Source organism: Kitasatospora sp. NPDC048722, from assembly GCF_040650235.1.
In the GTDB taxonomy this organism is placed as follows: Bacteria; Actinomycetota; Actinomycetes; order Streptomycetales; family Streptomycetaceae; genus Kitasatospora.
In genome coordinates this window covers 53,714-109,847 of sequence record NZ_JBEZGX010000002.1, presented here as the reverse complement: position 1 = coordinate 109,847, position 56,134 = coordinate 53,714, and the positions used below count along the sequence as shown (strand labels likewise).

The window sequence follows — 56,134 nt, the reverse complement described above, 5'->3', positions numbered from 1 at the left end:
GGCGGCACGACGAAGAGGAACCTGCTCATGCTCCGGCCTCCCCGGAGATCAGCCGCTGCACGTCGCCCACGGTGAGCGCCTCCAGCGCGGCGAGGTCCAACCGGGCGCGAAGCGCGGCGAGATCGGCCCTCGCTCCGAAGCGTCCGCGCAAGCCCTCGGCCAGCGCCGCGAGTTCGGTCTCGTCGAGCAGGAGGTCGCCGTCGAGCCGGGCGTCCGGCGTCACACGGGCGGTCCACCCCGGCGGTGCGTCGGCGGCCTCGGCCAGCAGCGCGAGGAGATCGGGGCGGACGGATGCGGCCCCCTCGTATGCGGGAAGTTCGGGATCGTTCACGGGATGGCTCCACCTGCTCGACGGCACGGGGCGGACGCGACCGGGACGATGGCCGGCGCGGGGGAAAAGCGAAGGAAATGCGAAGAGAAGGAGCCCGCGATCACTTGTGCGACCGGTCCGGGCGTGGGAATACTAGCCCGCGTGACCGCACTGGAGGCAGTGGCCGTTCACCTCCCCCCACACGCCGTGCCCATCGAGGCGGTGGGCGAGCGCATCGGCCTGACCCCACGTCAACTCAAACTCTTCCGCCGCTTCCACGGCCTGGACCAGCTGCGACTGGACCCGGACGGGACGCTGCCCGACCTGCTCGACGCCGCCGTCGACAACCTCACGGAGCTGCACGGACGCGAACGGCACGTCCGCTTCGTGATCCACGCCCGCAGCATGCCGGTGGCGGTGCCCTACCCGCTCAACCCCCTGCACGACCTGATCGCCCGGCGTGGCCTGGCGCACGCCAACGCCTTCACGGTGACCCACCACGCTTGCGCGGTGGGCCTGTTGGCGATCGACCTGGCCGGCCGCCTGCTGGCCGGCGATCCGGACCCCCAGGCGCTGGCCCTCGTCGTCGCGGGCGAGAAGACCTTCACGAGGGACGCCCAGGTGGTGCCCGAGACGGGCGTCTTCGCCGAGGGCGCCGCCGCGTGCCTGGTCCGCGCGACCGGCGAGCGGCACCGCGTGCTGTCCTTCTCGGTGCGCCAGCGCCCCGAGTTCGACGGCCGGCTGGCCGAGGACCCGGACCTCCTCGCCCGCTACCAGCGCGAGTACCCGGCCGTGCTGACCGAGGCGATCGAGGCCGCCCTGGAGCAGGCCGGTCTGGACCTCTCGGACCTGGCCGCGGTGCTTCCGCACAACGTCAACCAGGCCTCCTGGCGGATGCTGGCGCGGCGGATCGGGCTCCCGGTGGAGAAAGTGCTGCTGGACAACGTGCCGTCCGTGGGGCACAGTTTCGCTGCGGACAGCCTGATCAACCTCCACACCGCCACGACGCGGGGGCTGCTCCGCCGCGGCGACCGCTACCTGATCGCCGCCGCCGGGATCGGAGCCACCTTCTCCGCGATGACGGTCCAGTGCTGATGGTCCGTCAGATCGAATCCCTCCGGGCATCACCAGTCACTTCAGCCACTTCGCACGTACGACGGGACGGTTCACCCATGTCGGAACCCGTGGTCCAGACCACTGACCCCGAGCTGCGCGAGCGGATCCTGCACGGCATCGGCGAGCTCCTGCCGCGCGTCCTCAAGCGCGACCTGCCGCAGATCCCCGAGGACGCCTGCCTCTTCGACGACCTCGGCCTCACCTCGGCCGGCACCATCGAGCTGATCCTCGAACTGGAGGAGTCGCTCGACATCCAGGTCGACGTCGAGCAGATCACCGAGGAGGACCTGCGCTCGGTCACCAGCCTCGCCGACTACGTCGCCGGGCACGTCATCCCCGAGGACTGACCGGGTGGCCACGCGCGGCCTGCGGATCACCCGGGCCCGGGCCCGGAGCTTCGACGGCCGGTCGGAATTGTCGCTCGACCCGGACCTGCGCGTCTTCGTCACCGACCTCGCCCGCCCGTACGGCCTTCCGGTGCGCGAGGACCTCCTGCGCGCGGGCGCCGGCCACTCCTACGAGGAGATGGCGGCGGGCCTGCTGCGCGAGGAACTGGCCGACGACGAGCCCGTCGACCTGCTGATCCTGGCCTTCGACTCCCCGGACGTCCGTCCGGGCGCGCCGTCCTCGCTGGCGCTGAGCCGCTCCTGTCCGGGTTCGCCGCTCGCCTTCGCGGTCTGCGACCAGGGGCTCGGCGCGGCCTTCACCGCTCTGCGACTTGCCGCCGAGTACCACCGCACCGGGTTCTGCCGCCGGGCGGTGGTGGTCGTCGCCGAGCAGACGGCGCTGCACTACGCGCCCGGCGCACCGGTCCGACTGCCGCAGCGGCACGGTGCCGTGGTGCTGGTGTGCGAGGAGGCTCCGGGTGGGGCGATGGACATCCGCCAGACGCCCTGCACGGACGACCCGGAGAAGGAGGTCCGCGCGCTCGCCGGGTCACTGGACCCGGGAACGGTGCTGGTGCGCGGCCCCGGCGTGGACGGTCCGACCGCCCAGCCCTTCACCGGTGTGTGGGCGGAGCTCGCCGAGGGGCTGCCGCAGCGAAGGCCGGTCCTGGTCGCGAGCTTCGACCGCCGGCTGGGCGTGCTGAACACGCTCGCGCTCCCGTGACCGTTGACGTCTGGCTCATCCCGACCGACCAACCCGTGGAAGTGGCGGAGGAGTTGTGGCACCTTCTCGACGAGTGCGAGCGTGCCCGGTGTGCCGGGGCGGACCCCGTGGTGCGCCGACGCTTCACCGTCGTGCACGGCGCCGTCCGCCAACTGGTCGGCGCCCGGCTCGGCGTGCGTCCGGCCGACGTCGAGTGGCGGCGCGGCCGGTACGGTAAGCCGGTGCCCGAGCGGTCCGGCGGGCTGGAGGTGAACTACTCCGCCTCCGACTCCCTCGCCGCGCTGGCGCTTTCGGACGGGCGGCCGGTCGGCGTCGACGTCGAGCGGATCCACGGCCGGCGGGTGGCGGGGCGGGTGGCGGCGCGCTTCTTCCCGGCCGCCGAGGCGCGGGCCGTCCTGGAGTCGCCCGAGCGCTTCACGGAGTTGTGGTGCCGACGGGAGGCCTGCGCGAAGGCGTACGGCGGCCGGCTCGTGCAGTCCTTCGGCCTGTCCGTCGACGGTCCGTCGCCGTTGCTGCTCGCGGATGCGGGCACGCTCGGGGCTGGACCGGTGTGGCTGTCCGACGTCCCGGTCCCGGGTCCGTTCCGTGCCGCCCTCGCCGTTCTCGGCGATTCGCCTTGTCATGTCAACTGCGAAGCATGGCAGGGAAGTTGAGAGCGGAGTCCGATGTGTGATGTGGTCTGGACCAGTCGTGGAGGCCGCTGGTAGCGTCCGGGACACATTCCCGCCCCCGGTCCGAACCGGGCCGGCCGAAAGGCGCGTGCGACGTGACACGGACCAGCCGACGGATCACCGTTCGGTACGACGGCGCGAGCAGCGGCACGGGCCCGCTCACGCTCGGCCAGGACAACATGCTCCGTTGCATCCGCAACGACGCCCCGGCGGCGATCAACCGGGAGTCCGTCTGGCCGGTGCCGGACGGCATGACCGTGTCCAACGCCCTTCGAGCCCTGCGTGAACTCGTCGAGCGGCATGAGTCCTTGCGCACGTCCTTCCCCAGGGGGTCGGGGGACGGCGGCTTCCCCGACCGCCAAGTGGTGCACGCGGAAGGCGAGTTCGACGTCACGGTCGTCGACGCCGACGACGTTCCGACCGCCGGGCTCGACCCGCTCGCCGAGGCGCTGGGGCGCGCCGACGTGGCCCTGCCGTTCGATGTCGCCGCCGCGCCCCGGCTCCGCTTCATCCTGCTCGCCGACGGTGACCGTGTGCTGCGGCTGATCGCCGTCGTGTGCCACGCGGGCGCCGACGGCGCGGCCACCGCCGTGCTCATCGAGGACTGGCTCGACCTCGCGGCCGGCAAGGAGCTCCCGCCCGTCACCGCCCCCACCCCGCTCCGGGTGGCCGCCGCCGAGCGGAGCCCGCGGGGCCTGCGAAGAACCGACGCCGCCCTGCGGCACTGGGCACGCCTGCTCGGCACCGGCCCGCTCACGCCCTTCGCGGACGCGCGGATCGCCGGGCCGCCGGACGGCGTCGGCGCCGTGCTGGTCCGCTCCGCCGCCGGGGCGCGGGATCTCGCCGCCGTCTGCCGCCGCACCGGTGCGGGCCCGTCCGTCGTCGTGCTCGCGGCCTTCGCGGCCCTGGCCGCCCAGCGGGCGGGGGGCCACGAGCTGATGATCTCGGCGCTCTCGTCGAACCGGCAGCGCGCCGCGATGGCCGACCACGTCGGCACCCTCGCGCAGGACGCGCTGCTGCTCCTCGACACCGGCGCCGCCGACTTCGACCGGCTGGTCGGCCGTGCGAAGTCGGCCGCGCTGCGGGCGTACTGGCACAGCACGCTCGACGCCGAACAGGTCTGGCGGCTGGTCGAGGACACCGCGCACCAGCGCGGCGCCCGGTACCCCCGGCGGCTGGTCGTGAACGACGTCAGCCAGGCCGTCCCCGACGCCGTACTCGACACCCGCCCGGCCCCGGTCGCCGACCCGGAGCTGATCAGGCTGCCCGACCAGCCGATCGGCGTCCGGCTGATGTTCACGGTGCTGCGGCACGGGGGCGTACTGGAGTTCGTGCTGTCCGCCTGCCCGCAGGTGCTCGACGCCGCCGAGACCGAGGACTTCGCCCGCCGCCTGCTCGCCCTCCTGGCCGCCGCCGCTCACGGCCCGGTCCCGCTGCCCGCCCTGCCGACGACCGCACGGACGGGGGAGTGGCAGCAGGTCGACGGTTCGTGGATCGACCTGGCCGCCCTCCGTGCACTCCTCGCCGACGTCCTCGGGGCCGCCGCGACCGTCGAACTCGCCGACGGCCGTCTCGTCGCCCGCCTCACCACCGGGGACCCCGCGCTGACCCCGGCCGACGCCCACCGGGCCGTGGTCGCGGCGCTCCCCGGCCGGGACACGGTGATGGCACCGCACCACTACGTCGTCCACGGGCCCTGCGGAACGACCGAGGGCGACGGCCGCGACCCCGTGATCACCGCGCGCCTCGCCGGACTCGCCTGAACGTCCCGCGCGCCCTGACTCACCTGGACGGAGGAGGAGCGAGCGGCCGCCGCCTCACCCTTGCGTCTCCTCCCATTTCCACGAGCACTCCGCCGTCGCCCCCGAGGTGAGCTCCCACGGGCTCGGCACCTCGTGCGGGTCCCCGCCGCCGTCCTGCACGGGCAGCCGGTCGATCACCGCGACCAGCGCGGGCGGCAACTGCGGCGCCAGCCCGCGGTGGCAGCGGGACAGGATGTCGCGCCGCACGTCGTCCGGGAGCAGTGGCCGGCTCACCCGCAACGGCCGTGGCCCGTACGTGCGTTCGGCCGTGGCGAGCTGGTCCGACCAGGCGCGCCAGTAGTCCGCGTCGTCGGTCTCGCCGAGCATCAGGTGGTGCAGATGCAGGCAGTACGCGGCCGTCCCGCTGCCGGACCCGGCGGCGAAGCGCCACCAGAACTCGGCGCCCTCCTCCCGCCCGGTCGCGTACAGGAGCGCGCCGAACACCTCGGCCCCCTCGGGCTGGATGCGGCGCGCGTTCACCAGCAGGTCGAGTCCGCGCGAGGCGTCCGGCGCGCCCAGCACCAGGGCCACCACGAGGCCCAGTTCGAAGGCGGCCTGCTCGTGCTCGGTCGGCAGGTGGGGCGGTCCGGCGGTGAGGCGGGCCTGACGCAGGGCGGCGATCCGTTCGGCGTGGGCGCGTTCGGGTCGGGGCACGTGGAACGGCGCGCGCCCCTGCTCGGCACTCCGCGCCCCGTCGGGCGGGGGAGCGCCGGGCCCGTCGACCGGCGGGTGCGGCTCGGCCGGGTACTGCTGGGGCTCCGGCCCGGGCCGCGGCCGGGGCGTCACTGCTCGCCCCCGCCGTCCGGGAGTTCGCCCACCCCGAGCCGCCGCGCCAGCCGCTCCCGGGCGTGCCGCAGGTTGGAGTGCACGGTGGCCACCGGCCGGTCCAGGTAGGCCCCGATCACCTTGACGTGCAGGCCGAGCAGGTAGCGCAGGATGATCACGTCCCGCTGGCGGTCCGGCAGTTCGAGGATCGCCGCGTACAGCCGCACCTCGTCCGCCTCGTTGTGCAGCAGCCCGTTCGCGACCTGCTTGAACGCTCCGATCACGGCCGCGAACGTGACCGCCTCGACCGCCACCGGCTCCTCGCCCGCCACCCAGTCGGCGATGTGCCGGTTCGCCAGCCGCCAGGCGTACGCGGCGGGCTCCTCGAACCGCAGCACCTGGGGCCAGCACCGGGCGAGGTCCTCCTTGACCGCTTCCACCACGAGCGTGACGTCGGCGCGGTTGCCTATGCGGGTGAGCGCCAGGGCGTGCCAGGCGGGTTCGTGGGTCTCGCAGAACGCCGAATAGGCCAGCCCCATCCGGAGGTTGACGGACTCGCCCGGCACCGCGAGGGCCTCGCGGCCGCCCCTGTCGATCGTCATCGAGCCTGCTTTCCGTGGCACCGACCGGTCGCCGGGCCACCCGAGGGTCGGGCTGTGTGCGCCCATCCTCATTCCATCAGCCCTGTCACTCCAGGCTGCAAAGCGAATACAGATTGTCATCTCATGGGAATGAGTGCCTGGTTGCGTGCGCGGTTGAGCGGGACGGGACCGTGGTTGACCCCCGCCCGGCCTGGGCAGCAATCGGTCACATTGCGCAGCAGACGCCGCACAGGGAGAGCGATGAACCGGTACGACGGGGTGGATCTCCGGCTGAACGTCCCGCACTCGGCCCGGATGTACGACTACTACCTCGGCGGCTTCACCAACTTCGCCGCCGACCGTGAGGCCGCGGGCCAGGCGCTCGCGATCGCTCCCTGGCTGCGCGCCGCCGCCCGCGCCAACCGCGCCTTCGTCCACCGCTCGACCCGCGCCCTCGCGCTGGCCGGCATCGACCAGTTCCTCGACATCGGCACCGGCATCCCCACCTCGCCCAACCTGCACGAGACCGCCCAGGGGGTGAACCCCCGTGCCCGGGTCGTCTACGCGGACAACGACCCGATCGTCCTCTCCCACGCCCAGGCCCTGCTCGCCAGCACCCCGGAGGGCCGCACCGCCTACGTCGAGGCCGACGTCACCGACCCGGCCGGCCTGCTCGCCGCGCCCGGCCTGCGCGAGACCCTCGACCTCGCCCGCCCGGTCGCGCTCTCCCTCAACGCGTTGTTCCACTTCGTCCCGGACGCGCACGGCGCGCGCGAGGTGGTCGAACACCTCAAGTCGGCGCTCGCCCCCGGCAGCGCGCTGGTGATGACGCACGTCAGCCCGGAGTTCGCCCCGGAGGAGGTCGCCCGGCTGATCCACATCTACGCGGCGGCCGGCACCGCCACCCAGCCCCGCACCCGGGCCGAGTTCACCCGCTTCTTCGACGGCTGGACCCTGATCGCCCCGACGATCGTCCCCACCCCGCGCTGGCGCCCTGCTCCCGACGACCCGGCCGTCACCGACAGCGAGGCCGCGTGCTACTCGGGCGTGGCCCTCAAACCGTGAGGCCGACGGCCGTGCGCTCGATCGCCGGTGTGCCCGCCACGCCTCCCCCGGAACGGCGCTGCACCGTGTCCACCCCACGCCAGGGGTCGCACGCGCAGGCCGACGAGGCTCCTCGGTCACGCTCCTCGATCACACTCCCCGGTCACGCGGCCGCCCCGCGAACCGTGCGGCCCCGCCCCTCCTGTCACAGACTGGTGGTGGATCGGTGCTGCCCCCGAGGCTGGGAGAAGCATGCTGCTCGGACTCTCGACTGCGCTGGTCGCGACCGTCTGCTTCGGCTTCGGGGCCGTGTTCCAGGCGCGCGGGGCCAGGTCGGCGCCGCGCGCGGACCGGGTGCGGGCGGGCCTGCTGGCGGCGCTCGTCCGGTCGTGGCAGTTCGTCCTCGGCACGCTGCTGGACATCGCCGGCTTCGTGCTGAGCATCGTGGCGCTGCGCAGTCTCCCGCTCTTCCTCGTGCAGGCCGTCACCAACGCGAGCCTCGCCGTCACCGCCCTCGCCGCCGTCTGGCTGCTGGGTGCGCGGCTGCGCCGCGGCGACCTGGCGGGGATCGTGGCGGTGGTCCTCGGCCTGACGCTGCTCGCCCTGGGTTCGGGCAAGGAGGGCCGCGAGTACGCGCCGTCCGCGTTCCACTGGGCGCTGCTCGGCACGACCGTCGTCATGGTGCTGTTCACCGTCGTCCTCGTGCGGCGCAACGGGACGGTCGCCGCGGCCGGCCTCGGCCTGCTCGCCGGCGTCGGGTTCGGCGTGACCAGCCTCGCCGTCCGCGTGCTCGACGCGCAGCGGCTGACGTCCGTACTCGCCGACCCCGCCGCGTACGCCCTCGTGCTGGGCGGTCTCGGCGGCTACCTCGCGTACGCCCTCGCGCTGCAGCGCGGCACGGTGACCGCCGCGACGGCCGCCGGGACGGTCGCCGAGACCTTCGGCCCGGCCCTGGTCGGGGTGGTGGCACTCGGCGACGTCGCCCGGCCGGGCTTCGAGTGGTGCGCGCTGGCGGGCTTCGCGGTGGCGGTGGGCGGCACGTTCGCGCTGTCCCGGTTCGGCGAACTGGAGGGGGAGTCGGCCGAGGCGGTCGCCCCCGGAGCCGGCTCGCGGGCGGAGCCGGCGGTCCCGCCCCGCTAGCGCAGTGGGCCGCGCGACGACCTCCCGGTAGCCCGCGCGGCGCCGCCGTGCGAAGGTGATTTGCCGGACAAAACGGACGGCGTCCACGCAGGGCGGAAGAGCGGCAGGTGCGCGATGGCGGACGAAGCCCACCGAGGGTCCCGGCACCGGGGGGCGCCCGAACGCCCCGTGGTGCTGATCACCGGCGCGTCCTCCGGCATCGGCCTGGCCACCGCGACCCGCCTCGCCGCGGCCGGCTGGCGGCCGCTGCTCTCCGGCACCGACCGCGCCCGGCTCGACGAGGTCGCCGCCCGCACCGGTGGCGTCGCCCTGCCCGAGGACCTGAGCAAGCCGGACGGCCCGGCCCGCCTCGCCGAGGCCGCGCTGGAGACGGCCGGCCGGGTGGACGTGCTGGTCGCGAGCGCGGGCCTGGGCTGGCGCGGCGCTTTCCAGGACACCCCGTCCGACACCCTCGACCGGATGATCGAGGTGAACTTCGCCGCCCCCCTGCGGCTCGTCCGCCTCCTCCTGCCGGGCATGCTGGAACGCCGGCACGGGCGGATCGTCCTGCTCGGCTCGATTGCCGGCCAGGTCGGCGTGCGCGACGAGTCCGGCTACTCGGCGACCAAGGGCGGCCTCGCGATGTTCGCCGAGAGCCTCTGGTACGAACTGCGCGGCACCGGGGTGGGCGTGCGGCTGGTGCTGCCGGGCGCGGTGGAGACCCAGTTCTTCGACCGCCGCGGCACCCCGTACCAGCGCGACCGCCCGCGCCCGGTGCCGGCGGAGCGGGTCGCGGACACCGTCGTGGCGACGATCCGCACCGAGCGCGACCGCCTGTTCGTGCCGCACTGGCTGGGCGTCCCGGCCCGCATCCACGGCGCCGCGCCGGGCGTGTTCCGCCGCATGGCGTCCCGCTTCGGGTGAGGGCCCGCCACCTCCTCGCGGCCGCGGCCGCGGTCGAGTTCCTCCACCTGGCCCCGGCGGCCGTCCGCCTCCCGGTGCTGCGCCGGACGGTGGCTCGCCGAACCGCGGGGTTCGGGGCGGCCTTTGGCCACGTCGCCCTGACCTTCGACGACGGACCGGACCCGCGCAGCACCCCGTACGTCCTCGACGCGCTCGACGAACTCGGCGCCCGCGCCACGTTCTTCCTCCTCGGTGCGATGCTCGACCGCGCACCCGCCCTCGGCCGCGAACTCGTCGCCCGCGGCCACGAGGTGGCCGTGCACGGCTGGCACCACCGTCAGCAGTGGTACCCGGCCCCGGCCCGCGACCTGCGCGAACTCCGGCGCGCCACCGAGGCGGTGACCGGCCTGTGCGGCGCCCGCCCGCTCTGGTACCGGCCGCCGTACGGCGTGCTGACCGCCGGCCCCGCGCTGGCCGCCCGCCGCCTCGGGTTGCGCAGCGTCCTGTGGACGGCGTGGGGCCGCGACTGGACGGCCGAGGCCACCGGCGAGTCCGTCCACGCCACCGCCCGCCCCGGCCTCACCGGCGGCGCGACGCTCCTCCTCCACGACTCCGACTGCACCTCCGCCCCCGGTTCCTGGCGTGCCACCCTCGCCGCCCTCCCGCTCATCGCCGCCCACTGCCGCGCGCACGCCCTCACCCTCGGCCCTCTCCGCGACCACGCGGTGCCCCCGGACCGGCCGCCGTCCTGAGCGGCCCGACAATCGTTCGACCCGTCGGCGCGCCCGCTACGCTCGGCCCATGGCCCACGCGAAGACCTCGTACGTCTGCCTGCCCTGCCGGGCCACGTACAAGAAGCCCTACGGCGCGCTGGAACGGCTCTGCCCGCGCTGCGCCGGGCCCATGTTCCACGCGGGCTCCGCCTTCGCCGCGCCCCGTCGCCGCGACACCGCGGCCTGGCGGACGCTGTCCGTGCTGCTGAACGCGGGGATCGGCTTCCACAAGAGCTGCTGCGGCGGCCCGGGTTACCGCCCGCGCACCCTCCCCGAGGTCCGGGCCCGCCTCGCCCACGCGCGCAGGACGGGCGAGCCGGCTCACAAGGCGCTGGTGCGTCGCGAACTCCCTTGACACCGCGGCGCCTTGTCCCAGGCCCTCCCTCATCCCGGGCCCGCCTTCAGCCCAGCCCCGCTCCTACCCCAGCCCCGCCTTCTCCAGCGCTGCGCCGAACCCGTCGCGCCACGCGTCCGGCGTCGCGCCGAGGGACGGCGCGGGCTCCGGGCGGGTCAGCGCGGCCAGGGCGTTGCGGACCACGTCGGCCGGGTGGGCGTTCGTCACGTCGGCGTGGCCGAGCTCCAGTTCGTGCTGCAGGTTGTCCCGTCCGTGCCCCTGGACGACGTCGAGCAGCAGCATCCGCCGCCCCAGCGCCCGGGCCTCGCTGCACGTGTCGCCGGAACTGGTGACGACGAGGTCGGCCGCGGCCATGAGTGCCGGGATCCGCTCGGTGTACCCGAAGGGGTGCAGGCGCGGTTCGCGGGCGGCGGCCCGCCGCAGCCGCCGTTCGAGCTCCGCGTTGCGCCCGGCCACCGCGAGCACGTGCGGCCCGGCGGCCGCGAGGGAGGCGGCGGTCCGGGCGAGCGGACCGAGGCCCCAGGCGCCGGACATGAGGAGCACGCACCGGGTGTCCGGCGGCACGCCCAGCTCCGCCCGTGCCCCGGCGCGGCCCGGCGGGCGGTAGAACGGCGCGCGCAGCGGGGCGGGCAGCACGGCGATCTCCGCGTCCGGGCGGTGGCGCCGCACCGCGCAGGCGGCGACCTCGGAGGTGACGAGGAAGAGGTCGGTTCCCTCCTGCACCCACAGCCGGTGCGGGGTGACGTCGGTGCAGAACACGAAGTGCTTGAAGCCCCGCTCCGGCAGCCGGTTGACGGCCGAGGTCGCGGTGGCGAACACCGACACGACCAGATCCGGCCGCTGCCGGGCGGTCAGTTCCCGCAGTGCGGGCACCAGCCGGGAGCGGGCCGCCGCGTCGGCGAGCAGCGCGATGCGGGCGCCGGGCCGCAGGGCGGAGAAGTGGAAGGCGTCGTAGACCCCCGGCAGGTCGAGCAGCCGCCGGAACACCGCCTCCCCGGCCGCGCCGGAGCGCTCGCCGAGCAGCGCCATCGCGTCGACGGTGTCGGTGGTCCAGCCGCGCTCCCGGAGCGTGTCGGCGCAGGCCCGGGCCATGACGTCGTGGCCGTGGCCGAGCGAGCCGGAGACCAGCAGTGCGTGCGGCACGAGCGGCGCCTCAGGAGCCGAGGGAGGCCCGGTACCAGTCCGCGTACCGCCGCACGCCGTCGGCGAAGTTGGTCCGCGGCGACCAGCCGAGGAGCCGCTTCGCCTGCGCCGAGGAGATCCGCCGGCCCGCGTAGTCGGCGGTGCGGGCCTCGATGTGCTCGATCGACACCGGCCCGAGCAGCCCGTCGACGGTGTCGGCGATGTCGCGCACCGAGACGGCGGTCGAGCCCTCCAGCGCGAAGGTCTGGTCCTCGGCCGCGGGGGACAGGGCCCGGACGTGGCCGTCGGCCAGGTCCTCCACGTAGACGAAGTTGCGGCTCTGCCGGCCGTCGCCGGCGATGGTGATCGGCCGCCCGGCGAGGGCCGCCTGCACGAAGCGGGCGACGACCAGTTCGTCGCGCATCCGCGGCCCGTACGGGATGCCGTAGCGCAGGATGGTGAAGTGCAGGCCGTACAGCTCGCGGTAGCTGTGCACGAGCATCTCTGCGGCGAGCTTGGTGGCCACGTACAGGTGCCCGCTGTGTTCGAGTTCGATCGGCACGTGCTCGTCCAGCTCCTGCTCCTCGCCGCCCAGCTGGTCCTCGGCGCCGAGCGCGGCGCCGTACACCCAGACGGTGCTGGCGAGCACGGTGCGGCTGAGGCCGCTGCGCCGGGCGGCCTCCAGGACGGTCGCCGTGCCGTCGATGTTGACGCGGACGGCGCGCAGGGGGTCGGTGCGGATCTGGTCGACGTCGGCCATCGCGGCCAGGTGGTAGACGACCTCGCTGCCGGCCAGTGCGGCGGTGAGGCCGGGCAGGTCGAGGACGTCGATCCTGGCGTGTTCGGCCTCGGGGTTGAGGTACTTGTCGGCGGTGTCGATCGCGAGGACGTCGTGCCCGGCCGCGACCAGCCGGTCCACGACGTGCGAGCCGATGAATCCGCATCCCCCGGTGACGGCTATCCGCACGGGCTCTCTCCTTGTCGGGCGGTCTGTCGGGCGGTCTGTCGGGCGGTCTGTGTGGCGGTCGGTCGGGCGACGGATCGGTACGGGTGGCCGGCCGTGGTCAGGCCAGCCGCCGGAGGACCGCCGAGACGGCCTCGACGACCTGTTCGACCTCGTCCTCGGTCATGTCGGAGTGCACCGGCAGGCAGACCTGGCGCGCGCAGACGTCCTCGGCGGCGGGCAGCGGGCCGCGCCGGTAGCGGGCGAGCACCGGCTGGAGGTGGAGCGGCAGGTCGTACACCTCGCCGGAGAGCCGCACGCCGTGCTCCTCGGCGGCGATCCGCTTGAAGTCGGCCCGGTCGACGCCGCGCGGAAGCAGCGCCACGTACTTGTAGTAGTTGCTGCGGCAGCCGACCGGTTCGGCGACCGGCTCCAGCCCGTCCGGTCCGGCCAGCGCCTCGTCGTAGCGGCGGGCGACGGCCCTGCGGGTCTCGATGAACTCCTTGAGCCGGCGCAGGTGGACGGCGCCGACGGCGGCGTTGAGCTCGCTCATCCGCCAGGAGTAGCCGGGCAGGACGTGGTGGTTGGTGCTGAACGAGCCCTTGCCCTGGTCGCGGTAGATCCGGGCCTCGTCGCGCAGTTCCGCCGACTCGGTGAGGATCATGCCGCCCTCGCCGCTCGTGGTGACCTTGGTCGGGTAGAACGAGAACGCCCCGGCGAGTCCGAACGACCCGGCGGCGCGTCCGTTGAGGCTGCTGCCGTGGGCGTGCGCGGCGTCCTCGATCAGCGGGACGCCGTGCCGGTCGCACAGTGCGCGCAGGTCGTCGACGGCCGGGGTGATCAGCCCGCCGATGTGGACGAGTACGACGGCTGCCGTATCCGGGGTGAGGGCCGCGGCGAGGGTCTCGGGGGACAGCGCGAGGGTGGCCGGGTCGACGTCGGCGATCACCGGGCGGCCGCCCGCGTGCAGCACGGCTCCGGCCGTGGCGTAGAAGGTGACGGCGGGCACGACCACGTCGCGGTCCCGCACGCCGACGGTGCGCAGGACGATCTCCAGCGCCGACGTGCCGCTGGACACCGCGACGGCGTGCGAGGCGCCGTGCTCGGCCGCGAAGGCCTGCTCGAAGCGCCCGGTCCAGGGGCCGAGCGTCATCGCACCGGTGGCGAGGATCTCCGCCACCGCCTCCGCGACGGCCGTGCGGTCGCTCTCGTCGAACACGATGCGGGCGGCGGGTACGCCCATGGGGCACCTCCGGCGGCGGGCTGGGGTCAGCACCGATCGGGTGGGGTCGGTCCGGGCGTCCGAAAACGGCAGGGCCAGGCACATCACGCTACTTCGCCCGCCCGCACCCGGCCCGTTGTCGCCCCCGCACGGGTGACGCCCGGGCCCGGACGGCCAACGGCGCAGCCGCCGGGTACGCCGTCGGAAGCACCCGGGACTGCTTCGACGGAGGGCGTGCGCTCCGCCGTCCGGGGAGGCGCCCTACTGCGTACGCAGTACGGGAAGTGTCTGCGCAGGGATGACGACGGAGCAGGGGCCGGCGACGAAGGATTGGTCACGCTGCGGGAGGACCGCGCCGGCCGGCGCCAGGCCTCCCGCGGCGTGTTCCGCACCAGGTCGAAGACCGCGATCCGAAGGAGGCCGCTCTCCCGTGGCCACGTTCCTCTACCGCTTGGGCCGATGGGCCTTCGTCCGGCGTCGGCTGGTGACCCTCCTGTGGGTCGCCCTGCTGGCCGTCGGCGGGGTCCTCGCGGCCAAGGCGCCCGCCGCACCGGACGACGGCTTCGCGATGCCCGGCACGGAGGCCCAGAAGGCCTTCGACCTGATGAACGAGCGCTTCCCCGGCGGCCACGCCGACGGCGCCTCCGCCCGCGTGGTGTTCGTCGCCCCCTCCGGGCAGAAGATCACCGCCGGGCCGAACCAGCAGGTCGTCGAGAAGACGGTCGACGAGCTCGCGCACGCCGAGGAGGTCACCGGCGCGGTCAGCCCGTTCAAGGCCGGCACGATCTCCAAGGACGGCACCACCGCGTACGCGACGGTGAACTACTCCGTCAAGGCGGGCAAACTGTCCACCGGCGCCACCGACGCCCTGGAGCAGGCCGCCCAGCACGGCCGGGACGCCGGGCTCAAGGTCGAGATCGGCGGCACCGCGCTGACGGCCAAGCCCGAGGCGGGCGGCAGCAGCGAGGCCATCGGCATGGCACTGTCCGCGGTCGTCCTGACGATCACCTTCGGTTCGCTCGTCGCCGCCGGGCTGCCGCTGCTCACGGCCGTGGTCGGGGTCGGCCTCGGCATGGCGCTGATCACCGGGCTCGGCAGCACGCTCGGCCTGTCCAGCACCACCGGCACGCTCGCGATGATGCTCGGCCTCGCGGTCGGCATCGACTACGCCGTGTTCATCGTCTCCCGGTACCGGGCCGAGCTCGCCGAGGGCCGCACCCCGCAGGAGGCGGCCGGCCGGGCGGCCGGCACGGCCGGGTCCGCGGTGGTGTTCGCGGGCCTCACCGTGGTCATCGCCCTCGCCGGGCTCTCGGTGGTCGGCATCCCGATCCTCGCCAAGATGGGCATGGCCGCCGCCGGCACGGTCGTCATCGCCGTCCTGGTCGCGCTCACGCTGGTGCCCGCGCTGCTGGGCTTCATCGGCAAGCGGGTGCTGCCGCGCAAGGTCCGCAAGAGGGCCGGGCACACCGACGGGGCCTCCCCGGCCCCCGCGTCCGCGAAGGAGAACGGCGGCGCCCGCTGGGCCCGGTTCGTCCTGCGCCGGCCGGTCGCCGTGCTGCTCGGCGGCGTGATCGGCCTCGGTGTGCTGGCCGCGCCCGCGCTCGACCTGCGGCTCGGCCTGCCGGGCGACGAGGCCAAGCCGACCTCCACCACCCAGCGCCGCGCCTACGACCTGCTCTCCGAGGGCTTCGGTCCCGGGTTCAACGGCCCGCTGACCGTCCTGGTGGACGCCAAGGGCGCGCCCGACCCGAAGGCCGCCGCGAGCGAGGTCGCCAGGACGGTCTCCGCGCTGCCGGGCGTCATCACCGTCACCCCGCCGATGTTCAACAAGGCCGGCGACACGGCCCTGCTCAACGCGGTCCCGGCCACGGGCCCGGCCGCCGCCGAGACCAAGGACATCGTCCACGCCATCCGCGGCCAGGCGGCCGGCCTCACGACCGCAACCGGGGCGAGGGTCCTGGTCAGCGGCACCACGGCGATGAACATCGACGTGTCGCAGAAGCTCACCGACGCACTCGTGCCCTACCTCGCGATCGTCGTCGGCCTGGCCGTGCTCCTGCTCCTGGTCGTCTTCCGCTCCGTCCTCGTCCCGCTCAAGGCCGCGCTCGGCTTCCTGCTCTCGGTGGCCGCCGCGCTCGGCGCCGTCGTCGCCGTCTTCCAGTGGGGCTGGCTCGCCGACCTGATCGGCGTCCAGCAGACCGGGCCGGTGATGAGCATGATGCCGATCTTCATGATCGGCGTGGTCTTCGGCCTCGCCATGGACTACGAGGTGTTCCTGGTCACCCGCATCCGCGAGGGCTACGTGCACGGCGAGCAGCCCGGCCAGGCCGTCGTCACCGGCTTCCGGCACAACGCCCGGGTGGTCACCGCCGCCGCCTTCATCATGATCGCCGTCTTCGCGGGCTTCATCGGCATGAGCGAACCGATGATCAAGATGATGGGCCTCGGCCTCGCCGCCGCCGTCGCGTTCGACGCCTTCGTGGTCCGCATGACGATCGTCCCGGCCGTCCTCGCCCTGCTCGGCCGCCGCGCCTGGTGGCTGCCGAAGTGGCTGGACCGCCTCATACCGGACGTCGACGTCGAGGGCAGCAAGCTGCACGCCGCCGCCCCCGAGCCGGCCCCGGTCCGGGAGTCCGTCGGCGTCTAGCGCAGTCACCGATTCGAACGGCGACCGGGTCCAGGGTCGCGGATTCCACGGTCACCGATTCGAACGCCCACCGATTACCGTTGCAGTCGGGGGCCGCCGCCGAGCGCACCACCGCTCGGCCCGACGGCCCCCGACCCGCGACCCGGAGAGCACCCATGACCACCACCTGGCAGCGCCTGCGCCAGAACCACCCCCGACTGCTGGACGTCGTCGGGGGCGCCGCTCTCGTCACCTCCACCGCCTTCGGCGCGACGCTCGACCAGAGCGGTCACTTCCACGGCCTCAACCCGCTCACCGGTGTCCTGTCGCTGGTTTCCGTCCTCGCCGTCTTCGCCCACCGCCGCCAGCCGCTCGCGGTCGTCGCGGTCACGCTCGTCTGCTCCGTCCTGCTGACCCCGACCACCCCCAAGCTCACCCCCGCCCTCGCCACCCCGCTGCTCTGCGCGCTGTACTTCCTCGCCGTCCGCACCGACCGCACCACCGCGCTGCGCGCCTCCATCGTCACGGCCGTCGTGCTCACCGCGACCTCGCTGGCCGTCGACGCCGGCGGCCATCTCGGCGAGCGGCTCGGCGTCCTCGCCTGGGCCCTGCTGCCCGGGGCCCTCGGCGACTCCATCCGCAACCGCCGCGCCCACCTCGCCGCCATCGAGGAGCGCGCCGAACGCGCCGAACGCACCCGCGAGGAGGAGGCCCGCCGCCGCGTCGCCGACGAGCGCATCCGGATCGCCCGCGACCTCCACGACGTCGTCGCCCACCACATCGCCCTCGCCAACGCCCAGGCCGGCATCGCCGTCCACCTCATGGACCGCCACCCCGCCCAGGCCCGCGAGGTCCTCAGCCACATCACCGATGCCACCGGCTCCGCCCTCCAGGAGCTGCGCGCCACCGTGGGCCTGCTGCGCCGCGCCGAGGAGCCGGCCCCGCTCGAACCCACCCCCGGCCTCGACCGCCTCCCCGACCTGATCAACGCCTTCGAGCGGGCCGGTCTGCCGGTGCGGCTCAGTGTCCGGGGCGAGGCCAGGCCGCTGTCGCCCGGCGTCGACCTCACCGCCTACCGGATCCTCCAGGAGTCCCTGACCAACGTGGCCAAGCACGCGAGCGGTGCCGGCGCCGAGGTCACCATCGGGTACACCGAGAGCCGGGTCGCCCTCACCGTCGCCAACGGCGGCCCGCCGCCGGTCGCCGCCCGCCGGGCCGTGCTGCTGCCCAGCCAGGTCCCCGGCGAGGGCGGCTTCGGTCTCATCGGCATGCGCGAACGCGCCGGCGCCGTCGGCGGACGCCTCGCCGCCGACCCCCGCCCCGGCGGCGGGTTCCTCGTCACCGCCGAACTCCCGCTGCGCACCGGCGCCCGCGACCCGGGCCCGGAGGCCGCCCGCCCCGATGCCGCCCGCCCTGAGGTCGCCCGTTCCGACGCGGCCCGTCCCGTCGCCGGCTGGTGCGACGGCGTCCGACGGGACTCCGCCCGACCCGACAAGGACCGCCCATGACCATCCGCGTACTGCTCGCCGACGACCAGGCCCTGCTGCGCGGCGCCTTCCGCGTCCTCATCGACGCCGAGGACGACATGGAGGTCGTGGGCGAGGCCGCCGACGGCCGCGAGGCGGTGGAGCTCACCCGCGCCACCAAGCCGGACATCGTCCTGATGGACATCCGCATGCCCGGCGCCGACGGTCTCGGCGCGACGGCGGCGATCTGCGGCGACGAGGAACTGGCCGGCACCCGGGTGCTCATCCTCACGACCTTCGAGATCGACGAGTACGTGGCCCAGGCGCTGCGCGCGGGCGCGGGCGGCTTCCTCGGCAAGGGCGCCGACCCGAAGGAGCTCCTCGCCGCCGTCCGCACCGTGGCCGCCGGCGACGCCCTGCTCTCGCCCGCCGCCACCCGGGCCGTCATCGACCAGTTCCTCGCCCAGCCCGACCCGGCCGCCTCCGCCGCCGTCACCGCCGAACGCCTCGCCGTCCTCACCGCCCGCGAACGCGAGGTGATGTCGATGGCCGCCACCGGCCTGACCAACGAGGAGATCGCCGAGCGCATGTACGTGAGCCCGTTCACGGTCCGTACCCACGTGCACCGCGCGATGTCCAAGCTCGACGCCCGTGACCGCGCCCAACTCGTCGCGATCGCCTACCAGTCCGGCCTCGTCCCGCCCGGACGCCCGGCCTGAGCACCGCGGCCGTCCGCGTGCCACTGCCGTCGGGCCGTCAGGCCGTTGGCGTGGCAGAGCGGCAGAGCGGCAGAGCGGCAGAGCGGCAGGGCGGCAGGGCGCCGGGGCGGCAGGGCGGGCTACTTCCGGGCCAGCCGGAAGACGGCCACCAGTGCGGCGGCGGTGAGGGCCAGCAGGATTCCGGCCTCCACGAGCTGGACGGGGACGAGGTCGGCGGCGGGGTGGTACTTGATCCAGGAGGCGGTGGCGCCGTCGCAGGCGTGGTTCGCGGAGATGCACACCTCGTCGTCGACCCGGGTGCCGTCGGCCAGGACGGCGCCCCGGTCGATCAGCCACGCGTTGGTCGGCTGCGCCTCGTTCAGCGGCACCACCTTGTCCGTGATCGGGGAGAGGTACCGGCGGGCCCAGCTCATCACGCCGAAGGTGGTCCCGACCACGGTCGCCGTCACGAACATCGCGGGCAGCGTCCGGCGCAGCAGCTGGCCGAGCAGCGCGCCCACCGCGAGCGCGAACAGCGACCAGACCACCGGCGCCGGCCCGAGGGCGGGGTAGGTGAAGAACTGGAACGGCGGGTCGAAGGCGATCGGGCCGTGGACGATGTCCGTCCACCAGACCCAGCTCATCAGCGCGGCGATGGCGCCGGTCGTGGCCAGCACGGCGAGTCCGGGCACGGCGAGCCGGACCGCGAGCCACCGCAGCGGGTGGACGGACTGCGAGCGGATGAGGCGGATCGTCCCGCGCTCGTGCTCCTGGGCGATCATCGGTGCGCCGACGAAGACGCCGACCAGCAGCGGGATCGCCGTGACGACGGGCTGGAGCACCTGCACGTACCAGAACGTCGGCCGGTTGATGGGCGCGAGCAGGGTCCAGCACTGGGTGCTGCTCCAGCTCGCGGGGCTGTAGCAGCCGGTCCGCCGGAGGATCCCGATGGTGTGCTGACCGGCGATGTGGATCCAGAGCAGATCGGCGGCCGCGAGGAGCAGCAGGGCGGCCATCGTCCGCAGGAGCGCGCGGTTCTGGCGGAGCACCACCCATGTCAGGCCACGCACCCGTCCGGCGGCCGGTCGCTGGGCCGCGGTCGTGGGGCTCCGGTCGGGCAGGACGTTCGTGCTCATGCGGCGACCTCGTCATTCGGGCTGGCGGACGGCTGCGGGGCGGCGGGGGAGCGGAGGTAGCCGAGCAGCAGGTCTTCCAGGCTCGGCCGCTCGCCCTCCCACGGTCCGTCCGGCGGCGCGTCGGTCCGCACGAGCGCGGTGGCCTGGCGTCCGCCGACGCGCCGCTCGACCAGGACGTCGGCGGGCGGGGCGGGCGCCTCGGCGGGGCCGGTGAGCAGCCGGTGCCCGTCGAGGATGTCGTCGAGGTCGCCGGCCAGCCGGATGCGGCCGTGCTGCACGAGCAGCAAGTGGTCGATGACGCCGTCGAGTTCGGGGAGGATGTGCGAGGAGAGCACGATGGTGGTGCCGCGGTCGGCGGCCTCGGCCATGAGCGTGCCCATGAGCTGGTGGCGGGCGAGCGGGTCGAGGTCGGCCATCGGCTCGTCGAGCAGCAGCAGGTCGGGCGCCTTGCCGAGGGCGAGCGCCAGCGAGACCCGGGTGCGCTGGCCGCCGGAGAGCGAGCCGATCCGCGCCCGCATCCTCAACTCGCCCTGGTCGACGATCCGGTGGGCCACCTCGTCGTCCCAGGCGGGGTTGAGTTCGCGGCCCATCCGCAGCGTCTCGGCCACCGTGAAGCCCGGGTAGAGGGGCTTGTCCTGCGCCACGTACGAGACGCGGGCGCGCAGTTCGGCTGTCGCGCCGGGTTCGCCGAAGACCCGGAGCCCGCCTTCCGTCGGGGCGACCAGGCGGGCGGCGAGGCCGAGCAGGGTGCTCTTGCCCGCGCCGTTGGGGCCCACCACGCCGCAGATCCGGCCGGCCGGGACGGTGAAGTCGCAGCCGCGCAGCGCCCATTCCCCCTTGTACTGCTTTCCGAGGCCCGTGGCCTCCAAGGCCGCCGCTTCGAGGGGCGTTTCGGCCGGCGGTATGTTCGTCGGGTCGTTCACCCGGTCCCCCACAGGTAGTTCTCAGTTCGGTGGCGCCGGGGAGACCCCGGAGCCGAAGCGCTGCTCCAGAACGGATGCCATCAGCGCGGCGATGTCCTCGCGCTCCAGCCCGGCCTCCCGGGCCCGGTCCACCCAGCCGACCAGGTCGGCGCGCAGTGGCCCGTCGGCGGCCGCCTCCGGCCGGGCGAGCGAGCGCCGGACGAAGGTGCCGAGCCCCGGCCGGGGCTCGACCAGGCCCTCGCGTTCGAGTTCGCGGTAGGCCTTCAGCACGGTGTTGGGGTTGATCGCGGTCAGCTCGACCACCTCGCGGGCGGTCGGCAGCTTGTCCCCGGGCTGTAGGAGGCCCAGCCGCAGGGCCTGTTTGGTCTGCTGCACGATCTGCTGGTAGGTGGAGACGCCGCTGCGCCGCTCGATGCGGTACTCGATCACACCCGTTGCGGCCTTTCACTAGTTCAATAGTGGAATGGTGGCCCACCGCGGCGCGCGGGTCAAGCCGGACCCTGGGGGCCGGGAGGGCCTCCGGCGGGTCGGGGCTCGGGTCGATCGGCGGGCTCCGGCCGCTCAGGGCCGCTTCAGCAGGAGCAGGCCGTCCTGGTCGAGCAGCGGCCGATACCCGCGCTCCCGGTACTCCGTCACCATCTGGAGTGTGGCGGCGATGGCGCACGGCGACCGCACGGTCGGGTCGTGCAGGTCGACGGCGACCCACTCCGGGCCCGGCCCGTCCGGCGGCCGGCAGACCAGGGTGACGACCGCCCGGTCGGTGAGCTGTGCCGCCAGCCGGTTGGACGAGGCGACGGTGGCGTCGTCGGGTATCAGGCCGAGCATCGCCCGGGTCTCGGTGAGGCGCGGCGAGGTCCGCCAGGCCTCGGGCATCACGACCTCGTGCAGCGGGTAGAGCGGCAGCGTCACGGCCGTCACCAGGGCGCTGACGGCGAGCGCGCGCCGGATCCGGCGGCGGTCGGCCCGCCGGATGACGTCGATGAGGGCGCCGACCGCGATCGGCATCAGCACCGCGCTGTAGTGGTAACTGACGCCCCAGTAGTTGGGGTTGGCCGACAGGAGGCGCCAGGCCAGGGTGGGCACGCAGAGCAGGGCGAGCGGCGAGCGCAGGCCGAGGAAGCCGGCGGTGGCGGCGAGCAGGAACAGCAGCAACCACTTGACCGGGGGCCAGACCAGCCGTACGGCCACCGCTCCGGTGGAGGGGTGGCCGCCGGCGTCCACCTGCTGCCAGTAGTCGAAGCTGCCGGTGGGGTTGAACGACGGCAGGACCACGAGCACGGTGAGGGCGGTCGCGGCGAGGCCGGCCGCCGCGAGGGCCAGGCCGGGCGCCGGGCTGCGGCGGTCCTGCCGGGCCTGCCAGGCGATGAGCGCGCCGACCGCGGCGACGGTCAGGCCGAGGTCCTCCTTGACCAGCAGCAGCGGCAGTGACCACAGCGCTGCCGCCAGCGGCCGGCGCCGGCCGAGCGCGGTCACGGCGAAGGCGAGCAGCGGGACGGCGAAGGCGATCTCGTGGAAGTCGTCGGCCGCCGCCCGGACGATCCCCCAGGAGGCCCCGGTGGCACAGCCGATGACGAGGGCCACGCGCGGTCCGGCCGCTTCGTGCGCCCAGCGGGTGAGCGGGACGACGGCCAGGGCCATGAGCAGCGCCTGGGCGACGATCAGCGTGACCGGGCTCGGGAAGGCCCGGTAGAGCGGGGCGAGGGTGGCGATCAGCGGGTGGAAGTGATCGCCGAGCAGGTGGTACCCGGGTCCCTTGAGCGGCACGATCGGCGCCCGGCCGTGCGCGTAGGCGCGGACGGCCTGTTCGAAGATGCCCAGGTCGTAGGCCTTGGTGAGGCCGCGGCGGTGCCGGTTGACGCCGACGCACGCGTAGAGGACGGCGAACCCGGCGGCCAGTCCCCAGGCGAGGACGGCGGGGCGGCGCAGGACGGCGAGCCGCCGGGTGAGGGGGGCGGGGAGCGGCTGGAGGGCGGGGTGGATCGGGCGGGCTGGCGGGAGGACCGCGTGCATCGGCAAAGTACCCTTTCACTATTCGATTAGTGGAAGGGTGGTGGAAGGGGCGAGGGCTCGTCAATCCCGGTCCGGCGGTGCCGATCGGGCCCCCGGCCTGCGCGAAAACGCCCTCCGAACGGATGTGCAGCGAGTAGTGTGCCGGTGACTCAGAATGAGGAGGGGCTCGTGGAAGCGAACGAAACGGCGGACGAGGTGCGGGGTCTCCGGCCGTTGCCAGGGAGTGCGAGGCGCGGATCGCACGCGTTCGAGGAACGTCTGGCCGACCTGCTCCGACTGCTCGACATCGAGGTCGCGCCGGGGGCGGACTTCACGGACACGGGGCGCTGGGAGGTCCACAAGGCGCTCGCCGGACGGGCCCAACTCCCTGAGGAGTACTTCGAGGCGCTGCTGAGCGCCGCGGTCTACGACCCGAACCCGAGCTTCAACCGGCGGTTCGTCGAGCCCGCCCTGACGGGCTTCGGCCGGCGCCGGGTCCGGATGGCGCTGCTCGCCCGGCTGCGGACCGGCACGGACGAGGAGCGCGCGGGCGCGGCACGGGCCTGGTACTGGACGGCTCTGTCGGCCGGCGACCGCTGGACCGACCCGGACGACGGCTCGAGCGTGCGCAACGCGTGGCACGAGGCCGCGCTGCGGGAGTTCGTCGCCAATGAGGACCAGGACGTCCGCCGCAGCATCCTCCCCGGGCTGCCGCTCGTCCCGCGCGCGTATCCGGCCGAGCTGCACCCGCTCGTGGAGCGGGCGGTGGAGATCGCCAGAACACATCCGGACGAGTACATCCGTGAGCGCGCCGAGACCCAAGTCGCGCTCTGAGAAGAGGTGTTGGCCCTCGGGGTGGTGGAGGCCGGGTCTCGGCCGCGGCTCAGGCCTCCGGCGGGAGGGGGAGCGCGAGCCGGTAGGTGCACTCCTCCGGGCCGCGGCGGAAGACCGGCCGCACCCTGGGCTCCGCGGCCTCCGCGGTGACGGCGGGCTGCCCGGAGACCGTCCCCTCCGTGCGCAGCCCGTCGGCGCTCAGGCCTTGGACGGGGTGTCCGTGGAGTCGACGACCGGGGCCGTCCGCTCGCCGAGCCCGTTCACGCGTCCACTCCGTTCCGCCGCGCTCACCTCACCACGGTGGCAAGACGCCGCACGGGAGGGCAAGGCGGGCGGCATCAGGGTGCCGTGTGGATCGGATCGGGGGAAAGCGGAACCGGCACTCGGCGGGAGTGCGCGCGGAGCGGGCGCCGCGTGCGCCGAGCGTGACGCGTCTGCGTCGCGCCGGGTGGTGTGCGTCGGCACCGCACCGGCGCGGCGCAGACGCACAAAGCCGGTTCGCGCGCCGATCGCCGGGCCGGGGCGGTGATCGGCCGCATGCGCTCCACACCGGGTTCGGCCTGGTGGCACGGCTTGTGCCAGCATGTGCCGCGTGACCGAACGACAGCCCGCCCCCGCTGAGGTCGAGGTCCTGGCACCCGCCGGGATCCGCCTCGTCGAGACCGCCGCCCCCGACCTCACGCCGGAGGAACGGACGGCGATGGACCGCGCCTGGGCCGAAGCGGTGCGGGCCAACCCGACGTTCTTCGACGGCCCGGTCGCCGTGTGCGCGGGGCTGCGGCCGGACGGTCCGCAGGACCTCGAACTCGGCTGGGCCCGCACCACCTACCGGCAGTTCGTCCTGCGCCGGGTGCCCGGCGCGACCGGCTGGCTGCCGGCCCTGTTCGTCGCCGTCGTCCAGCCGACCGACGACGGCCGCGTGCTGGTCGGCCGGATGGCGGGTCCGACCGCCCACCCCGGCCGCTGGGGCATGCCCGGTGGCAACGTCGAACCGCCGACCGGCGACGACCTCCTCGACGAACCGGCCCTCCAGCGCCACGCCGCCCGGGAACTCCTGGAGGAGACGGGCGGCGACACGGATCCCGGGGCCCTGCGCCGGTGGATCGTCGTCCACACCACCAACGGCAACGTCGGCGTCCTCTACCTGGCCCCGCCTCGCTCGGCCGTCGCGCTGCGCGAGGACTTCGAGGCGATGCTCGCCGACGAGCGCTCGCGCGGCGTCGAGCCGGAGTTCGACGGGATGGCCCTCGTCGCCACGCCCGAGGAGGCCGCCGCACTGGCCGGTCCGCGGGTCGACTACCTCCAGCCGGTGCTCCGCCGGTACGCCGGGCACCACCGCGCCGGGGCGGCCGGGCCCCTCAGGCGGTAGGCGGGGCGGGCATCCGGTCGTCCGACAGGCCCAGGGTCTTCTGCATCCGGGCCTGGCGGCGGCGGCCCCAGGTGATGGTGAAGAAGATCAGGCCGCCGAGGACCACCCACGGCATGACGCTGCTCACGGTGACCATGGCCTCGGTCGAGAGCACGTAGGTCAGCGCGATCCGCAGCGCCGACTCCACGACGAACGCGACGCCCCAGATGACCGTCAGCAGCCGCTGGCCCCGTCGGAAGCCCTCGTGCACCCACAGGCCGTTCCAGCGCTCGACGCCCTCGGCGGTGCCGCCGGCGGCGAACTTGCGGCCGAAGTAGAACATCGCCGGGCGCGGTGCGAACAGCGTGGCGAGGAAGCCGAGGCCGATCAGGCCGGTCAGCGCGGAGTCCTTGACGAAGATCAGCTCGGTGGTGTTGTACGCGAGTGCGCTGAGCGCCCCGAGGACGAGCGTGACCAGGGTGAAGATCCCGAACTCGTCGAGCCTGCGGTGCAGCAGGAAGTACACGCCGAGGTCGGCGACCGGCCAGGCCGAGGAGATCAGCAGGGCGTTGACGTCCGACATGCCGTGCCCGCTGAGCGCGTTGAACGTCAGCACCGGCGCGAGGATGTTGAACAGCACCGTCGGCCCCCAGTCCAGCAGCACCCGGAGGGCGCCTCCGGGCCGGGGGGCGGTGCTTGAGGCGGGCTGGGACATGGAACTTCCTCCTACGGCTTTCGGGCACGCCGCGCCAGGGTGCGGTTGGCGGCGGACGAGAGTCTGACGGCCTGCGGCGGGCTGTGGGAAGATCACCGGCGGGCAGCATCCGGCCAGTGGCAGGATCGCGCCAGCGGGGACGTCGGGGGAGGTCAGAGGGTGTACGAGGGCTTGGGCCTCGGGCGGGACGCCGGGGCCGTGTACGGACTGATGCTGGGTGAGGGCGTGACGCACCACGCCGAGATCGCCGCGCGGCTGGGCCTGACGGCCGGGCAGGTCGGGGACGCACTGGACCGGCTCGTCGCGGCGGGGCTGCTCCGTCCGTCCATCCGGACGCGGTCGGAACCGACCGCGTGGCCGCCGGCCGACCCGCCCGCCGAGCCACCCACTGAGTCGCCCGCCGAGCCGTTGACCGAGCCACACGCCACGCCGCCCGCCGTCTCCGCGACCGGCTGCGCCGGCCCGGCGGAGCCCGGCCCGCTGTGCCTCGCCGACCCCAGCGAGGGCCTGCGCGCGCTGTTGGCCCGTCAGGAGGCCCGACTGCTCGCCCAGCAGGCGGAGTTCGAGCGCACCCGGACGGCCGTCACCCGGCTCCTCACCGAGTACGCCATCGCCGAACCGGGCATCCGCCACCGCGACACCGAGCGGCTGATCGGCCAGGACACCGTCGTCGCCCGGATCGAACAGCTCGCCCGCGGGAACCGGTTCGAGACGATCTCGTTCCAGACCCGGACCAGCGGCGCCGTCGCGACCACCCATGCGCTGGGGCTCAACCTCGACGGTCTCGCGCGCGGCATCCGGATGCGCTCGGTGTACCCGGACAGCGTGCGCCGGCACCAGCCGAGTCTCGCCTACGCCGGGGTCCTGACCGCGCACGGCGCCGAGATCCGCACCGTCCCGGCCACGCCGCTGCGTCGGATGCTGGTCTTCGACCGGACGGCGGCGATCGTCCCGGCGACGCTGGACCCGGACTGCCTGGACGCCGTCCTGATCACCGCCCCCGGTGTGGTCGCCGCGCTGCGGGCCCTGTTCGAGGCCGTCTGGGAGACGGCCGAACCGCTGGTCGCCGCCGGCAGCGCCGAGGGCACTGCCGGCGGCGCCGGGGGCGAGGCCGTGCCGGGCCCGCGCAGCGACGAACTCACCCGTCACGAGCGCGGTCTGCTCGACCTCCTCAGCCAGGGCCTGACCGACGAGGCCGTGGCCAACCGGCTGGCCCTCTCCGTCCGCACCGTCCGTCGCAACACCGCCGCCCTGATGGCCCGTCTCGGCGCGCGCAGCCGCTTCGAGGCCGGCCTCCGCGCCAAGGAGCGCGGCTGGCTCTGAAGGTCCGTCATCAGCCCGCGACCGCCTGCTGGTCTGGACCGGTATGTGGAACGCGGCGACGGCCGCGCCCCCGGTGTGTGATCGTTCGCCGTATGTCGACCTTCCTCTCGTACACCTCCTACGACGGGTCCCGGATCAGCTACCAACGTGCGGGCCGGGGCGAGCCGTTGGTCGTCCTGCCAGGCGGGCCCGGGATGGCCCCGGGGTACCTCGGCGACCTCGGAGGCCTCGGCCGGCGGCGCACCCTGGTGCTCGTGCACCCGCGCGCGGCCGGGCGCTCCGACGTACCGGCGGACCGGAACACCGTGTCCTTCGTCCGGCAGGCGAGCGACGTCGAGGCCTTGCGCCGGCACCTCGGCCTGGAGCGGATCGACCTGCTCGCCCATTCGGCGGGCTGCCTGACCGCGCAGGAGTACCTGGCGGCCCACCCCGACCGCGTCCGCCGGGCCGTGCTCGCCGCACCCGTCGGCCGGGCGGCGCGCGAGGCCGACGAGGCCGAACTGGCGGCCCTGCGGGCCTCGCGCTCCGGCGAGCCCTGGTTCGCCGACGCCGCGGAGGCCGACCGCCTGCTCGCCGAGGGCGGCGCGGGCACCGCCGAACCGGCCGCGCTGCAGCGCCGCGTCCTGCCCTTCTTCTGGCACACCTGGACCGCGGACACCGCCGCCGAGTACCGCCCGGAGCACGCCTGTTCGCTGCCTTGGTACCGCGAGGCCTTCTACGCCGGCTCCGCCGCCCCGGCGGAACTCCGCGACCGGCTGGCCCGGTTCACCGCCGCCGCGACGCCCGTCCTGGTCCTGGCCGGCGCGTTCGACGGCATGATCGGCACCAACCCGGCCCGTGCCGTGGCCGCCTGCCACCCCCGGGCCCGGCTGGAGGTGCTGGCCCGCTCCGGCCACCGGATGTGGGCGGAGGAGCCTGAGCGGTTCGTGGGCCTGGTCGAGGAGTTCCTCGCAGCCGGGGAGGCTCCCGTCACCGGGGGACTCCTCAGCCCGTCGCCGCGGTGATGTCGCCGTTGGACGTGGTGAGGTCGAGCCGGTAGCGGCCGCCGGGGTCGTCCCCGACCCCGACGCGTATGCTCCCGTGGCTCGTCGACGTGCTCACGTGGTAGGCGGCGGCCGGGACCGTCACGGTGATGGCGCCGTTGGACGTCCTGGCCGTGATGTCCTGCGCCGTGGCCGGGGTCAGCCGGATGTCGCCGTTGCTGGTGCGGGCCTGGATCCGCTCGCCCCGCAGGGCGGTGCCCACGATGCTGCCGCTGGAGGTGTGGACGTCGACCGGCCCGCCGACGTCGTCGAGCGTGATGCCGCCGGCGTTCGTGTGCACGGCGACCTCGCCGACCCGGGAGAGCCGGATCTCCCCGGCCGACGTCCGCCCGCCGATCGGCAGCCCGGCCGGGGCCTCGACCGTGTAGCTGACCGAGCAGTCGTCCCCGCAGCCGCCGAGCACCAGCGTGCCGTTCTCCACCCGCGTGGTGCCGTCGGGCCGGCCGTGCGCGTACTCGACGGACCGGTGGACCGACACCTGCGTGGCCCCCGGCCTGCCCTCCACGGTGACGTTCCCCGCGTCGGTGTCCAGTTGGACGGCGGTGATCCGGTCGGAGACCGTCGCGTCGTCCTGGAAGCTGTTCCTCGTCGGCGAGCAGCCGCCGAGGCCCGCGACGGCCAGCGCGGCTACCCCGGCGACCACGACCGCCCCGGCGTACCGGTGCTGCGACCCCATGTCCAAACCCCCCCTGTCGTGCGAAGTTCCGTACACCGGGGACGGTAGTCGCGCCGCCGACCCCCGGTCGATAGAGCCAGCCCCCCGATTCCCCTGGAGCAGGCACCACCATCGGACCGGTACCCAGCCCCCCGACAGCACGACCGGACGCCACCGGCCGGCGAAGCCTTCAGCCCCCCGACGCCCCCGACGCCCCCGACACCGGGACGGGCTCCGCCGCCCGCCCGCGCCGCGGGAGCAGCGCCGGGGTCGCGAGCAGGCACAGCCCGGCGAGGCCGAGCGCGGCGCGCGGACCGGCCTGCCCGGCGAGCACGCCCCACAGCGCGGTGAGCGCGGCCGTCGCGGCCTTGGCGCTCACCGACCACGCGGTGAGCACGCGGGCGGCCCGGTCCGGCGCGACCCGCTCCAGCCGGTGGGCGGAGTACACCGGGTTGAACACCCCGATGCAGAGGATCATCCCGAACTCGACGGCCATCACCAGCAGCATCCCGGGCCCGCCGGGACCGACGAGGACCAGCCCCGGCAGCCAGCACGCCCGCAGCGTCCCGGAGACGAGCAGCACCCGGTGCCGCCCGAACCGGGCGACCAGCGGGCCGGCCAGCCGGGAGCCGACCAGCCCGCCGAGGCACGGGACGGCGAAGGTGAGGCCGTACTGCCACGGCGCGAACCCGAGCGGCCCCAGCAGCAGGACGGTGAGCACCGGCTCGGTGGCCATGATCAGGGCGTTCACCAGCACGGTGTTGAGGAACAGCGGCCGCAGCCCCGGATCGGCGAGCACGAACCGCCAGCCCTGGAGCAGCTCCCCGGCCCGCAGGCGGGCGGAGCCGACGCGCGGGGGCCGCGCCTCCCGGCCGCCGATGGCCCGGATGCCGAGGGCCGAGAGCAGGTAGCTGACCGCGTCCGCGACGACGGTCGCGACCGGGCCGAGCAGCCCGACCGCCGCGCCCCCGAGCGGCGGTCCGAGGACGGTCGTCGTCCACATCGTCGACTCGAAGCGGGCGTTGGCGGCCAGCAGTTCCTCCGGCGCGACGATGCTCTTGAGGTACGCGCCGGAGGCCGCCCCGAAGGTGATGTCCGCCGCCGCGACGGCCACCGACACCGCCAGCAGCTGGCCGAAGCCGAGCCACCCGAGTGCGTAGGTGGCGGGGATGCTCAGGAGTGCCGCGCAGCGGAGCAGGTCCATCCCGATCATGACCGGCCGCTTGCGCCGGAACTCCACCCACGGCCCGAGCGGCACGGCCACGACCGCGCCGACCGCCGCGCCCGCCGCGGCGAGCACGGCGACGGCCGACGCCCCGGCGTGCAGCAGGTGGACGGCGATGAACGGGAAGGCCCCGAACGCCAGCCGGGTGCCCAGCGCACTCGTCCCGTAGGCGGCCCAGAGCCAGCCGAACGGCCTCCCCAGCGACCGCCCGCCCGACGACCGCCCGCTCAAGGACCGCCCGCTCAAGGACCGCCCGCTCAAGGACCGCCCGCTCAAGGACTTCCCGCCCCACATCCCCCGCGCACCCCTCTCGGACCGGAACCACCGGCGGTACAACCGAATGGCGACCAGGAGCATCAAAGCGGCCCGCTCCAGCACGGATCAAACAACCACGGGCCCGGCACCGTACAACCATCCGTTGTGCCCCTAGGCTTCGCGGCATGGACCTCAACGCCGTACACACCTTCGTGGCCGCCGCCGCGGCGGGCAGCTTCCAGGACGCCGCCGCCGAGCTGGCGGTCACCCAGCAGGCCGTCTCGAAGCGCGTCGCCGCGTTGGAGCAGGACCTCGGGGTGCGGCTGTTCCACCGGTCCCCGCGCGGCACCGAACTGACCATCGACGGACAGGCGTTCCTGCCCCACGCCCGCGAGCTCCTGCGCGTCGCGGAGCGGGCCGCCGCCTCGGTGCGGCCCGGCAGCCGCGCGCTGCGCGTCGACGTGATCGCCTCCCGGATCGCCCCGTCGGGACTGCTGCGGGAGTTCCACCGCGCCCACCCGGACGTCGAGCTCGACGTGGTGCACCTGCACACCGTCGACGACGCCGTCGCCGCGCTCCGGGCCGGGACGATCGACGCCTCCTTCCGCGCCGTCCTCGCACCCGGCCGGGGACTGCCCGAGGAGATCGCGACGGCGCACGTCCTCGACGAGCCCCACGACCTGCTCACCGGCCCGGGCCACGCCCTCGCGAACGCCCGCTCGGTGACGCTCGCCGGGCTCGCCGGCCACCGCATCTGGATCCCCGGCAGCGCACCCGGCACCGAGTGGGGCGCCTACTACGACGACCTCTGCGCCGCGTTCGGGCTCACGATCGAGGGCACCGGTCCCAACTTCGGCTCGGACGCGCTGCTCGACGTCATCGCCGACACCCCGGGCCTGGCCACCCTGGCCGGCGCCCGCACCCGCCTGGTCTGGCCCGCCGGCCACGACCTGCGCCGGGTCCCGGTGCACGACCCGGTCCCGGTCTACCCGCACTCGCTGATCTGGCACCGCGACAACCCGCACCCCGCTCTTCGGACCCTCCGCAGCCACCTCGCCGCCATCCCGGACGCCCGCCCCGAGGGCGCCACCTGGGCCCCGGACTGGGCCCGGCGGTAGAGGGGCCGGTGCCGACGGCGCCCGCGACGGCGCTGCCGGGGCGGCTACGGAGGCGGGCGCGCTGAGGTCCGGCCGGTAGGGGATCAGCCCGTCGAAGACCGGATGATCCGGGAGGTGCCCCGTGGCGGCCGGCGCACGCCGGGGCGGGCCGGTCGCTTCACCCGTCCGTGCACCTGCTGTCACCCGCTCGGGTGAGCCAATCGCTCGTCGGGCGTGCCCGGGGCTTCCGGCGGAGGATGGGAGTCCCAGGTCGTCGACGGGAAGGCGGGCGGGTCATGGCGATCGGCATGGCGGACATCCGGGAGTGGCGCGGCCAGGCGGTCGTGGACGAGAAGGGCGGCCGGATCGGCTCGCTGGAGTCCGTGTACGTGGAGACGTCCACCGACGAGCCGTGCTTCGCGACCGTGACGGTCGGCGTGATGTCCGGGCGCCGGCTGGTCTTCGTCCCGCTGGACGGGGCCGTGGTCGGACCGGGCTACGTCAAGGTCGCGTTCCCGAAGAGCACCGTCAAGCAGGCGCCCGCGATCGGCAGGGACGACGTCCTGCCCGCCGTGGACGAGCCGGCCGTCTTCGCGCACTACGAGCTCCCGTACGCGACCGGCGCCGGCGGCGAGCGGCGCCTGGCGAGGCGCTGAGGGCGGTGGCCGGCCGGCGCCCGCGGTCCGGCCCGGATACCCCACCGGGTACACTGGTCAGTCGACAGCCGACGTGAAAGGTGGCCCGGACATGCAGGTGGACGAGGAGGCGGTCGGCGCGGTCCTGAACCGGCTGCGTCGCGCGCAGGGCCAGCTGGCCGGTGTGATCGCGATGATCGAGGCGGGCCGCGACTGCAAGGACGTCGTGACCCAGCTCGCCGCGGTGTCCCGGGCCCTCGACCGGGCCGGTTTCAAGATCGTCGCCAGTGGCATGCGCCAGTGCATGGCGGCGGCCGACGAGGACGGTGCGCCGATGACCGAGGCGGAGCTGGAGAAGCTGTTCCTCGCCCTGGCCTGAGTCCGCGTCCAGGCCCGAGCCCGGCACCGGACGTCCTGGCGGCCGTGTACCCCGGGCCATCCGACCCGGGGTGCACGCACATCCGTACGACCTCCTGACGATCACGCTGTCACACGCCCCGGGCCCCACCGCGTTACCAAGGTATGGATCAATCACCGAGTCCGGACGCCCAGGCCGAGTCACACCGGCCGGACTTCCCGGACTTCGTCGCCTCCCGCGCCCGGCACCTCCACCGGACCGCCTTCCTCCTCACCGGCGGTGACGTCCACCTCGCCGAGGACCTCGTGCAGGAGGCGCTCGGCCGGATCTTCGTCAAGTGGCGGAAGATCTCCCGGCTGGACAACCCCAGCGGCTACGCGCAGACGGTCCTGGTCAACACGTTCCTGTCGTACCGCCGCAAGCGCAGCGCCTCCGAGCGCGTCACCGACGAGTTCCCCGAGGTCGGCGTGCAGGACCCGGACCCGGCGCTACGGCTGACGCTGCTGCGCGCCCTCGCCGAACTCCCCGCGTCGGACCGCGCCGTGCTGGTGCTGCGCTTCTGGGAGGACCGCAGCGTCGAGGAGACGGCCGCCGCACTGCGGCTGAGCGGCACCGTCGTCCGCGCGCGCTGCCGCCGGGCCCTCGCCCGCCTGCGCGGGGTCCTGGGCGACGACATCGACGCCGTCCTCGGCGGATCCACCGACAGTGCCGGCGCCGGGACGACGAGAAGTTCGAGCGGAACCGGCGGACTCAACCCCTCCTCCGAGAAGGCGGTGCTGCGCCATGCCCACTGACGACGCGTTCGAGGACGGTTTCGCCCGCGCCCTGCGCGGTGCCGCCGAGCTGGCGCCCGAGCCGGTGCAGCACACCCTGGCCGCCGTCGCCGAGCAGCGCGGCCGCCGTTGGCGCCGCCGGCGCACCGTCGTCGCGAGCGGCCTCGCGGTGCTGGTGCTGGCCGGGGCGGGCGGTGTCGCGGCCGTGGGCCGGGGGCCGTTCGTGGGCGCGGTCGGCCCGGCCGACCCGGCGCCGGAGCAGACGATGCCGGCGCACGAACTGGTCACGCTGGTCAGCGGCCTGCTGCCGAAGGGCACCGTCACGTTGCTCGGAGGCGGCGATCCGACGACGAAGCTCCACGGGCACCAGACGGCGGTCACCATGCTGTTCGACGACGGGGCGGGGGCGAGCGTCGTGGAGGCCTTCGCGGAGCGGACGAACCTGCGGCCCGAGGAGGGGGCGGTCTGCACGGACCCGTTCCAGACGCCGCAGGACTCCTGCCGGCGCACCGTCCGACCCGACGGCGCCGCGATCGCGATCGACAAGCTGCGGAGCACCACCACCCAGGGCGGCCGCGAGTGGCGGGCCACCCTGGCGCTCCCGGACGGCAACCGGGTCCAGGTCATCGAGTACAACGGGCAGCCCGCCACGGCGAACCGCCCGGACCCGCCGCTGAACGACGCCCAACTGACCACCATGCTGTGCTCGGTGGAGTGGCTCCGGGTGTTCGCCGCGCTCAGCCCGGTCAGGGGCGCCCCGACGCCGGGGAACGCCCCGGTGCCGACGCCGTCCGCGAGCGCCCCGTCGAACGCGGAACTGCTCGCGAAGGTGGTACCGCTCCTGCCCGCCGGCGCGAAGGTCGAGGGCCGGGACCCGGAACACGGCGTGCTCACCGTCACCGTCGACGGCCGCACCAGCATGCTGATGGTCGGCGCGGACGCACCGTCCAAGCGGGGCCAGGACGAGCTCAGGTCGATGGACAACGACCTGCCGACCCCGCTGGAGGTCCGGGAGAAGCGGCCCGACGGGACGCTCGTCGTCACGGACCGCTTCGGCAACGGGAAGACCGCGACGAACCCCGTCCTGCACTGGACGGCCGCGGTGCACACGCCGGACGGCGGACAGGTGCGGATCTCGGAGTGGAACGGCGAGAACGCCTACACCTACCGGCCCGGCGACCCCGCGCTCGACCTGGACCACCTGAAGGCGATCGTGACCGCCCCCACCCTGCGGCCCTGACACCAAGACGACGGCCCGGCAGGGGAGTCGATCCCCCTGCCGGGCCGTCGCCGTCGCTCGGCTCAGTGCCCGCCGACGACGTCCGCCGGCCGTGCGGCGTCCGCGGGAGTCACGACCTCCTCCACCGGCCCGATCCCGGACGCGAAAATCCGGGCAGATCCTCCGAAGGCCGCGCGAGCACCCGCAAGTCCCGGAGTTCCCGAACCGCCCGATGGTGCGTCACGCGTCGTTCACGTTCCGGTCGCTGACCTTCGGATGAATGAGGGCGCCCACAGTTGTACAGCCAACTGTGGATCCCCTCAGTCTCCGTGACCAGCCGCGCGCGGAACCGGCCCCACCGGTCCCGGTGATCCCGACGATCTCCGGCGACCCGGGCGGGCCCGGCCTCCCCGGCGGCGGACAGGACAACCGTGGCCGCAGGCAGCGCCCTGACCCTCACCGCACCCGCCAACCCGACCGAAGGTGACCGGCTCACCTTCCACTGGACCACCGACGCGCCCGACACCAAGAACTGGGTCGGCATCTACGACGGCAGCCGCAAGCCCGGCACCGGCTCCTCCCTGCTGTGGAAGTACACCCCGGGCGGCTCCGGCGACCTCCAGCTCGACACCTCGGCGCTCACCGGCGGCCCGTACACCGCCTACCTGCTGGCCAAGGACGGCTACGGCGTCCTCGCCCAGACCGAGCCGTTCAGCTTCCGCCCCAGGCCCGCCGTCGTGCGCCCGCACGCCGCCGTGGACTCGCTGACCACCGCCCCCGTCGCCCCCGGCGGCGCGGTGTCCGTCAAGCTCGGCGGCCTGTGGTCGCGCCCGGCCGGCAACCCGGCGGGCACCGCGACCTTCCGCAAGGCCGGCGGCGCGGCCTGGGCCTCGGTCGGCGCCGACGGCACCGTCACCGGCACCGCGCCCTCGGCCGGTCGGAACCCCGAGATCGTCGTCGTCGGTGTGAAGGACGGCGCCGGCGCCACCGACACGATCACCGTGCTGGTCCCGGTCGCCGACCCGGCCGGGCCGCTGCGTCTGAAGGCCGCGAGCTGGAACCTGCACAACGCCGGCAGCGGCTACACCGACGCGCTGGAGAAGCAGTTGCGCGTGGTGCTCGCCCAGGGCCTCGACATCGTGGCGCTCCAGGAGACGGCCGGCACCCAGGCGCGGACCCTCGCCGACGCGCTCGGCTGGTACGCCTACCAGAGTCCCGGCAGCGTCGGCATCCTCAGCCGCCACCCGCTGGCCGACGTCACCCCGGTGACCGCGGACGTGCCCGCCGCCGCGGCGACCGTGCAGCTGCCCGGCGGACGGACCGTCCGCTTCTGGGCCGCGCACCTCGACGAGACCGACTACGGCCCGTACGGCGTCCAGGACGGCCGCACCGCCGCGCAGGCCGAGGCCGCCGAGAACGCCTCCGTCCGGCTCAGGCAGGCCAAGGCGCTGGCCGCGGCAGTCCGGGCCGACATCGCCGGGCACACCCCGGTGGTGCTCGCCGGCGCGCTCTCCTCGCCCTCCCGCCTGGACTGGACGGCCGCCACCGCCGCCGCGCACGGCGGTGTCGGCGCGGTCGACTGGCCCGTCAGCAAGGAGTTCCAGGCCGCCGGGCTGACCGACACCCTGCGCGAGGAGAGCCCGGACCCGGTCAAGGTCCCGGCCGCCACCTGGTCGCCCACCCGCAAGCAGCGCGGTGCCAGGACCGAGCCGCAGGACCGCATCGACTACGTGCAGTACGCGGGGGCGCTCAAGCTCGTCGAGGCGCACACCCTCGTGGCCGACTGGCCGCAGCCCGAGCCGAACACCGCGGCCAACGAGTGGCCGTCCGACACCGCCGCCGCCGTCGCCACCTTCCAGCTCTGAGAGGCCGGTCCGCCATGTCCGAACTTTCCCGTCGCACCTTCGTCGGCGCCACCGCGGCCGCCGGTGCCGTCGCGCTCACCGGCCTCGCGACGACCCCCGCCGGCGCCGCCCCCGCCGCCCCCGCCGCCGCCGGGGCCGACGCGCTCACCGGCACCGTCAAGGACGTCAGGCACGTCGTCGTCCTCATGCAGGAGAACCGCAGCTTCGACCACTACTTCGGAACGCTCAACGGCGTCCGCGGCTACGGCGACAGGCAGGCGCTCCAGTTCCCGGACGGCACCGACGTGTTCCGCCAGCCCGACGCCCGACGCAGCGACGGCGGGGTGATGCTGCCGTACCGGATGGACACCTCCAAGTACAACGCGCAGAACGCCGGCGGCCTCGCCCACGACTGGGCCACCGGCCACCAGGCGATCAACAACGGTGCGATGAACAAGTGGATCGCCGCCAAGGGCGAGCGCACCATGGGCTACTTCACCCGGGACGACATCCCCTACCAGTACGCCCTCGCCGACGCTTTCACCCTCTGCGACGCCTACTTCACCTCCCTCGCCGGGCCGACCGACCCCAACCGCCTCTACCTGTGGACCGGCACCGCCGGCCCCGGCCGCGACGGCACCACCGGCCCCTGGATCGACAACACGCCGGTCACCGACAACCCCGTCGCCGACTGGACCACCTACGCCGAGCGCCTGGAGAAGGCGGGCGTCAGCTGGCGCGTCTACCACAACCCCAGCAAGGACGACCGCACCGGTGACTACGACGACAACGCGTTGTCCTACTTCAAGCAGTTCCACAACTTCCCCGAGGACGACCCGCGGTACGTCAACGCGATGACGAAGTTCGACCCGACGGACTTCGACCGCCACTGCAAGGACGGCACCCTCCCGACCATCTCCTGGCTCGTCGCGCCCTACCTCTTCTCCGAGCACCCGGCGGCCGGCCCGGCCTACGGCGCACACTGGGTGGACACGGCGCTCCAGTCGCTGATGTCCAACCCGAAGGTGTGGCAGCACACCGTCTTCCTCGTCATGTACGACGAGAACGACGGCTACTTCGACCACATGGTCCCGCCCACCCCCGAGGCCGGCACGCCCGAGGAGTTCACCCAGGGCCGGGCGATCGGCCTCGGCAACCGGGTGCCGCTGTGGGTCGCCTCCCCCTGGTCGCGCGGCGGTTGGGTCAACTCCCAGGTCTTCGACCACACCTCGGTGCTGCGCTTCATGGAGGTCGTCACCGGGGTCGCCGAGCCGAACATCTCGGCCTGGCGCCGGGCCGTCTGCGGCGACCTCACGAGCTGCTTCGACTTCGCCGCACCGGACTTCTCGATCCCGAAGCTGCCCGACACCAACGCCCTGATGGCCAGGGCCGACGCGGGCGCCAAGCTGCCCGGCGTCGCCCTGCCGGCCGTCGGCGCCCAGTCGATGCCCGTCCCGGAGCGCGGTGACCGCCCGCACCGCCCGCTGCCGTACCAGCCGTGGGCCGACGCCGAGGTGGACCGCAGGAGCGGCAAGGTCACCTGCACGATGAGCAACGACGGTTCGGTGGCCTTCCCGTACACCGTCTACCCGAACATCGTGTTCCCGTTCGCCGGCACCCCGTTCACCGTCGCCCCCGGCGCCACCGCCAGCTACGTGTGGGACGCCGCGGCGACCAACGGCCGCTACGACTTCACGGTGCACGGCCCGGACGGCTTCGTCCGCCGCTTCGCCGGCACCGTCGTCCGTGACGGCCAGGGCGGACAGAACGACATCGGTGTGCCGATCGTCACCGCCGACCTGCGCGGCGACGTCAAGCTCACGCTCCAGGTGGCCAACGACGGCCTGACCGACGTCGCCTTCACCGCCGCGCCCAACGACTTCGCGGGCACCGCGCAGACGGTGTGGGTCAAGCCCGGCAAGCAGGCCGACATCGCCTGGCCGCTGGACAAGCAGGGCCGCTACGACGTCATCGTCACGGCCCACACCGGCCAGCGCTTCGTCCGCCGCTACGCGGGCTGGGTGCACTGACCCGACCGGACCCGACCCACGACCGGGGGCGCCGAACCGGTGACCCCCGGCCGTGGCTCGGCCGGACCGCCGGGCCCCGCCGCTAGCGTCGGGCGCATGCAGAACATCACCACCTTCCTCTGGTTCGACCACCAGGCCGAAGAGGCCGCGGCCTTCTACACGTCGCTCTTCCGCGACTCCCGCATCACCGAGGTCACCCACTACCCCGAGGGCGGTCCGGTGCCGGCCGGCTCGGTCATGACCGTCGGGTTCGAACTCGACGGCCGGCCCTACGTCGCCCTCAACGGCGGCCCCCAGTTCCCCTTCACCGAAGCCGTCTCGCTCCAGGTGGAGTGCGACGACCAGCAGGAGGTCGACGAGCTCTGGGCCAAGCTCACCGCCGACGGCGGCCAGGCGGGCCCCTGCGGCTGGCTCAAGGACCGCTACGGCTTCTCCTGGCAGATCACCCCGCGCGTCCTGCTGGACCTGATCGCCGACCCCGACCGCGTCAAGGCCGGCCGGGTGATGGCGGCGATGATGACCATGGGGAAGATCGAGATCCTGCCGCTGCTCGCCGCGGCCGAGGGCTGAGCCACCATGACCCCCGCCGCCGTCCGCACCACCGTCTACCTGCACGCCACGCCCGAGCGGGTCTGGCACGCGCTCACCAGCGCCGACGAGTCCGCCCTGTACTGGGGCCACCGCAACGTCTCCACCTGGCTCCCCGGCGCCCCCTGGGAACACCGGCGCACGGACGACTCCGGCATCGCCGACGTCACCGGCACCGTGGAAGCGTCCACCCGCCCCCACCACCTCGTCATCACCTGGTACTCCCCGGGCGCCCCGGACCCGGCCGGCCCGTCCCGGGTCACCTTCGGGATCGAGGGCTGGCGGGACCTCACCCGCCTCACCGTGACCCACGAGAACCTCGCCGACGAGACCGCGGCGGAGCGGGCGGGCGCCGGCTGGTCGGCCGTCCTCGCCAACCTGAAGACCTGCCTCGAAACCGGCCACCCGCTGCCGCAGCAACCGTGGCTCATGCCCTGACGGAGCCCGGGCTCAGCGCCCGGTGCTCGCGGCGGGGTGGGGGCGGTCACCGCGGAGCCACCTCCGGAGGTTGGCGTAGCGCGAGAAGCGGGTCCGGTTGGCCACGGAGGCGCGGTCCAGTTCCTCCATCAGGCGGCGGCTGCGGTGCTCCAGGTCCATCTCGTCGAGGATGCGGTCCACCTCGGCCAGGAGCGCGCCGTGCAGTTGCCAGGCCTCGGGGTGTTCCCGGACCTGGCGCAGCAGGAGCTGGGCGACGTTCTCCCGGCAGGTCCAGGCGGCCGCGAGTTCGGCGGTCAGGCGTTGTTCGGCCTCCTCGGCGTTGCGGCTCACCTGGGTCGTGACGAGGACGGCGAAGCTGACCATCGCGCCGCCGATGTGGGCCAGCAGTTCCTCCAGGGCCACGGCGACGTCCGGTTCGAACAGGCGCTCGCCGGGGTCGCGGCGCTTGGCCAGGTCGGTCAGGGAGCGGGCCAGGACGCGGATGACCACCACGCAGATCTCCAGCGTGTCCAGGCCGGTGCGCAGCACCAGGCGGGAGAGGAGGCCCTCGCTGATCCGGGGGTTGAACCGGAGGCTGTCCTCGGCCTGGCGCAGGGCCGCGTCGACCTCGGAGATCGCCTGGTCCAGGCGGCGGGCCTCGTGGAGGCGTTCGGCGGCGACGGCGACCGGGATGGGGCGGCCCAGCTCCTCGGCGATGTCCAGGAGCAGATGCCGGGCGCGCCGGGCGAGGTCCTCGATCGAGGCGCCTGCGGTGTCGACCCAGACGGGTGGGGCGAACACCAGGTTGAACAGGAGGCCGACGGCGGCGCCGATCAGGGTCTCCAGGACCCGGTCCCAGGCCTGGGAGGCGAGCTTGGTGACGCCGAGGATCAGCATCGCGCTGATCGCGACCTCCTGGACGAACTCCTCGACCCGGACGAACCGGCCGATCGTCAGCGAGGCCAGGATGACCAGCCCGAGGCTCCACCAGGAGAGCCCCACGACGGCGCTGAAGCCGATCGCGATCAGCACGCCGACGACCACCGAGTTGACCCGGCGGATGCTGGTCTTGAGCGTCGAGTAGACGGTGACCTGCACCACCAGGAGCGCGGTGAGCGGCGCCGTGAGCGGGGCCGGCTCGCTGCTCAGCCGCGTCGCCACCGCGAAGGACAGGGTGGCCGCCACGGTCGCCCGGAAGGTCTGGACGACGAACGGTTCTCGGGTGCCACGGCGGACGGCGGCCGTGAGGGACTCCGGGAGGATGACCATGAGGCCCTTCTTTCCCCGCAGCCGGTGTTCACACCGCCGATCGCGCCGGAGGGCACCCGGTTGCCCGTCCCCGGGTCAGGAGTCGCGGCGGTCCAGGCGCAGCTTCCAGGGAGCGAGGGCGGACTCGACCTGGACGCCGATGCTCATCTTGGACGCGCCCTCGACGCGCTCCTCGAAGCGGATCGGGACCTCGCGGATCGTCATCCCGCGCTTGACGACGCGGTAGTTCATCTCGACCTGGAACGAGTAGCCGTTGCTCCGGACGGTGGGCAGGTCGATGGCCCGCAGCGTGTTCGCCCGCCAGGCCTTGAAGCCCGCGGTGGCGTCGCGGACGCCGAGGCCGAGGATGGTGTTGACGTAGAAGTTGGCCCAGGCGGAGAGGGCCTTGCGGTGCCACGGCCACTCCGCGGCGGTCGAGCCGCCGGGCACGTAGCGGGAGCCGAGCACCACGGCGGTGTCGCCGGTCAGGAGGGTCCGGACCATCTCGGGTATCGCCGCGGCCGGGTGCGACAGGTCGGCGTCCATCTGCACGACGACGTCGGCGCCCTCGTCGAGGGCGCGGGCCATGCCCGCCAGGTAGGCGCGGCCGAGGCCGTCCTTCTCGGTGCGGTGCAGGACGCCGATCCGGCCGTCCGCGCCGGCCGCGAGCTTGTCGGCCAGCTCGCCGGTGCCGTCCGGGGAGTTGTCGTCGACCACCAGCAGGTGCAGGTTCGGCACCGGCAGCTGTGCCAGCAGGCCCGCCAGGACCGGAAGGTTCTCCCGCTCGTTGTACGTGGGGACGACGACAACGACCTTGGGGGAGGCCTCGACCATGCTCTGTTCCCTACCCGCGCTCTCCGGCCGGACCCCCGTGCCCCGCCTCACGGGCGTCCGTGATCTGCTGATCGGACCGTGCGAGTGTAGCCGTGCCGGGAGGAGGCTCGGCCCCGGGGCCCCGGCCGGCGGGCGGGTGAGGCGGCGTCGGAAGTCGGTTCGGCGGCGATGGACCGTCGGGGCTACTTCCCGCCGTAGACGGCCGCGAGGTTGTCGCTTGCGGGGTGGGTGCGGCCGGCCGGCCCGCCGGCGAAGGCGCGCAGGACGTTCTCGGTGACCTTGCGCACCAGGTCGCCGGCCTTGGCGTCGATGCCGTGGTCGGCGCTGGTGCCCCCTGGGCCGTGCGCGTCGAGCGTCTCCACCCAGCGCATCGTCCCGGTGGCGAACACTCCGGCGCCGCTCGGGACGGTGTGGTACGCGGTGTCGGCGTGCGACCGGCGGCCCTCGCAGACGACCGGGGAGTGGGCGATGACCTCGATCGGGCGCGGCACGGGGAAGGCGGTGTCCACCTTGTCGTACTCGACGCCGACCAGGTGCGGGAAGGACGCGCCGGCCGCGACGCCGGTGCCCTCGAACGCCCAGTGGTCGGGTGCGCCCACGACGTAGGGCGCGTCCACGGGGTAGCCGTCGTAGATGACGCCGAGCATCGAGCTCTCCGGGTCGGCGCCCGGGCCGGTGCGGAAGTCGGTGGTGGCCGGTGCGCCCGCCTTGTACCCGGGGTCGCTCGCCCAGGCGTCCTTGTAGCAGACCACCGTGCGGTCCGGCCCGAGGTCGGTGGGCTCGAACCGGACCCGGCGGAAGCAGCAATTCGCCCCCAGGAAGGCCACGTTGGTGCCGGCGTCCCGGGCCGCGACGACGTTGGCGCGCTGCTCGGGCGACCAGTACTCGTCGTGCCCGAGCGACAGGACGGCGGTGGCGCCGCGCAGCAGCGCGGGCTCGCGGGCGACGTCGATCCCGGTCGTGTACGCGAGCGGGATGCCGAGCTGCTCGGCGAAGGAGACCAGCGGCGCCTCGTAGACCAGGAACAGCCCGGCGCCGTGGTCGTAGTCGTACGGGCGGTCGAAGACGACCTTCAGCGAGCGGGTGGCGAGGCCGCCGGTCGGGCCGTTGTAGAGGCTGTACCCGCCCCACTCGTTGTACGCCTGCCACGTCGCCGGGGCGCTCATCACGACCGTCCTCCCGGCGGTGACGGCCGAGCGGACGGTGAGCGGGACGTAGCGCTGGCCGGAGCCGTCCTCTGCGTCCAGGCGCAGCAGGTACGCGCCCTCGGGCCAGCCGGCCGTGTCGACGGCGAGGGTGCGCTGCCAGCCGGTGAGGACGGTGCGGGTCGTGCCGTCGACGTGCGGCGCGGGCTGCCTGGCGCCCGGGACGTGTTCGCGGCGCCACACCAGGCGGGCGCGGGCGCCGCCGTACCAGCCGATCCGGTAGGCGGAGACGGTGAACGCGGCGGCCGGGGTGGAGACGTGCAGGCCGACGGGCTCGCCGGGCAGGACGCTGACGCGGTCGGCGAAGCCCTCGATGGCGCCGCTCGGGCCGGGGTTGGTGATCTCCCAGTCGGCGTTGCCGGGCAGTGACTGCTCGGGCTTGTGGTCGTCCTTGAGGCCGGCCCGCCGCGGGGTCGCGCCGGTGGGGCCGGAGGAGGGCGCCGGGCTCGCGGGTTCGTCGGGGTGGTGCGTGCCGCAGGAGGTGAGGGCCGCGGCCATCAGGCCCAGTCCGAGGATCCCCCGTCGGCTCGGTTCCGCCCGCTCGTCCGCCACAGTGGCCTCCCGATCGCCCGTCCTCGTGTTCCCTACCCGCGTGCCCGTGCGTCAAGGCGCGCGCACATCCTCACCCTTTCCGGCCATGGTCCCGCAACCGCCGCGCCGGGCGTGCGACGGGTCCGCGCGCTCTTTCCGCACCTCCCGCGCCCGTTCGCCACCGGAGAGGGCCGTCCGGGGGCTCCCCGGCGCGTCCGGGCGCGCGGCTCCGCGGCGGGGCCGATTCGGTCCCTTAGCCTGACCGGGCCGTCCGCCCGGCGGCCAGGGGGTCCGTGGCCGTGGCGGCCCGGTCGCGTCATCGACACATCGACACGAGTCATGGACAGGGGTGTACGTGGTTTCGTCGGGTTCGGCCGATCCGGGGGTGGCGCCTCCGACACGCGCCACGAGGTTCCGGGCCTGGATGCTGGAAGGCCTGGCGGACATGGCCAAGCAGCACCCAGGGCCGCATGCCCAGGCCCCGCACGAGAAGGGCGCGCACTGGTGGCGCGTCATGTGCCTGACCGGCCTCGACTACTTCTCCACCCTCGGCTACCAGCCCGGCATCGCGGCGCTCGCCGCCGGCCTGCTGTCGCCGGTCGCGACGATCGTGCTCGTGCTCGTCACCCTCTTCGGCGCGCTGCCGGTCTACCGGCGGGTGTCGGTGGAGAGCCCGCACGGTGAAGGCTCGATCGCGATGCTGGAACGGCTCCTGTCGTTCTGGCAGGGCAAGCTGTTCGTGCTGACGCTGCTCGGCTTCGCCGCCACCGACTTCATGATCACCATCACCCTCTCGGCGGCCGACGCGACCGCGCACCTCATCGAGAACCCCCACCTGACCAGTGCCCTCTCCGGCAAACAGGTACTGCTGACCCTGATCCTGGTGGCCCTGCTCGGCGGAGTGTTCCTCAAGGGCTTCAGCGAGGCGATCGGCCTGGCCGTCGTGCTCGTCGCCGTCTACCTCGCGCTCAACGTCGTGGTCGTCGTCAACGGCATCTGGCACCTGTTCGAGGCCCCGCACGTGTTCGCCGACTGGGCCGACGCCCTCACGGCCGAGCACGGCAACGCGTTCGCGATGATCGGCGTGGCACTGATCGTCTTCCCCAAGCTCGCGCTCGGCCTCTCGGGCTTCGAGACCGGCGTCGCCGTCATGCCCCACATCGAGGGCGATCCGCAGGACACCGAGGAGAAGCCGACCGGCCGGATCCGCGGCGCCCGCAGGCTGCTCACCACGGCCGCCGTGATCATGAGCGTCTTCCTGATCACCACGAGCTTCATCACGACACTGCTCATCCCGGAGAACGACTTCAAGGCCGGCGGCCCGGCCAACGGGCGGGCCCTCGCCTACCTCGCCCACGAGAACCTGGGCAGCGCGTTCGGCAGCGTCTACGACCTGTCGACCATCGCCATCCTCTGGTTCGCCGGTGCCTCCGCGATGGCCGGCCTGCTCAACCTCATGCCGCGCTACCTGCCTCGCTACGGCATGGCGCCGCACTGGGCGCGCGCCGTCCGACCGACGGTCATCGTGCTCACCCTGATCGCCTTCCTGGTGACGTGGATCTTCGACGCCAGCGTGGACGCCCAGGGCGGCGCCTACGCCACCGGCGTGCTGGTGCTGATCAGCTCCGCCGCGGTCGCCGTCACCATCGCTGCGCACAAGGCCGGGGAGAAGCGCTGGACGATCACCTTCGCGGTGATCGCCGTGGTCTTCCTCTACACCACGGCCGTCAACATCGTCGAACGGACCGACGGCGTGAAGATCGGCGCCTGCTTCATCGCCGGAATCATGCTGGTCTCCTTCCTCTCCCGGCTCAAGCGGGCCTTCGAACTGCGCGTCACGGACGTCGTGCTGGACGAGACGGCCGAGCGCTTCGTCCGCGACTACACCCACCGGCCGCTGCGGCTGATCGCCAACGAGCCGAACAGCCGTGACCTCGCCGAGTACCGGGACAAGATCCGCCAGATCCGCGCCGACAACGACATCCCGGCCGAGGACGACCTGGTCTTCGTCGAGGTCACGGTGCTCGACCCGTCCGAGTTCGAGGCCGTGCTGACCGTCCACGGCGAGGTGCTGCACGACCGCTACCGGGTGCTGGCGGTGGAGAGCTCCAGCGTGCCCAACGCGATCGCCGCGCTGCTGCTCCGGGTCCGGGACCTGACCGGGCAGCAGCCGCACATCTACTTCGAGTGGACCGAGGGCAACCCCTTCACCCAGTTCATGCGGTTCTTCCTGCTCGGGCAGGGCGAGATCGCCCCGGTCACCCGAGAGGTGCTGCGCGAGGCCGAGCCCGACCGCAGCCGCCGCCCGGCCGTGCACGTCGGCTGACGGGCCGGCCGGCAGTGCGGGAGGTTCCTAGCGGTTGGGCCGGGACTTGGACCAGGCCGGTGCGACGGCGGCCACCAGGGCCACTGCGAAGGCCAGTTGGAGGATGTGCCGGATCCAGTCGATGCCCGAGGTGTGGCGCACGCCGAGCCACCCGGAGACCGCGTTGCCGAGCCATGCGCCGAGAGCACCGAGCACGATCGTCAGCCACCACGGGATCGCCTGCGGTCCGCGCAGGAGGAGCCTGGCGAGAAGGCCCAGCACACAGCCGATGAGCAGAATCCACAGGAGCTGGAACATCGCAGTCCACCTTTCGGGCGGGGCGCCCCACCGGGGTCCGTCCCATGATCGCCCGATTCCGCCGGACGGGCACCTCGGCGGGCGGCGTCGCTGGTCAGCGCGCCGCGGAGGTGAGCGCGGCGCCCGTCTCCGGGTCGAAGACGTGCATCCGGGCGGTGTCCACCCACAGTTCCAGCGGGCGGCCCTCGGCGGCCCGGGTGGCTGTGCCGATCCGGGCCACCACCTCGGGGCCGGCCGCGGTGCCGTCCTGCGGGGTGAAGTGCACGAACACGTCCGAACCGACCGACTCCAGCACCTCGACGCCCACCGTCACCGTCCGCCCGCCGTGCCGCTGCTCCAGCAGCGCCGCGTCCTCGAAGTGCTCGGGGCGGATGCCCACGACCACCCGGCGCGGCGCGTCGGCCTCCTCCAGCCGCCGCCGCAGCCGGTCGTCGAGGGGAAGCTCCCCCAGCGCGGTGCGCAGCGCGCCCTCCTCCAGGGTCGCGTCCAGGACGTTCATGGCGGGTGAGCCGATGAAGCCGGCGACGAACAGGTTCACCGGCCGGTCGTAGAGCTCCTGCGGCGCGCCGACCTGCTGGACGGCTCCGCCGCGCATCACCACGACGCGGTCGCCCAGCGTCATCGCCTCGACCTGGTCGTGGGTGACGTAGACGGTCGTGGTGCCCAGGCGGCGCTGGAGGCGGGAGATCTGGGTCCGCATCTGCACCCGCAGCTGGGCGTCCAGGTTGGACAGCGGCTCGTCCATCAGGAAGGCCTTCGGCGCGCGGACGATGGCCCGGCCCATCGCGACCCGCTGGCGCTGGCCGCCGGAGAGCAGCGCCGGGCGGCGCTCGAGGTGCTCGGTGAGGTCGAGGACGCGGGCGGCCTCCTCGACCTTGCGGGCGATCTCCGCCTTGTCCGTCCCGGCCAGTCGCAGGGCGAAACCCATGTTCTGGCGCACCGTCATGTGGGGGTAGAGGGCGTAGCTCTGGAACACCATGGCGATGTCCCGGTCCTTCGGGGCGAGGTCGTTGACGACCCGGCCGCCGATCCGCAGGGTGCCCGCGGTGATGTCCTCCAGGCCCGCGATCATGTTGAGGGTGGTGGACTTGCCGCACCCGGACGGGCCGACCAGGATCACGAACTCTCCGTCCGCGACGGTCAGATCGACGCCTCGCACGGCGACCGCGCCGTCCGGGTAGTGCTTGGTGAGTCCGTCCAGGACGAGCTCGGCCATCCGTCACCCCTTCACTGCGCCGGCGGTCAGGCCGGCCACGATGCGCCGCTGGAACAGCAGCACGAAGACCACGATCGGGACGGTGATCACCATGGCCGCCGCGGCGATCGACCCGGTCGGCTGCTGGAACTGCGAGCTGCCGGTGAAGAACGCGATCGCGGCCGGGACGGTCCGCGCGGCGCGGGTGGAGGTGAGCGAGATCGCGAAGAGGAAGTCGTTCCAGCAGAAGATGAAGACGAGGATCGCCGTGGTGAACACCCCGGGCGCCGCCAGCGGGGCGATGACCAGCCGGAACGCCTGCCACGGCGTGGCGCCGTCGACCCGGGCCGCCTTCTCCAGGTCCCACGGGATCTCCCGGAAGAACGCGGAGAGCGTGTAGATCGCCAGCGGCAGCGAGAAGGTCGTGTACGGGATGATCAGGCCGGCCCAGGTGTCGAACAGGCCCAGCACGCGCTCGATGTCGAAGAGCGGGGACACCAGCGAGATCGGCGGGAACATCGCGATCAGCAGCGACATGCCGATCAGCAGCCGCTTGCCGGGGAAGCGCAGCCGGGCGACGGCGTAGGCGGCCATGGTGCCGAGCACGACGGCGACGGTGGTCGCGATGACGGCGATGCCGACCGAGTTGAGCAGCGCCCGGGTGAACTCGGAGGTGCGGAAGATGCCGCGGTAGTTCTCCAGCGTCCAGCGGCGGGGCACGAAGTCGCCGTCGGTGAGGGTGCTCGGGTCCTTGAAGGAGAGCGCCGCGATCCACCAGACCGGGAACAGCGCGTAGAGCACGACGACGACGTTGACGATCGTCCACGCGGACCGGCGGCGGGTGTCGGCACTCATGCGCCCACCTCGCTTCGCCCGGCAGGGGCATTCGCCCGCACGCGCCCGTCGGTGGCTCGCCCACTTCGTTCACTCATCGGCGCTCCTCCCCGGCGCCCGGCGCCGCCGCGCCGAACACCCGGACGAAGACGAGGGCGACGGCCGCCACGCAGAGGAAGATGAGGACCGAGATCGCCGAGCCGATGCCGAGGTTGAGTGCGGTGAACAGGTTGTCGTAGCCGAGGATCGAGACCGAGCCGGTGTCGTTGGAGCCGCCGGTCAGCACGTAGATGTCGTCGAAGACGCGGAACGCATCGAGCGTGCGGAACAGCAGCGCCACGAGGATCGCCGGTTTCATCAGCGGCAGGACGACGAGGCGCAGGCGCTGGGCCGGGCCCGCGCCGTCCACCTGGGCGGCGCGCAGCGTCTCCTCGGGCACCAGGGCGAGGCCCGCGAGCAGCAGGAGCGCCATGAACGGCGTCGTCTTCCACACCTCCGCGAGGATGATCAGACCGATCGCCTGCCAGTGGTCGGTGAGCGGCGCGCTGCCGGCCGGTAGCAGGGCGGCCAGGTAGCCGGTGCCCGGCGTCCAGGCGTACTGCCACGAGTACGCGGCGACGACCGTCACGATGCCGTACGGCACGAGGACGGCGGTGCGGACGGTGCCTCGCCACAGGACCGTCCGGTGCATCACCAGGGCGAGCGCGAGGCCGAGCGCGAGCTCGACCGTCACGGAGACGACGGTGATCACGACCGTCACCCACAGCGCCTGCCACCAGTACGGACTCGACAGCACGGCGGCGTAGTTGTCGAACCAGACGAAGCGGGCGTGCTGAGGGAAGCGCAGGTCGTAGCGCTGGAGCGAGAGGTAGACGGCGTAGCCGACCGGGTAGGCCGTGACCGCCGTCATCACGAGGACGGCGGGGGCGCACAGCAGCCAGCCGAGGCGGCGCTCCTCGCGGGAGCCGGCGGACGCCTTGGCCGCGGTGACCGTCGGTGCGGCGGTCGTCGGTGCGGCGGTCGTCGGTGCGCTCACGGGATCAGCCCCTTCGAGCCGAGTGCGTCCTTGATCTGGCCGGACAGGTCGGCGACGGTGCGTTCCGGGTCCACGGCGGACGGCGGCGACAGCGCGTGGGCGACGGCGATCGAGACGTTCTGGTAGGCGGGCGTCTGCGGGCGCAGCGAAGCGTTGTCGAGGGCGGTGAGGACGTCGGCGGCGAAGGGGTAGCTGTCGGTCAGCTCCGGCGTGGTGTACAGGCTCCGGAGGGAGGGCGGCAGGCCGCCCTTGAGCGCGTTGACGAGCTGGTTGTCGCGGTTGCGCAGGCAGAGCGTCGCCTCGTGGGCGAGGTCCGGGTGGTGGCTGTAGGCGCCGACGGCGAGGTCGATGCCGCCGATCGTGACGGCGGCCGGGCGGTCCGGGGTGACGGCTGGGTAGGGCGCCCAGCGGAAGTGGGGGAAGAGGTCGGGCCGGTCGGCCTTCATCGCCGGGTAGACGAACGGGTAGTTGACCTCGAAGGCCGCGGCACCGGACTCCACGGCGAGCCGGTTCTGGTCCTCCACCTGGTTGGCGAGCGACGGGTCGGCGGCGGGGGAGCGGGCGAGGTCGCGGATGACGCCGGCCGCGGTGACGGCGGGCGGCCCGAGCGCGGGCGCGCTCGCGTCCGGGGTGAGGACCGAGCCGCCGGCGCTGCTCACGAGGGTGTTGAACCAGACGGTCAGGCCCTCGTACTGGGCGCCCTGCACCTCGACGTGGTGCGGCTTGCCCTGCTTGGCGAGGGCGTCCGCCTGCGCGAGCAGCTCGGTCCACGTGCGGGGCGGGGTCGGGGTCAGGTCGTCGCGGTACCAGAGGAGTTGGGTGTTGGAGTTGTACGGTGCGGCGTAGAGGCGGTCCTTCCAGGTCGCCGTCCTCAGCGCGGCGGGGAGGGTGTCGGCGGTGACCTCGTCCTTCTGCGCACCCGTCCACTCACGGATCCAGCCCGCCTCCGCGAACTCCGGTGCCCACGTGACGTCCAGCCCCATGATGTCCACGCCCGCGTCGTGCGCGGCGAGCCGGCGGACGAGCTGCTGGCGCTGGCCGTCGGCGGTGCGTGGGAGCTTGTCGTACCGGATGGTGTAGCGCCCGCCGGAGACCCGGCTGCAGGCGTCGGCGGCCTGTTGGAGGGCGCCGGAGTCGTCCGGGAAGTTGTACCAGTCGAGCGTCGCCGGGCCGGTGGTGGCGCTGCCGGTACCGCCGCAGGCGGTCAGCAGGAACGCGAGCAGCACCGACCGCGGCCGTGGGCACCGGCGTTTCGGCATGTCACTCCCGGAACTCCCGGACGCCCCGGGCTCGACGGCTCGTGTCCCGCCACGCTAGGGCAATGAACGTGCACGGACGAGGACTTCGCCGCCGTGGCGCCGCCCGGCGGTTGTGCGGCGGCAGTCCGCGCGCCCCGCTGAGTACGATGTGCCCCCAACGGGTCGAGCGTTCACGGGGGACGGTATGGCGGAGTTCGCGGCTTTCGGGTGTGAGGCGTGCTGCGCCGAGGACGCGCTGGCGGCGCGGGAGCACCACCACAGCCACAGCGGGGTCCGGACCGAGAAGATGATCCAGGACGATTCGCACTTCATCGTCTCCGTCAAGCGCTGCCGGCTCTGCTCGCAGGCCTTCGTGAGCGTCTTCACCGAGTACGTCGACTGGGCCGCGTCCAACGACGCCCAGTACCAAACGGTGCTCCCCGTCACGGACGCCGAGGCCGCCGACCTGATGGAGGGCCGCCTGACCCCGCACCAGGCCGGCGCCCTGGGCCGCGGCCGCCGCCACCTGCAGAGCGACTGGCCGAGCGACGCCGGGGAACCCACCGTGTACTGGAGCAGCGGGACGTTCGAGGTGCGGGAGGGGTACTGACGCGCTCAGCGCTCCAGGGCCGCTTCGGCCGCCTCTCGGACGTCGGGGTGGGGGTCGGTGGCGAGGGCCGTGAGGAGGTCGCGGGTGCCAGGGGTGGACCAGCCGCAGACGGCCCATACGAGCGCCTCGCGGACCACCGGGGCCGGGTGGGTGGCCAGGTGGGCCAGGCGGTCGACGGGGCCCCGGCGGCGCAGGGAGAACCAGTCGAGGGCGGCGCGCAGTTCGGCCGCGTCGCCCGGGGTGCCGGCGGCGTCGACGCGGGCCAGCAGGACGCGGACGGGCGGGGGTGGGCCGTCCAGGGGGTGCGGGTGGCGTTCGCGCAGGCGGCGGCTGCCGTACTCGCCGCGGATCCGGCAGCCGAAGCACGTGCAGGGGCGGGTGCCGTGGGCGTTCGGGAGGTAGCGCCAGCCGGTGACCTGCGGGGCGGTGCGGATCCGGTGGATCTCGCGGGAGGCCACGGCGCGGGGGAGGAAGACCTCCCAGCCGCGCGGGTCCGGCAGCGCGCGGATCCGGTGCACCGCCTCGGCGGCCGTCATCGGGCGCTGGGCGTCCTTGGCGCGGTCCCGGTAGTGGCCGGCCAGGACCGGCTCGTCGTCGGGCAGGCGGACGTGCACCGCGACGAGCCCGCCGCGGGTGCCGAACCGGGCCAGCTCGCGCAGCCACTGGTGGGTCAGGGTGTACGAGGGCAGGACGGGGAAGCAGTACACGCCGCGCCCGCCGCCCTGGCCGCGGCTGTCCGCGCGGATGCCGGCGCGGCGGACCCGGGGTGCGTCCGCGGTCGAGGTCAGGTGCACGAACATCGCCATGGGGCGGCATCGTAGCGACCGGCCCCGGTCGGTTCGAACGGATTACGGCCGGGCGGTGCGCCGGTCGATCAGGGCCGCCAGGCCGTCCAGGATCCGGGCGAGGCCGAAGTCCAGGGCGTTGTCCCGGCCGCCCGGTTCGGCCATCGCGGCGGCGAGGGCGGGGTAGTCCTCGGCGTGCTGCTGGACCAGCGCGCCGAGGACGGTCAGGAGTCGGGCCTCGGGGGAGCCCTCCGCCCCGGCGGCGCGCGCCTGCTGGACGATGCCGCGGACGTGTCCGGCGAGCAGGACGGCGGCGTCCATGCGCTCGGCACCGGTCAGGCCGTGGCCGTCGAGGGCGGACACGACCCGCTCCAGCCACGCGAGTTCGTTCGGACCCATCAGGCGGGGTCCGACGGTGGCGTCGAGCAGCCACGGGTGTGCGGTGAACGCCTGTGTCAACTCCCTTGCCCAGGCGGTGAGGTGGTCCCGCCAGTGGCCGTCCGCCGGTGCGGCCGGCGGCCCGGCGACGGCGAACTCGACCATCAGCGCGACCAGTTCGGCTTTGCCGGGGACGTACCGGTAGAGCGCCATCTTCGTGTAGTCGAGCAGCCCGGCGACGCGCTGCATCGAGACGGAGCCGAGGCCCTCCGCGTCCGCGACCTCGATGCCCGCCGCGGCGATCCGTTCCAGGCTGAGGGCCGGCTTCGGCCCGCGTGTGGGCCTGGCCGGCGGGCCCCAGAGGAGCCGGACGGTGTCGTTCGCCGGCTCGTCCACGTCTGCCGCCACGTCCGCTCCTCGGGCTCTTGCGTTCGGAATCAACTGTGTCTACCGTACACAGCAATGTGACTGTGTCCGATGGACGCAGTTTTGGACTCGTTCCGGACGGAGTGGTTTCCCGTGAGCACCAAGGTCCTGATCTCGGGTGCGAGCATCGCCGGCCCCGCCCTCGCCCACTGGCTCGGTCGGTACGGTTTCGACGTCACCGTCGTCGAGCTGGCCCCCGCGCTGCGCGGCGGCGGGCAGGCCGTCGACTTCCGTGGCACCACCCACCTGACCGTGCTGGAGCGGATGGGCCTGCTCGACGAACTGCGCACGCTCGGCACCGGCGGCAGTCCGATCACCTTCGTCGGCCCGGACGGGCGCAGGCTCCTCCACCTTCCCGCCGAGTTCGCGGGCGGCGACGTGGAGGTCCCGCGCGGCGAGCTGGCCCAGCTGCTGCACCGGCGCAGCGCCGACCGCGCCGAGTACGTCTTCGGCGACTCGATCACCGCGCTGGAGCAGACGCCGCGCGGGGTCCGGGTGGCCTTCCGGCACGGCGCCGAGCGCGAGTTCGACCTGGTGATCGGCGCCGACGGGCTGCACTCCAACGTCCGGCGCCTCGCTTTCGGCCCCGAGGAGCGGTACGTGCGCCACCTCGGCTACTACGCGGCCACCTGGCAGTTGCCCAACGACACCGGTCTGGCGCCCGGTTCGCTCGGGCTGAACGTGCCCGGCCGGCTCGCGGCGGTCGGTGCCGACCACCGCGACCCGGCCCGGGCCGGCGCCTTCTTCCTCTTCGCGTCCGCCGAACTCGCCCACGACCGCCACGACCCGGGGCAGCAGAAGGAACTCGTCCGCTCCGCGTTCGAGGGCCTCGGATGGGAGGTGCCCCGGCTCCTGGAGAGCCTGCGAGCCGCGCCCGAGCTGTACTTCGACTCGATCAGCCGGGCCGATGTCCCCGCGTGGTCGGCCGGCCGGATCGCCCTGCTCGGCGACGCGGCCTGCGGCGCCACCATCGGCGGCATGGGCACCGGCACCGCCGTCGTGGCCGCGTACGTCCTCGCGGGCGAGCTGGCGCGGGCGCGCGGCGACCACCGCGTCGCCTTCGCCCGCTACGAGCGCCTGCTGCGCGGCTACGCCCAGGGGTGCCAGAAGGGCGGGGACCGCACGGGCCCGTTCCTGGCTCCGCGCACCGCCGCCGGCTTGCGGGTGCGCAACGCGCTGCTGAACCGGCGGTGGGTGCTGGACCGGATGCTGGCGCTGGGCAAGCAGGTCAGCAGTGTCGAGCTGCCGCACTACGAGGCAGAGTTGGCGGGCCGGCGGTGAGGGTGGCCGGCGGAGAGGTGGTCAGTGCGGCGGTGTGATGCGGGTGCCGTTGTCCAGGACGGCTTCGACCTGGGCGGTCGTGGGGGCCGGGCGTTCGACGGCGAGGGTGTGGTCCGGGGCGGGGCGGTCGGCGGACCAGTCGGGGCCCTTGACGGTGAGCCGGGTGACGCGGCGGCTGCCGGCGGCGAGCAGGAACCCGGTGCCCTGCGGGGAGCGCCACCACGTGGAGCCGACGGTGTCCTGCTCGAAGCGGCTGCACGCTCGGCCCCGGCCGCCGCCGGTGCGCTGGGGGCTGCGGGCCGCCGGCAGCAGGACGGTGGTGACGGCGCTGCCGTCGCCGTTCCAGCGGTCGGCGCGCAGGCACATCCACGCCGCGGTGCCCGCGTTCTGCGGTAGGGACTGGACGGCGAACGCCCAGAGTTCGAGCTGCTTGACGCCGGGTGTGCCGTCCGGAACGGCACACCCGGCGTGGGCCCAGGCGACGAGCGCGTCCGGGCCGGTGGCCTCGCGCGGTGTGCGCGCGGGGCCGGGACCGCCGGTGGGGGCGCCCTGGGTGGGCGGCGGGGTGTAGGTGAGGTGGGCGGGCACCAGGCCGCCGACGTCGGCGAGCAGGAAGGCGTGTTTCTCGGCGACCACGGGGGAGGAGCGCAACTGGAGCACGGTGGCACCCTGGCAATCGGCGAGGGCGCCGGTCGGGGCCGCCGAGGTGACGCCGTCCGGGTGGTCCAACGCGCTTGCGGGGGCGTCGGGTTGGTCGATCCGCCGGGTTTCGGCGGAGTCCACCCAGGGCGCCAGGAGGTAGCGGGCGGCGGTGCCCTGGCGGCGCAGCACGACGGCGCCCGCCGTCGTCACGTCGGAGTCGTCGGCGCGGGCGAGGTCCAGGCCGCCGCCGGGCCCGTCGGTGTAGCGGGCGAGGTGCGGGCCGTCGTACAGGACGACGACGGCGGTGCCGTCCACCGTGCCGGCGAACAGCAGGCTCGGCGCGGTGACGGGCGGTGTGGCGTCCGTGCCGGGCTCGGCGCGGGTCCGGGCGCCGGGGTGGGTCCAGGCGGCGAGGGCGCGGCCGAGCAGGGCGTCGTCGTCGCGGCGGTCGCCGCGAGCGGGCCAGGCGGTGAAGTCGAGCCGGGCGGTGTGCTGCCACCGGTCGGCCGGGACGTGGACGAGCTTGGCCGGGTCGACGACCGAGCCCGCCGGGGCGAGGACCAGCGGGCGGCTCGGCGTGGTGGCGCCGGGGCCGCCGCCGAGGACGGCCACGGTGGTGGTGAGGCCGAGGACGGCCACGGCGAGCGCTGCGGTGCGGGTGCGCCGGCGGCGCAGCAGGTCGGTGGCCTGGACGCGGACGGCGCACGGGTCGAAGGCGGGCGGTTCCGTGTCCGCGGGCAGGCCGGCGACGGCCTCGATCGCACCCTCCGGGCGCTCGACTCCCGCCCGGCGCAGGACTTCCGCCACGCGCTCCGGCGTGAGCCCCTCGACCGCGCGCAGGGCGAACGCCACCCGCGCCGGCGCGTCGAGCCCGGCGAGCGCCCGGTCCAGTTCCGCGTCCTCCTCGTCGCCGTGCGGGGTGAACAGCCGCAGTCCCCACGCACGGGGCGCCAGCAGCCGGTGGGCGGGGCGCGGGCGGAGGGCGGCGAGCAGGACGCGGTGGCGGAGCTCGTCGTAGACGGGGTCGTCGACGACGCCCTCCGTCGGGCCGGCGCGCCGGGTCCAGCGGGACGGCAGCGCTTGCTGGACGGCGGCGTGCGCGGCGAGCACCCGGCTGTGCCGGTCGCGGTCGGCGGGCAGGGCGAGGTAGGCGAGCCGGGCCAGCCGCCGGTAGTGGCGCACCAGGGCGGCCTCGGCCTGCGCCACCGGGTGCCGGGACGGCTGCGCGGCGGTGTCTGGCGGTCCTGCCAACGGGCCCTCCCCGGAGCGGTGGTCGTGTCGTGGTGGACGGTCCAACGAGTCGATCACGTGTTGGTTGCGCCGTTCGGGCAGGCGGATCGGTGTGCGGGGTCCGGGGAGGGGGTCCGGCCCGCAACCGTCACCACCGCGTCCGGGCCGAGGGCCGTAGGTCCCACCCGTTCAGCCCCTTGGCCCCTGGCGATCGCCGCCGTCGGGGGCCATGCTGCGGGTACCGGCCGGAAGGACCGTCCGGAGGAACCCGTTGGACGAGGTGAACCGGCGTTGCGGCATGCCACCGTCGAATCCGTGATGACCAGCCCGGTGGTCCGGGTCGCGCCCGAGACCGGCTTCCGGGAGATCGTCGCGCTGCTGACCGACTACGACATCACCGGCGTGCCGGTGGTCGACGCCGAGGGCCGGCCCCTGGGCGTCGTCTCGGAGGCGGACCTGCTGCGCACCCTCGCCGCCCAGGAGGACACCGGCAGCCTGCTGCCCGCACCGGAGTCGGCGCAGGTGGGACCCGGCGGTACCGCCACGGCGGCGGACCTGATGACGACGCAGCCGGTCTGCACGACGCCCGGCACCAGCGTCGTCGCGGCGGCCCGGCTGATGAGCCGGCACGGGCTGAAGCGCCTGCCGGTGCTGGACGAGGACGGCAGGGTGATCGGCATGGTGAGCCGCGGGGACCTCCTTCGGGTGTTCCTGCGCGAGGACCGGGTGATCCGGCGCGAGATCGTCGAGGAGGTGCTCGGGCGGATCGACGGTGTCAGCCCGGCCGAGATCGGCGTGGAGGTGGACCAGGGCCGGGTGGTGCTCAGCGGCACGGTGCCCGAGCCGCACCTCGTGCCGATCGTGCTGAACCTGTGCCGCTCGGTGGACGGCGTGGTGTCGGTCACCGACCGGCTCGACTCCGGGGGCGCGACCGCCACCATCGGTTGATGGTTCGCCGTCAACCCCAGGTGGGAAAGCTGGAGTTGTCGGTGCCCGTGGGAAGGG

General features: G+C 74.1%; 55 protein-coding genes (1 of these 55 only partly in view). 30 read left to right on the top strand and 25 right to left on the bottom strand.

The window, feature by feature from the left end:
* Both AB0C76_RS02480 and AB0C76_RS02475 read right to left on the bottom strand, forming a co-directional pair.
* Positions 1–29, bottom strand: partial view of a glycosyltransferase gene (locus AB0C76_RS02480; protein WP_359958425.1) — the 5' portion only. 1,144 nt of this gene lie to the left of the window's left edge; only the first 29 of its 1,173 coding nucleotides appear in the window; it begins with the start codon at positions 27–29; the stop codon falls past the left edge of the window.
* The gene (locus tag AB0C76_RS02475) at positions 26–331 is read right to left on the bottom strand and encodes a hypothetical protein (RefSeq protein ID WP_359958422.1); all 306 of its coding nucleotides are present in this window, start codon (positions 329–331) and stop codon (positions 26–28) included. Before AB0C76_RS02475 ends, AB0C76_RS02480 begins: the two co-directional genes overlap by 4 nt.
* 141 nt (positions 332–472) lie before the next feature.
* On the opposite strand from AB0C76_RS02475, the gene AB0C76_RS02470 reads away from it, so the two are divergent.
* The 5 genes from AB0C76_RS02470 (at position 473) to AB0C76_RS02450 (ending at position 4,970) form a co-directional block, all read left to right on the top strand.
* Positions 473–1,405, top strand: a complete 933-nt coding sequence (locus AB0C76_RS02470; RefSeq protein ID WP_359958419.1) for a 3-oxoacyl-[acyl-carrier-protein] synthase III C-terminal domain-containing protein — start codon at positions 473–475, stop codon at positions 1,403–1,405.
* A 77-nt stretch (positions 1,406–1,482) separates the two neighbouring features.
* Entirely contained in the window at positions 1,483–1,773 is a 291-nt protein-coding gene (locus AB0C76_RS02465) for a phosphopantetheine-binding protein (protein WP_359958416.1), read from the top strand.
* Positions 1,774–1,777: 4 nt separating this feature from the next.
* Positions 1,778–2,536: a hypothetical protein gene (locus tag AB0C76_RS02460; RefSeq protein ID WP_359958413.1), complete on the top strand. Its 759-nt coding sequence runs from the start codon at positions 1,778–1,780 to the stop codon at positions 2,534–2,536.
* Positions 2,533–3,189, top strand: a complete 657-nt coding sequence (locus AB0C76_RS02455; RefSeq protein ID WP_359958410.1) for a 4'-phosphopantetheinyl transferase superfamily protein — start codon at positions 2,533–2,535, stop codon at positions 3,187–3,189. The genes AB0C76_RS02460 and AB0C76_RS02455 overlap by 4 nt, the downstream gene beginning before the upstream one ends.
* A gap of 113 nt (positions 3,190–3,302) precedes the next feature.
* On the top strand, positions 3,303–4,970 hold the full coding sequence (locus tag AB0C76_RS02450) for a condensation domain-containing protein (protein ID WP_359958407.1): 1,668 nt from the start codon (positions 3,303–3,305) through the stop codon (positions 4,968–4,970).
* A 54-nt stretch (positions 4,971–5,024) separates the two neighbouring features.
* Here the strand turns inward: AB0C76_RS02450 and AB0C76_RS02445 are convergent, their stop codons facing one another.
* Together AB0C76_RS02445 and AB0C76_RS02440 are read right to left on the bottom strand one after the other, a co-directional pair.
* Entirely contained in the window at positions 5,025–5,795 is a 771-nt protein-coding gene (locus AB0C76_RS02445; protein ID WP_359958404.1) for a hypothetical protein, read from the bottom strand.
* A complete protein-coding gene (locus AB0C76_RS02440) occupies positions 5,792–6,376 on the bottom strand; it encodes a sigma-70 family RNA polymerase sigma factor (protein WP_359958402.1) in 585 nt (194 codons plus the stop codon). Before AB0C76_RS02440 ends, AB0C76_RS02445 begins: the two co-directional genes overlap by 4 nt.
* A 240-nt stretch (positions 6,377–6,616) precedes the next feature.
* Between AB0C76_RS02440 and AB0C76_RS02435 the strand changes: the two genes are divergently transcribed.
* The 5 genes from AB0C76_RS02435 to AB0C76_RS02415 all read left to right on the top strand — a co-directional run bounded on the left by AB0C76_RS02435 (position 6,617) and on the right by AB0C76_RS02415 (position 10,549).
* Positions 6,617–7,420, top strand: coding sequence for an SAM-dependent methyltransferase (locus tag AB0C76_RS02435; protein ID WP_359958399.1), 804 nt, complete (start codon positions 6,617–6,619; stop codon positions 7,418–7,420).
* Between the two features lie 231 nt (positions 7,421–7,651).
* Positions 7,652–8,539, top strand: a complete 888-nt coding sequence (locus tag AB0C76_RS02430; protein WP_359958396.1) for a hypothetical protein — start codon at positions 7,652–7,654, stop codon at positions 8,537–8,539.
* 114 nt (positions 8,540–8,653) lie between these two features.
* Entirely contained in the window at positions 8,654–9,442 is a 789-nt protein-coding gene (locus tag AB0C76_RS02425) for an SDR family NAD(P)-dependent oxidoreductase (RefSeq protein ID WP_359958393.1), read from the top strand.
* On the top strand, positions 9,439–10,173 hold the full coding sequence (locus AB0C76_RS02420) for a polysaccharide deacetylase family protein (protein WP_359958390.1): 735 nt from the start codon (positions 9,439–9,441) through the stop codon (positions 10,171–10,173). The genes AB0C76_RS02425 and AB0C76_RS02420 overlap by 4 nt, the downstream gene beginning before the upstream one ends.
* A 49-nt stretch (positions 10,174–10,222) precedes the next feature.
* On the top strand, positions 10,223–10,549 hold the full coding sequence (locus tag AB0C76_RS02415; protein WP_359958388.1) for a deoxyxylulose-5-phosphate synthase: 327 nt from the start codon (positions 10,223–10,225) through the stop codon (positions 10,547–10,549).
* A 63-nt stretch (positions 10,550–10,612) separates the two neighbouring features.
* Here the strand turns inward: AB0C76_RS02415 and AB0C76_RS02410 are convergent, their stop codons facing one another.
* The 3 genes from AB0C76_RS02410 to AB0C76_RS02400 form a co-directional block, all read right to left on the bottom strand.
* Positions 10,613–11,692: a hypothetical protein gene (locus AB0C76_RS02410; RefSeq protein ID WP_359958385.1), complete on the bottom strand. Its 1,080-nt coding sequence runs from the start codon at positions 11,690–11,692 to the stop codon at positions 10,613–10,615.
* 10 nt (positions 11,693–11,702) lie between these two features.
* Positions 11,703–12,638, bottom strand: coding sequence for an NAD-dependent epimerase/dehydratase family protein (locus AB0C76_RS02405; RefSeq protein WP_359958383.1), 936 nt, complete (start codon positions 12,636–12,638; stop codon positions 11,703–11,705).
* 97 nt (positions 12,639–12,735) lie between these two features.
* Entirely contained in the window at positions 12,736–13,857 is a 1,122-nt protein-coding gene (locus tag AB0C76_RS02400) for a DegT/DnrJ/EryC1/StrS family aminotransferase (protein ID WP_359958380.1), read from the bottom strand.
* A gap of 409 nt (positions 13,858–14,266) precedes the next feature.
* Between AB0C76_RS02400 and AB0C76_RS02395 the strand changes: the two genes are divergently transcribed.
* The 3 genes from AB0C76_RS02395 to AB0C76_RS02385 all read left to right on the top strand — a co-directional run bounded on the left by AB0C76_RS02395 (position 14,267) and on the right by AB0C76_RS02385 (position 18,647).
* The gene (locus AB0C76_RS02395; protein WP_359958377.1) at positions 14,267–16,483 is read left to right on the top strand and encodes an MMPL family transporter; all 2,217 of its coding nucleotides are present in this window, start codon (positions 14,267–14,269) and stop codon (positions 16,481–16,483) included.
* A gap of 155 nt (positions 16,484–16,638) precedes the next feature.
* On the top strand, positions 16,639–17,970 hold the full coding sequence (locus AB0C76_RS02390) for a sensor histidine kinase (protein ID WP_359958374.1): 1,332 nt from the start codon (positions 16,639–16,641) through the stop codon (positions 17,968–17,970).
* Positions 17,967–18,647, top strand: a complete 681-nt coding sequence (locus AB0C76_RS02385) for a response regulator transcription factor (protein WP_359958371.1) — start codon at positions 17,967–17,969, stop codon at positions 18,645–18,647. Before AB0C76_RS02390 ends, AB0C76_RS02385 begins: the two co-directional genes overlap by 4 nt.
* Before the next feature lie 119 nt (positions 18,648–18,766).
* Here AB0C76_RS02385 and AB0C76_RS02380 read toward each other — a convergent pair whose 3' ends face one another.
* The 4 genes from AB0C76_RS02380 to AB0C76_RS02365 form a co-directional block, all read right to left on the bottom strand.
* Positions 18,767–19,762: a hypothetical protein gene (locus AB0C76_RS02380; protein WP_359958368.1), complete on the bottom strand. Its 996-nt coding sequence runs from the start codon at positions 19,760–19,762 to the stop codon at positions 18,767–18,769.
* The gene (locus tag AB0C76_RS02375; protein WP_359958366.1) at positions 19,759–20,685 is read right to left on the bottom strand and encodes an ABC transporter ATP-binding protein; all 927 of its coding nucleotides are present in this window, start codon (positions 20,683–20,685) and stop codon (positions 19,759–19,761) included. Before AB0C76_RS02375 ends, AB0C76_RS02380 begins: the two co-directional genes overlap by 4 nt.
* Before the next feature lie 21 nt (positions 20,686–20,706).
* A complete protein-coding gene (locus tag AB0C76_RS02370) occupies positions 20,707–21,114 on the bottom strand; it encodes a GntR family transcriptional regulator (RefSeq protein WP_359958364.1) in 408 nt (135 codons plus the stop codon).
* Between the two features lie 132 nt (positions 21,115–21,246).
* Positions 21,247–22,695, bottom strand: a complete 1,449-nt coding sequence (locus AB0C76_RS02365; protein WP_359958361.1) for a DUF2079 domain-containing protein — start codon at positions 22,693–22,695, stop codon at positions 21,247–21,249.
* A 168-nt stretch (positions 22,696–22,863) separates the two neighbouring features.
* Between AB0C76_RS02365 and AB0C76_RS02360 the strand changes: the two genes are divergently transcribed.
* Entirely contained in the window at positions 22,864–23,508 is a 645-nt protein-coding gene (locus AB0C76_RS02360; protein WP_359958359.1) for a hypothetical protein, read from the top strand.
* A gap of 592 nt (positions 23,509–24,100) precedes the next feature.
* Positions 24,101–24,877: an NUDIX domain-containing protein gene (locus AB0C76_RS02355; protein WP_359958357.1), complete on the top strand. Its 777-nt coding sequence runs from the start codon at positions 24,101–24,103 to the stop codon at positions 24,875–24,877.
* On the opposite strand, the gene AB0C76_RS02350 is transcribed toward AB0C76_RS02355, so the two are convergent.
* Complete coding sequence (locus AB0C76_RS02350) at positions 24,867–25,571, bottom strand: VC0807 family protein (RefSeq protein WP_359958354.1); 705 nt, start codon at positions 25,569–25,571, stop codon at positions 24,867–24,869. The two genes, AB0C76_RS02355 and AB0C76_RS02350, sit on opposite strands and share 11 nt — an antisense overlap.
* A gap of 159 nt (positions 25,572–25,730) precedes the next feature.
* Between AB0C76_RS02350 and AB0C76_RS02345 the strand changes: the two genes are divergently transcribed.
* On the top strand, positions 25,731–26,894 hold the full coding sequence (locus AB0C76_RS02345) for a helix-turn-helix transcriptional regulator (protein WP_359958351.1): 1,164 nt from the start codon (positions 25,731–25,733) through the stop codon (positions 26,892–26,894).
* Positions 26,895–26,986: 92 nt separating this feature from the next.
* Complete coding sequence (locus AB0C76_RS02340) at positions 26,987–27,898, top strand: alpha/beta hydrolase (protein ID WP_359958348.1); 912 nt, start codon at positions 26,987–26,989, stop codon at positions 27,896–27,898.
* Here the strand turns inward: AB0C76_RS02340 and AB0C76_RS02335 are convergent.
* Positions 27,879–28,613 carry a DUF4097 family beta strand repeat-containing protein gene (locus tag AB0C76_RS02335; protein ID WP_359958345.1) on the bottom strand — a complete coding sequence of 245 codons (735 nt, stop codon included), beginning with the start codon at positions 28,611–28,613 and terminating at the stop codon, positions 27,879–27,881. The genes AB0C76_RS02340 and AB0C76_RS02335 overlap by 20 nt on opposite strands.
* A gap of 169 nt (positions 28,614–28,782) precedes the next feature.
* Positions 28,783–30,048, bottom strand: coding sequence for an MFS transporter (locus tag AB0C76_RS02330; protein ID WP_359958343.1), 1,266 nt, complete (start codon positions 30,046–30,048; stop codon positions 28,783–28,785).
* Positions 30,049–30,257: 209 nt separating this feature from the next.
* On the opposite strand from AB0C76_RS02330, the gene AB0C76_RS02325 reads away from it, so the two are divergent.
* From AB0C76_RS02325 to AB0C76_RS02285, 9 genes are all read left to right on the top strand, one after another.
* Complete coding sequence (locus tag AB0C76_RS02325) at positions 30,258–31,190, top strand: LysR family transcriptional regulator (RefSeq protein WP_359958340.1); 933 nt, start codon at positions 30,258–30,260, stop codon at positions 31,188–31,190.
* 275 nt (positions 31,191–31,465) lie between these two features.
* Entirely contained in the window at positions 31,466–31,825 is a 360-nt protein-coding gene (locus tag AB0C76_RS02320; protein ID WP_359958337.1) for a PRC-barrel domain-containing protein, read from the top strand.
* Between the two features lie 91 nt (positions 31,826–31,916).
* On the top strand, positions 31,917–32,183 hold the full coding sequence (locus tag AB0C76_RS02315) for a metal-sensitive transcriptional regulator (RefSeq protein WP_329931520.1): 267 nt from the start codon (positions 31,917–31,919) through the stop codon (positions 32,181–32,183).
* A gap of 143 nt (positions 32,184–32,326) precedes the next feature.
* Positions 32,327–32,956: a SigE family RNA polymerase sigma factor gene (locus AB0C76_RS02310; RefSeq protein ID WP_359958333.1), complete on the top strand. Its 630-nt coding sequence runs from the start codon at positions 32,327–32,329 to the stop codon at positions 32,954–32,956.
* Positions 32,946–34,175: a hypothetical protein gene (locus AB0C76_RS02305; RefSeq protein WP_359958331.1), complete on the top strand. Its 1,230-nt coding sequence runs from the start codon at positions 32,946–32,948 to the stop codon at positions 34,173–34,175. Before AB0C76_RS02310 ends, AB0C76_RS02305 begins: the two co-directional genes overlap by 11 nt.
* A 410-nt stretch (positions 34,176–34,585) precedes the next feature.
* Positions 34,586–36,019, top strand: a complete 1,434-nt coding sequence (locus AB0C76_RS02300) for an endonuclease/exonuclease/phosphatase family protein (RefSeq protein WP_359958329.1) — start codon at positions 34,586–34,588, stop codon at positions 36,017–36,019.
* Between the two features lie 14 nt (positions 36,020–36,033).
* Positions 36,034–38,028 (top strand): phosphocholine-specific phospholipase C, encoded by a 1,995-nt coding sequence (locus AB0C76_RS02295; RefSeq protein ID WP_359958326.1) that lies wholly within the window; start codon positions 36,034–36,036, stop codon positions 38,026–38,028.
* Between the two features lie 96 nt (positions 38,029–38,124).
* Positions 38,125–38,598, top strand: coding sequence for a VOC family protein (locus AB0C76_RS02290; protein WP_359958323.1), 474 nt, complete (start codon positions 38,125–38,127; stop codon positions 38,596–38,598).
* Positions 38,599–38,604: 6 nt separating this feature from the next.
* Positions 38,605–39,054 carry an SRPBCC domain-containing protein gene (locus AB0C76_RS02285; RefSeq protein ID WP_359958320.1) on the top strand — a complete coding sequence of 150 codons (450 nt, stop codon included), beginning with the start codon at positions 38,605–38,607 and terminating at the stop codon, positions 39,052–39,054.
* A 12-nt stretch (positions 39,055–39,066) separates the two neighbouring features.
* Here AB0C76_RS02285 and AB0C76_RS02280 read toward each other — a convergent pair whose 3' ends face one another.
* The 3 genes from AB0C76_RS02280 to AB0C76_RS02270 all read right to left on the bottom strand — a co-directional run bounded on the left by AB0C76_RS02280 (position 39,067) and on the right by AB0C76_RS02270 (position 42,818).
* Complete coding sequence (locus AB0C76_RS02280) at positions 39,067–40,302, bottom strand: aromatic acid exporter family protein (protein WP_359958317.1); 1,236 nt, start codon at positions 40,300–40,302, stop codon at positions 39,067–39,069.
* A gap of 75 nt (positions 40,303–40,377) precedes the next feature.
* Positions 40,378–41,115: a polyprenol monophosphomannose synthase gene (locus AB0C76_RS02275; protein WP_359958314.1), complete on the bottom strand. Its 738-nt coding sequence runs from the start codon at positions 41,113–41,115 to the stop codon at positions 40,378–40,380.
* Between the two features lie 182 nt (positions 41,116–41,297).
* Positions 41,298–42,818, bottom strand: a complete 1,521-nt coding sequence (locus AB0C76_RS02270) for a N,N-dimethylformamidase beta subunit family domain-containing protein (protein ID WP_359958911.1) — start codon at positions 42,816–42,818, stop codon at positions 41,298–41,300.
* A gap of 457 nt (positions 42,819–43,275) precedes the next feature.
* Between AB0C76_RS02270 and AB0C76_RS02265 the strand changes: the two genes are divergently transcribed.
* Positions 43,276–45,177 carry an amino acid transporter gene (locus tag AB0C76_RS02265; protein WP_359958311.1) on the top strand — a complete coding sequence of 634 codons (1,902 nt, stop codon included), beginning with the start codon at positions 43,276–43,278 and terminating at the stop codon, positions 45,175–45,177.
* A gap of 27 nt (positions 45,178–45,204) precedes the next feature.
* On the opposite strand, the gene AB0C76_RS02260 is transcribed toward AB0C76_RS02265, so the two are convergent.
* The 5 genes from AB0C76_RS02260 to AB0C76_RS02240 form a co-directional block, all read right to left on the bottom strand.
* A complete protein-coding gene (locus AB0C76_RS02260; RefSeq protein ID WP_359958308.1) occupies positions 45,205–45,474 on the bottom strand; it encodes a GlsB/YeaQ/YmgE family stress response membrane protein in 270 nt (89 codons plus the stop codon).
* Positions 45,475–45,568: 94 nt separating this feature from the next.
* Complete coding sequence (gene ugpC / locus AB0C76_RS02255) at positions 45,569–46,690, bottom strand: sn-glycerol-3-phosphate ABC transporter ATP-binding protein UgpC (RefSeq protein ID WP_359958306.1); 1,122 nt, start codon at positions 46,688–46,690, stop codon at positions 45,569–45,571.
* Positions 46,691–46,693: 3 nt separating this feature from the next.
* Entirely contained in the window at positions 46,694–47,524 is an 831-nt protein-coding gene (locus AB0C76_RS02250) for a carbohydrate ABC transporter permease (RefSeq protein ID WP_359958302.1), read from the bottom strand.
* A gap of 73 nt (positions 47,525–47,597) precedes the next feature.
* Complete coding sequence (locus AB0C76_RS02245; RefSeq protein WP_359958908.1) at positions 47,598–48,440, bottom strand: sugar ABC transporter permease; 843 nt, start codon at positions 48,438–48,440, stop codon at positions 47,598–47,600.
* Between the two features lie 95 nt (positions 48,441–48,535).
* Positions 48,536–49,798, bottom strand: coding sequence for an ABC transporter substrate-binding protein (locus tag AB0C76_RS02240; RefSeq protein ID WP_359958300.1), 1,263 nt, complete (start codon positions 49,796–49,798; stop codon positions 48,536–48,538).
* A 184-nt stretch (positions 49,799–49,982) separates the two neighbouring features.
* Between AB0C76_RS02240 and AB0C76_RS02235 the strand changes: the two genes are divergently transcribed.
* A complete protein-coding gene (locus AB0C76_RS02235) occupies positions 49,983–50,387 on the top strand; it encodes a hypothetical protein (protein WP_359958297.1) in 405 nt (134 codons plus the stop codon).
* A 5-nt stretch (positions 50,388–50,392) separates the two neighbouring features.
* Here the strand turns inward: AB0C76_RS02235 and AB0C76_RS02230 are convergent, their stop codons facing one another.
* A complete protein-coding gene (locus AB0C76_RS02230) occupies positions 50,393–51,193 on the bottom strand; it encodes a HEAT repeat domain-containing protein (RefSeq protein WP_359958294.1) in 801 nt (266 codons plus the stop codon).
* 42 nt (positions 51,194–51,235) lie between these two features.
* The gene (locus AB0C76_RS02225) at positions 51,236–51,958 is read right to left on the bottom strand and encodes a TetR/AcrR family transcriptional regulator C-terminal domain-containing protein (protein ID WP_359958291.1); all 723 of its coding nucleotides are present in this window, start codon (positions 51,956–51,958) and stop codon (positions 51,236–51,238) included.
* A gap of 111 nt (positions 51,959–52,069) precedes the next feature.
* Between AB0C76_RS02225 and AB0C76_RS02220 the strand changes: the two genes are divergently transcribed.
* Complete coding sequence (locus AB0C76_RS02220) at positions 52,070–53,257, top strand: FAD-dependent monooxygenase (protein WP_359958288.1); 1,188 nt, start codon at positions 52,070–52,072, stop codon at positions 53,255–53,257.
* Between the two features lie 21 nt (positions 53,258–53,278).
* On the opposite strand, the gene AB0C76_RS02215 is transcribed toward AB0C76_RS02220, so the two are convergent.
* On the bottom strand, positions 53,279–55,150 hold the full coding sequence (locus AB0C76_RS02215; RefSeq protein WP_359958285.1) for a hypothetical protein: 1,872 nt from the start codon (positions 55,148–55,150) through the stop codon (positions 53,279–53,281).
* A 297-nt stretch (positions 55,151–55,447) separates the two neighbouring features.
* Here AB0C76_RS02215 and AB0C76_RS02210 point away from each other — a divergent pair, with 297 nt between their 5' ends.
* Positions 55,448–56,077 (top strand): CBS domain-containing protein, encoded by a 630-nt coding sequence (locus tag AB0C76_RS02210; RefSeq protein ID WP_359958905.1) that lies wholly within the window; start codon positions 55,448–55,450, stop codon positions 56,075–56,077.
* Positions 56,078–56,134: the final 57 nt, after the last annotated feature.

Coding starts and splice junctions, on each gene's coding strand:
- AB0C76_RS02285 (WP_359958320.1), top strand. CDS start 38,605: ATGACCCCCGCCGCCGTCCGCACCACCGTCTACCTGCACGCCACGCCC.
- AB0C76_RS02350 (WP_359958354.1), bottom strand. CDS start 25,571: ATGTCCCAGCCCGCCTCAAGCACCGCCCCCCGGCCCGGAGGCGCCCTC.
- AB0C76_RS02425 (WP_359958393.1), top strand. CDS start 8,654: ATGGCGGACGAAGCCCACCGAGGGTCCCGGCACCGGGGGGCGCCCGAA.
- AB0C76_RS02390 (WP_359958374.1), top strand. CDS start 16,639: ATGACCACCACCTGGCAGCGCCTGCGCCAGAACCACCCCCGACTGCTG.
- AB0C76_RS02265 (WP_359958311.1), top strand. CDS start 43,276: ATGCTGGAAGGCCTGGCGGACATGGCCAAGCAGCACCCAGGGCCGCAT.
- AB0C76_RS02380 (WP_359958368.1), bottom strand. CDS start 19,762: ATGAGCACGAACGTCCTGCCCGACCGGAGCCCCACGACCGCGGCCCAG.
- AB0C76_RS02210 (WP_359958905.1), top strand. CDS start 55,448: ATGACCAGCCCGGTGGTCCGGGTCGCGCCCGAGACCGGCTTCCGGGAG.
- AB0C76_RS02465 (WP_359958416.1), top strand. CDS start 1,483: ATGTCGGAACCCGTGGTCCAGACCACTGACCCCGAGCTGCGCGAGCGG.
- AB0C76_RS02315 (WP_329931520.1), top strand. CDS start 31,917: ATGCAGGTGGACGAGGAGGCGGTCGGCGCGGTCCTGAACCGGCTGCGT.
- AB0C76_RS02290 (WP_359958323.1), top strand. CDS start 38,125: ATGCAGAACATCACCACCTTCCTCTGGTTCGACCACCAGGCCGAAGAG.
- AB0C76_RS02335 (WP_359958345.1), bottom strand. CDS start 28,613: ATGGGGTCGCAGCACCGGTACGCCGGGGCGGTCGTGGTCGCCGGGGTA.
- AB0C76_RS02260 (WP_359958308.1), bottom strand. CDS start 45,474: ATGTTCCAGCTCCTGTGGATTCTGCTCATCGGCTGTGTGCTGGGCCTT.
- AB0C76_RS02240 (WP_359958300.1), bottom strand. CDS start 49,798: ATGCCGAAACGCCGGTGCCCACGGCCGCGGTCGGTGCTGCTCGCGTTC.
- AB0C76_RS02280 (WP_359958317.1), bottom strand. CDS start 40,302: ATGGTCATCCTCCCGGAGTCCCTCACGGCCGCCGTCCGCCGTGGCACC.
- AB0C76_RS02365 (WP_359958361.1), bottom strand. CDS start 22,695: ATGCACGCGGTCCTCCCGCCAGCCCGCCCGATCCACCCCGCCCTCCAG.
- AB0C76_RS02250 (WP_359958302.1), bottom strand. CDS start 47,524: ATGAGTGCCGACACCCGCCGCCGGTCCGCGTGGACGATCGTCAACGTC.
- AB0C76_RS02415 (WP_359958388.1), top strand. CDS start 10,223: ATGGCCCACGCGAAGACCTCGTACGTCTGCCTGCCCTGCCGGGCCACG.
- AB0C76_RS02270 (WP_359958911.1), bottom strand. CDS start 42,818: ATGGCCGCGGCCCTCACCTCCTGCGGCACGCACCACCCCGACGAACCC.
- ugpC (WP_359958306.1), bottom strand. CDS start 46,690: ATGGCCGAGCTCGTCCTGGACGGACTCACCAAGCACTACCCGGACGGC.
- AB0C76_RS02230 (WP_359958294.1), bottom strand. CDS start 51,193: ATGGCGATGTTCGTGCACCTGACCTCGACCGCGGACGCACCCCGGGTC.
- AB0C76_RS02275 (WP_359958314.1), bottom strand. CDS start 41,115: ATGGTCGAGGCCTCCCCCAAGGTCGTTGTCGTCGTCCCCACGTACAAC.
- AB0C76_RS02310 (WP_359958333.1), top strand. CDS start 32,327: ATGGATCAATCACCGAGTCCGGACGCCCAGGCCGAGTCACACCGGCCG.
- AB0C76_RS02435 (WP_359958399.1), top strand. CDS start 6,617: ATGAACCGGTACGACGGGGTGGATCTCCGGCTGAACGTCCCGCACTCG.
- AB0C76_RS02340 (WP_359958348.1), top strand. CDS start 26,987: ATGTCGACCTTCCTCTCGTACACCTCCTACGACGGGTCCCGGATCAGC.
- AB0C76_RS02325 (WP_359958340.1), top strand. CDS start 30,258: ATGGACCTCAACGCCGTACACACCTTCGTGGCCGCCGCCGCGGCGGGC.
- AB0C76_RS02295 (WP_359958326.1), top strand. CDS start 36,034: ATGTCCGAACTTTCCCGTCGCACCTTCGTCGGCGCCACCGCGGCCGCC.
- AB0C76_RS02440 (WP_359958402.1), bottom strand. CDS start 6,376: ATGACGATCGACAGGGGCGGCCGCGAGGCCCTCGCGGTGCCGGGCGAG.
- AB0C76_RS02305 (WP_359958331.1), top strand. CDS start 32,946: ATGCCCACTGACGACGCGTTCGAGGACGGTTTCGCCCGCGCCCTGCGC.
- AB0C76_RS02400 (WP_359958380.1), bottom strand. CDS start 13,857: ATGGGCGTACCCGCCGCCCGCATCGTGTTCGACGAGAGCGACCGCACG.
- AB0C76_RS02430 (WP_359958396.1), top strand. CDS start 7,652: ATGCTGCTCGGACTCTCGACTGCGCTGGTCGCGACCGTCTGCTTCGGC.
- AB0C76_RS02320 (WP_359958337.1), top strand. CDS start 31,466: ATGGCGATCGGCATGGCGGACATCCGGGAGTGGCGCGGCCAGGCGGTC.
- AB0C76_RS02385 (WP_359958371.1), top strand. CDS start 17,967: ATGACCATCCGCGTACTGCTCGCCGACGACCAGGCCCTGCTGCGCGGC.
- AB0C76_RS02235 (WP_359958297.1), top strand. CDS start 49,983: ATGGCGGAGTTCGCGGCTTTCGGGTGTGAGGCGTGCTGCGCCGAGGAC.